54 protein-coding genes, 1 tRNA gene and 2 pseudogenes (1 of these 57 running past the window's edge) are annotated in these 55,205 nt (G+C 72.0%); 27 read left to right on the top strand and 30 right to left on the bottom strand.

The window, feature by feature from the left end:
- Window positions 1–149: 149 nt before the first annotated feature.
- Window positions 150–2,897, bottom strand: coding sequence for a pyruvate dehydrogenase (acetyl-transferring), homodimeric type (gene aceE, locus IF55_RS06015; RefSeq protein ID WP_030876395.1), 2,748 nt, complete (start codon window positions 2,895–2,897; stop codon window positions 150–152).
- Between the two features lie 478 nt (window positions 2,898–3,375).
- Here aceE and IF55_RS06010 point away from each other — a divergent pair, with 478 nt between their 5' ends.
- The 6 genes from IF55_RS06010 (at window position 3,376) to IF55_RS05985 (ending at window position 8,071) form a co-directional block, all read left to right on the top strand.
- Window positions 3,376–3,816: a DUF3052 domain-containing protein gene (locus IF55_RS06010; RefSeq protein ID WP_030876392.1), complete on the top strand. Its 441-nt coding sequence runs from the start codon at window positions 3,376–3,378 to the stop codon at window positions 3,814–3,816.
- Between the two features lie 302 nt (window positions 3,817–4,118).
- Entirely contained in the window at window positions 4,119–4,577 is a 459-nt protein-coding gene (locus IF55_RS06005; protein WP_030876389.1) for a peroxiredoxin, read from the top strand.
- A gap of 158 nt (window positions 4,578–4,735) precedes the next feature.
- Entirely contained in the window at window positions 4,736–5,311 is a 576-nt protein-coding gene (locus IF55_RS06000) for a TerD family protein (RefSeq protein WP_030876386.1), read from the top strand.
- Between the two features lie 135 nt (window positions 5,312–5,446).
- Window positions 5,447–6,022, top strand: coding sequence for a TerD family protein (locus IF55_RS05995; RefSeq protein WP_030876384.1), 576 nt, complete (start codon window positions 5,447–5,449; stop codon window positions 6,020–6,022).
- A gap of 49 nt (window positions 6,023–6,071) precedes the next feature.
- Window positions 6,072–7,214, top strand: coding sequence for a DUF475 domain-containing protein (locus tag IF55_RS05990; protein ID WP_030876381.1), 1,143 nt, complete (start codon window positions 6,072–6,074; stop codon window positions 7,212–7,214).
- Window positions 7,215–7,321: 107 nt separating this feature from the next.
- A complete protein-coding gene (locus IF55_RS05985; RefSeq protein ID WP_030876379.1) occupies window positions 7,322–8,071 on the top strand; it encodes a TerD family protein in 750 nt (249 codons plus the stop codon).
- Window positions 8,072–8,120: 49 nt separating this feature from the next.
- Here IF55_RS05985 and IF55_RS05980 read toward each other — a convergent pair whose 3' ends face one another.
- A complete protein-coding gene (locus IF55_RS05980; protein ID WP_030876376.1) occupies window positions 8,121–9,056 on the bottom strand; it encodes a TerD family protein in 936 nt (311 codons plus the stop codon).
- 241 nt (window positions 9,057–9,297) lie between these two features.
- Here IF55_RS05980 and IF55_RS05975 point away from each other — a divergent pair, with 241 nt between their 5' ends.
- The 4 genes from IF55_RS05975 (at window position 9,298) to IF55_RS05960 (ending at window position 14,409) form a co-directional block, all read left to right on the top strand.
- Complete coding sequence (locus IF55_RS05975) at window positions 9,298–10,467, top strand: HpcH/HpaI aldolase/citrate lyase family protein (protein ID WP_030876373.1); 1,170 nt, start codon at window positions 9,298–9,300, stop codon at window positions 10,465–10,467.
- Between the two features lie 89 nt (window positions 10,468–10,556).
- Window positions 10,557–13,028 (top strand): phosphoribosyltransferase, encoded by a 2,472-nt coding sequence (locus tag IF55_RS05970; RefSeq protein WP_030876370.1) that lies wholly within the window; start codon window positions 10,557–10,559, stop codon window positions 13,026–13,028.
- Window positions 13,029–13,042: 14 nt separating this feature from the next.
- The gene (locus IF55_RS05965; protein ID WP_030876367.1) at window positions 13,043–13,864 is read left to right on the top strand and encodes an HAD family hydrolase; all 822 of its coding nucleotides are present in this window, start codon (window positions 13,043–13,045) and stop codon (window positions 13,862–13,864) included.
- Window positions 13,865–13,959: 95 nt separating this feature from the next.
- Window positions 13,960–14,409, top strand: a complete 450-nt coding sequence (locus tag IF55_RS05960) for a PAS domain-containing protein (RefSeq protein ID WP_030876364.1) — start codon at window positions 13,960–13,962, stop codon at window positions 14,407–14,409.
- Window positions 14,410–14,461: 52 nt separating this feature from the next.
- Here IF55_RS05960 and IF55_RS05955 read toward each other — a convergent pair whose 3' ends face one another.
- The 4 genes from IF55_RS05955 to IF55_RS05940 form a co-directional block, all read right to left on the bottom strand.
- The gene (locus IF55_RS05955; RefSeq protein WP_063763891.1) at window positions 14,462–15,070 is read right to left on the bottom strand and encodes a DUF4383 domain-containing protein; all 609 of its coding nucleotides are present in this window, start codon (window positions 15,068–15,070) and stop codon (window positions 14,462–14,464) included.
- A gap of 142 nt (window positions 15,071–15,212) precedes the next feature.
- On the bottom strand, window positions 15,213–15,431 hold the full coding sequence (locus IF55_RS05950) for an FmdB family zinc ribbon protein (RefSeq protein WP_030876359.1): 219 nt from the start codon (window positions 15,429–15,431) through the stop codon (window positions 15,213–15,215).
- A 75-nt stretch (window positions 15,432–15,506) separates the two neighbouring features.
- Complete coding sequence (locus IF55_RS05945) at window positions 15,507–16,805, bottom strand: hypothetical protein (protein ID WP_030876357.1); 1,299 nt, start codon at window positions 16,803–16,805, stop codon at window positions 15,507–15,509.
- A 158-nt stretch (window positions 16,806–16,963) separates the two neighbouring features.
- Complete coding sequence (locus IF55_RS05940) at window positions 16,964–17,785, bottom strand: DUF4097 family beta strand repeat-containing protein (protein WP_063763911.1); 822 nt, start codon at window positions 17,783–17,785, stop codon at window positions 16,964–16,966.
- A gap of 208 nt (window positions 17,786–17,993) precedes the next feature.
- Between IF55_RS05940 and IF55_RS05935 the strand changes: the two genes are divergently transcribed.
- Window positions 17,994–18,065 (top strand) — tRNA-Val (locus IF55_RS05935).
- Window positions 18,066–18,282: 217 nt separating this feature from the next.
- Here the strand turns inward: IF55_RS05935 and IF55_RS41145 are convergent.
- The 4 genes from IF55_RS41145 to IF55_RS05925 form a co-directional block, all read right to left on the bottom strand.
- Window positions 18,283–18,411, bottom strand: a complete 129-nt coding sequence (locus tag IF55_RS41145; RefSeq protein WP_281180925.1) for a hypothetical protein — start codon at window positions 18,409–18,411, stop codon at window positions 18,283–18,285.
- Window positions 18,408–18,542, bottom strand: coding sequence for a hypothetical protein (locus IF55_RS41140; protein WP_281180924.1), 135 nt, complete (start codon window positions 18,540–18,542; stop codon window positions 18,408–18,410). Before IF55_RS41140 ends, IF55_RS41145 begins: the two co-directional genes overlap by 4 nt.
- Window positions 18,539–18,835 carry a hypothetical protein gene (locus IF55_RS05930; protein WP_157854267.1) on the bottom strand — a complete coding sequence of 99 codons (297 nt, stop codon included), beginning with the start codon at window positions 18,833–18,835 and terminating at the stop codon, window positions 18,539–18,541. Before IF55_RS05930 ends, IF55_RS41140 begins: the two co-directional genes overlap by 4 nt.
- Window positions 18,836–19,253: 418 nt before the next feature.
- A complete protein-coding gene (locus IF55_RS05925; RefSeq protein WP_030876347.1) occupies window positions 19,254–20,438 on the bottom strand; it encodes a helix-turn-helix domain-containing protein in 1,185 nt (394 codons plus the stop codon).
- A 114-nt stretch (window positions 20,439–20,552) separates the two neighbouring features.
- Here IF55_RS05925 and IF55_RS05920 point away from each other — a divergent pair, with 114 nt between their 5' ends.
- The 5 genes and pseudogenes from IF55_RS05920 (at window position 20,553) to IF55_RS05900 (ending at window position 23,634) form a co-directional block, all read left to right on the top strand.
- The gene (locus IF55_RS05920; RefSeq protein ID WP_030876346.1) at window positions 20,553–21,113 is read left to right on the top strand and encodes a flavoprotein; all 561 of its coding nucleotides are present in this window, start codon (window positions 20,553–20,555) and stop codon (window positions 21,111–21,113) included.
- A gap of 108 nt (window positions 21,114–21,221) precedes the next feature.
- Window positions 21,222–21,734, top strand: a complete 513-nt coding sequence (locus tag IF55_RS05915) for a hypothetical protein (RefSeq protein WP_030876343.1) — start codon at window positions 21,222–21,224, stop codon at window positions 21,732–21,734.
- Between the two features lie 168 nt (window positions 21,735–21,902).
- Window positions 21,903–22,217: a 4a-hydroxytetrahydrobiopterin dehydratase gene (locus IF55_RS05910; protein WP_030876340.1), complete on the top strand. Its 315-nt coding sequence runs from the start codon at window positions 21,903–21,905 to the stop codon at window positions 22,215–22,217.
- 87 nt (window positions 22,218–22,304) lie between these two features.
- Window positions 22,305–22,718 (top strand): annotated as a pseudogene (locus IF55_RS05905) (nucleotidyltransferase family protein); the annotation flags it as partial.
- 142 nt (window positions 22,719–22,860) lie between these two features.
- Window positions 22,861–23,634 (top strand): VOC family protein, encoded by a 774-nt coding sequence (locus IF55_RS05900; protein WP_048831589.1) that lies wholly within the window; start codon window positions 22,861–22,863, stop codon window positions 23,632–23,634.
- A gap of 14 nt (window positions 23,635–23,648) precedes the next feature.
- Here the strand turns inward: IF55_RS05900 and IF55_RS05895 are convergent, their stop codons facing one another.
- Together IF55_RS05895 and IF55_RS40395 are read right to left on the bottom strand one after the other, a co-directional pair.
- Window positions 23,649–24,590 carry an NmrA family NAD(P)-binding protein gene (locus tag IF55_RS05895; protein ID WP_030876332.1) on the bottom strand — a complete coding sequence of 314 codons (942 nt, stop codon included), beginning with the start codon at window positions 24,588–24,590 and terminating at the stop codon, window positions 23,649–23,651.
- A 433-nt stretch (window positions 24,591–25,023) separates the two neighbouring features.
- Window positions 25,024–25,236 (bottom strand): annotated as a pseudogene (locus IF55_RS40395) (polysaccharide deacetylase family protein); the annotation flags it as partial.
- Window positions 25,237–25,539: 303 nt separating this feature from the next.
- Here IF55_RS40395 and IF55_RS05885 point away from each other — a divergent pair.
- Entirely contained in the window at window positions 25,540–25,896 is a 357-nt protein-coding gene (locus tag IF55_RS05885) for a winged helix-turn-helix transcriptional regulator (protein WP_030876327.1), read from the top strand.
- 251 nt (window positions 25,897–26,147) lie between these two features.
- On the top strand, window positions 26,148–26,534 hold the full coding sequence (locus IF55_RS05880) for a hypothetical protein (protein ID WP_030876322.1): 387 nt from the start codon (window positions 26,148–26,150) through the stop codon (window positions 26,532–26,534).
- Here IF55_RS05880 and IF55_RS05875 read toward each other — a convergent pair.
- On the bottom strand, window positions 26,531–27,610 hold the full coding sequence (locus IF55_RS05875) for a GlxA family transcriptional regulator (RefSeq protein WP_078643718.1): 1,080 nt from the start codon (window positions 27,608–27,610) through the stop codon (window positions 26,531–26,533). The two genes, IF55_RS05880 and IF55_RS05875, sit on opposite strands and share 4 nt — an antisense overlap.
- Window positions 27,611–27,710: 100 nt before the next feature.
- Between IF55_RS05875 and IF55_RS05870 the strand changes: the two genes are divergently transcribed.
- Entirely contained in the window at window positions 27,711–28,523 is an 813-nt protein-coding gene (locus IF55_RS05870) for an NAD(P)H-dependent oxidoreductase (RefSeq protein WP_030876316.1), read from the top strand.
- 18 nt (window positions 28,524–28,541) lie between these two features.
- Here the strand turns inward: IF55_RS05870 and IF55_RS05865 are convergent, their stop codons facing one another.
- Window positions 28,542–29,606 carry a LysR family transcriptional regulator gene (locus IF55_RS05865; protein WP_245661072.1) on the bottom strand — a complete coding sequence of 355 codons (1,065 nt, stop codon included), beginning with the start codon at window positions 29,604–29,606 and terminating at the stop codon, window positions 28,542–28,544.
- Window positions 29,607–29,851: 245 nt separating this feature from the next.
- Here IF55_RS05865 and snpA point away from each other — a divergent pair, with 245 nt between their 5' ends.
- Window positions 29,852–30,514: a snapalysin gene (snpA, locus tag IF55_RS05860; protein ID WP_048831587.1), complete on the top strand. Its 663-nt coding sequence runs from the start codon at window positions 29,852–29,854 to the stop codon at window positions 30,512–30,514.
- Window positions 30,515–30,744: 230 nt separating this feature from the next.
- On the opposite strand, the gene IF55_RS05855 is transcribed toward snpA, so the two are convergent.
- The 5 genes from IF55_RS05855 to IF55_RS05835 all read right to left on the bottom strand — a co-directional run bounded on the left by IF55_RS05855 (window position 30,745) and on the right by IF55_RS05835 (window position 35,534).
- Window positions 30,745–31,257 (bottom strand): GNAT family N-acetyltransferase, encoded by a 513-nt coding sequence (locus IF55_RS05855; protein WP_030876307.1) that lies wholly within the window; start codon window positions 31,255–31,257, stop codon window positions 30,745–30,747.
- A 152-nt stretch (window positions 31,258–31,409) separates the two neighbouring features.
- Window positions 31,410–32,060: a DedA family protein gene (locus IF55_RS05850; RefSeq protein WP_037962809.1), complete on the bottom strand. Its 651-nt coding sequence runs from the start codon at window positions 32,058–32,060 to the stop codon at window positions 31,410–31,412.
- 263 nt (window positions 32,061–32,323) lie between these two features.
- Entirely contained in the window at window positions 32,324–32,800 is a 477-nt protein-coding gene (locus IF55_RS05845; RefSeq protein WP_030876299.1) for a DoxX family protein, read from the bottom strand.
- A 133-nt stretch (window positions 32,801–32,933) separates the two neighbouring features.
- Window positions 32,934–34,733 (bottom strand): alkaline phosphatase D family protein, encoded by a 1,800-nt coding sequence (locus tag IF55_RS05840; protein ID WP_078643712.1) that lies wholly within the window; start codon window positions 34,731–34,733, stop codon window positions 32,934–32,936.
- Window positions 34,734–34,865: 132 nt separating this feature from the next.
- Window positions 34,866–35,534, bottom strand: a complete 669-nt coding sequence (locus IF55_RS05835; protein ID WP_037962806.1) for an HNH endonuclease family protein — start codon at window positions 35,532–35,534, stop codon at window positions 34,866–34,868.
- 288 nt (window positions 35,535–35,822) lie between these two features.
- On the opposite strand from IF55_RS05835, the gene IF55_RS05830 reads away from it, so the two are divergent.
- Both IF55_RS05830 and IF55_RS05825 read left to right on the top strand, forming a co-directional pair.
- A complete protein-coding gene (locus IF55_RS05830) occupies window positions 35,823–36,650 on the top strand; it encodes an ABC transporter permease (RefSeq protein WP_048831737.1) in 828 nt (275 codons plus the stop codon).
- Window positions 36,651–36,959: 309 nt separating this feature from the next.
- Entirely contained in the window at window positions 36,960–37,541 is a 582-nt protein-coding gene (locus tag IF55_RS05825; protein ID WP_030876287.1) for a TMEM165/GDT1 family protein, read from the top strand.
- Window positions 37,542–37,635: 94 nt separating this feature from the next.
- Here IF55_RS05825 and IF55_RS05820 read toward each other — a convergent pair whose 3' ends face one another.
- The 3 genes from IF55_RS05820 to IF55_RS39215 all read right to left on the bottom strand — a co-directional run bounded on the left by IF55_RS05820 (window position 37,636) and on the right by IF55_RS39215 (window position 39,126).
- Complete coding sequence (locus tag IF55_RS05820; RefSeq protein WP_030876284.1) at window positions 37,636–38,301, bottom strand: HAD-IA family hydrolase; 666 nt, start codon at window positions 38,299–38,301, stop codon at window positions 37,636–37,638.
- 277 nt (window positions 38,302–38,578) lie between these two features.
- Entirely contained in the window at window positions 38,579–38,779 is a 201-nt protein-coding gene (locus IF55_RS05815; RefSeq protein ID WP_030876280.1) for a hypothetical protein, read from the bottom strand.
- A gap of 140 nt (window positions 38,780–38,919) precedes the next feature.
- A complete protein-coding gene (locus tag IF55_RS39215; protein WP_281180933.1) occupies window positions 38,920–39,126 on the bottom strand; it encodes a peptidoglycan-binding domain-containing protein in 207 nt (68 codons plus the stop codon).
- A 43-nt stretch (window positions 39,127–39,169) separates the two neighbouring features.
- Between IF55_RS39215 and IF55_RS39210 the strand changes: the two genes are divergently transcribed.
- Window positions 39,170–39,559, top strand: coding sequence for a hypothetical protein (locus tag IF55_RS39210; protein WP_157857225.1), 390 nt, complete (start codon window positions 39,170–39,172; stop codon window positions 39,557–39,559).
- Between the two features lie 771 nt (window positions 39,560–40,330).
- Entirely contained in the window at window positions 40,331–42,511 is a 2,181-nt protein-coding gene (locus IF55_RS05805) for a DHA2 family efflux MFS transporter permease subunit (protein WP_078643704.1), read from the top strand.
- Window positions 42,512–42,983: 472 nt separating this feature from the next.
- Here the strand turns inward: IF55_RS05805 and IF55_RS05800 are convergent, their stop codons facing one another.
- Window positions 42,984–43,502 (bottom strand): GNAT family N-acetyltransferase, encoded by a 519-nt coding sequence (locus IF55_RS05800; protein WP_030876270.1) that lies wholly within the window; start codon window positions 43,500–43,502, stop codon window positions 42,984–42,986.
- A gap of 114 nt (window positions 43,503–43,616) precedes the next feature.
- On the opposite strand from IF55_RS05800, the gene IF55_RS05795 reads away from it, so the two are divergent.
- Together IF55_RS05795 and IF55_RS35910 are read left to right on the top strand one after the other, a co-directional pair.
- On the top strand, window positions 43,617–44,261 hold the full coding sequence (locus IF55_RS05795; RefSeq protein WP_245661071.1) for a hypothetical protein: 645 nt from the start codon (window positions 43,617–43,619) through the stop codon (window positions 44,259–44,261).
- Window positions 44,258–45,034 carry a hypothetical protein gene (locus IF55_RS35910; RefSeq protein WP_051776059.1) on the top strand — a complete coding sequence of 259 codons (777 nt, stop codon included), beginning with the start codon at window positions 44,258–44,260 and terminating at the stop codon, window positions 45,032–45,034. Before IF55_RS05795 ends, IF55_RS35910 begins: the two co-directional genes overlap by 4 nt.
- A 97-nt stretch (window positions 45,035–45,131) precedes the next feature.
- On the opposite strand, the gene IF55_RS05785 is transcribed toward IF55_RS35910, so the two are convergent.
- Window positions 45,132–45,941 carry an O-methyltransferase gene (locus IF55_RS05785; RefSeq protein WP_078643701.1) on the bottom strand — a complete coding sequence of 270 codons (810 nt, stop codon included), beginning with the start codon at window positions 45,939–45,941 and terminating at the stop codon, window positions 45,132–45,134.
- A gap of 249 nt (window positions 45,942–46,190) precedes the next feature.
- Between IF55_RS05785 and IF55_RS05780 the strand changes: the two genes are divergently transcribed.
- Window positions 46,191–48,335 carry a bifunctional glycosyltransferase 87/phosphatase PAP2 family protein gene (locus IF55_RS05780; protein ID WP_051776057.1) on the top strand — a complete coding sequence of 715 codons (2,145 nt, stop codon included), beginning with the start codon at window positions 46,191–46,193 and terminating at the stop codon, window positions 48,333–48,335.
- 100 nt (window positions 48,336–48,435) lie between these two features.
- On the opposite strand, the gene IF55_RS05775 is transcribed toward IF55_RS05780, so the two are convergent.
- The 6 genes from IF55_RS05775 to IF55_RS05750 form a co-directional block, all read right to left on the bottom strand.
- Complete coding sequence (locus tag IF55_RS05775; RefSeq protein WP_030876255.1) at window positions 48,436–49,173, bottom strand: dienelactone hydrolase family protein; 738 nt, start codon at window positions 49,171–49,173, stop codon at window positions 48,436–48,438.
- A gap of 160 nt (window positions 49,174–49,333) precedes the next feature.
- Window positions 49,334–51,487 carry an MMPL family transporter gene (locus IF55_RS05770; protein ID WP_030876252.1) on the bottom strand — a complete coding sequence of 718 codons (2,154 nt, stop codon included), beginning with the start codon at window positions 51,485–51,487 and terminating at the stop codon, window positions 49,334–49,336.
- Between the two features lie 208 nt (window positions 51,488–51,695).
- Window positions 51,696–52,394, bottom strand: a complete 699-nt coding sequence (locus IF55_RS05765; protein ID WP_030876250.1) for a hypothetical protein — start codon at window positions 52,392–52,394, stop codon at window positions 51,696–51,698.
- Entirely contained in the window at window positions 52,394–53,158 is a 765-nt protein-coding gene (locus IF55_RS40390; RefSeq protein WP_245661070.1) for a DUF6114 domain-containing protein, read from the bottom strand. The genes IF55_RS05765 and IF55_RS40390 overlap by 1 nt, the downstream gene beginning before the upstream one ends.
- Window positions 53,149–53,769 (bottom strand): DUF6230 family protein, encoded by a 621-nt coding sequence (locus tag IF55_RS05755; RefSeq protein ID WP_030876246.1) that lies wholly within the window; start codon window positions 53,767–53,769, stop codon window positions 53,149–53,151. The genes IF55_RS40390 and IF55_RS05755 overlap by 10 nt, the downstream gene beginning before the upstream one ends.
- A gap of 1,117 nt (window positions 53,770–54,886) precedes the next feature.
- Window positions 54,887–55,205, bottom strand: the end of a protein-coding gene (locus IF55_RS05750) for a cytochrome P450 (protein ID WP_030876243.1). Its footprint extends 974 nt past the window's final position; only the last 319 of its 1,293 coding nucleotides appear in the window; its start codon lies off the right edge, out of view; its stop codon occupies window positions 54,887–54,889.

Here is a 55,205-nt window from a genome sequence, read left to right as displayed (position 1 = left end):
CAGGGCGCGGGGAACTGCGCGACAAGCCACAGCGGACCCGCGGCCGGCCGACGGCACGCGCCCCCGCCCCTTGAGCCGCGAAAACGCCGGGCCCCGGCCGACAAGAAGTCGGCCGGGGCCCGGCGTCCGTCGAACGGGCCGTACGGCCGCTACGCGTCGCCGCCCGCGGCCCCCGGCTCCGCCGCCCCCGCATCGAGAAGCTGGTAGCGGTCGATGGCCTGCTTGAGGGCCGAGCGGTCGACCTTCCCGTCCTTGGCCAGCTCCGTGAGCACACCGAGCACGATCGACTGCGCGTCGATGTGGAAGAAGCGGCGCGCGGCGCCCCTGGTGTCGGCGAAGCCGAAGCCGTCCGCGCCCAGCGACTGGTACGTGCCCGGCACCCACCGCGCGATCTGGTCCGGCACGGCGCGCATCCAGTCGGACACGGCCACCTTCGGCCCCTCGGCGCCCTGGAGCTTGGTGGTCACGTACGGGACGCGCTGCTCCTCCTCGGGGTGGAGGAGGTTGTGCTCCTCCACCTCCACGGCGTCGCGGCGCAGCTCGTTCCAGGAGGTCGCGGACCAGACGTCGGCCTTGACGTTCCACTCCTCGGCGAGGATGCGCTGGGCCTCGACGGCCCACGGCACGGCGACGCCGGAGGCGAGGATCTGGGCGGGGATGGTGCCCCGCTCGCCGGCCTTGAAGCGGTAGAGGCCCTTGAGGATGCCCTCGCGGTCCACGTCGGCGGGCTCGGCCGGGTGCTGGATCGGCTCGTTGTAGACGGTGAGGTAGTAGAAGACGTCCTCGCCGGCCTTGCCGTCCGCCGTCTCGCCGTACATGCGGCGGAGGCCGTCCTGCATGATGTGGGCGATCTCGTAGCCGAACGCCGGGTCGTACGCGACGACGGCCGGGTTGGTGGAGGCGAGGAGCTGCGAGTGGCCGTCGGCGTGCTGGAGGCCCTCACCGGTCAGGGTCGTACGGCCAGCGGTCGCGCCCAGGACGAATCCGCGCGAGAGCTGGTCGGCCATCTGCCAGAACTGGTCGCCGGTCCGCTGGAAACCGAACATCGAGTAGAAGACGTAGACCGGGATCAGCGGCTCGCCGTGCGTGGCGTAGGCCGAGCCCGCCGCGATCAGCGAGGCCGTGCAGCCCGCCTCGGAGATGCCGTCGTGCAGCATCTGCCCGGTGGGCGACTCCTTGTAGGCGAGCAGCAGCTCACGGTCGACGGACTCGTACTGCTGGCCCATCGGGTTGTAGATCTTCGCCGTCGGGAAGAACGCGTCCATGCCGAAGGTGCGGTACTCGTCGGGCGCGATCAGCACGAACCGCTTGCCGATCTCCTTGTCCCGCATGAGGTCCTTGAGCACCCGGACGAACGCCATGGTGCTGGCGATCGCCTGCTGCCCGGAGCCCTTCTTCGCGGCCGCGTACGCCTTGTCGTCGGGGAGGTTCAGCGGCTTGGCCCGGACGACCCGGGTCGGCACATAGCCGCCGCAGGACTTGCGGCGGTCGTGCATGTACTGGATCTCTTCGGAGTCGCGGCCCGGGTGGTAGTACGGCGGGTTGCCGTCCTCCAGCTCCTTGTCGGCGATCGGCAGGTGCAGCCGGTCGCGGAACCGCTTGAGGTCGTCGGCCGTCAGCTTCTTCATCTGGTGGGTCGCGTTGCGGCCCTCGAAGTTCGGGCCGAGCGTCCAGCCCTTGACGGTCTGCGCGAGGATCACGGTCGGCTGGCCCTTGTGCGCCTTGGCCGCCGCGTACGCCGCGTAGATCTTCTTGTGGTCGTGACCGCCGCGGCCCAGGTGCAGGATCTGGTCGTCGGTCATGTTCTCGACCATGGCGCGCAGCCGCTGGTCGTCGCCGAAGAAGTGCTCGCGGATGTACGCGCCGGTCTCGGTCGCGTACGTCTGGAACTGGCCGTCGGGCGTGCTGTTGAGCTTGTTGACCAGGATGCCGTCGCGGTCCTGGGCGAGCAGCGGGTCCCAGGAGCGGTCCCAGACCAGCTTGATCACGTTCCAGCCGGCGCCGCGGAACTGCGACTCCAGCTCCTGCATGATCTTGCCGTTGCCGCGCACCGGGCCGTCGAGGCGCTGGAGGTTGCAGTTGACGACGAAGGTCAGGTTGTCCAGGCCCTCGCGGGCGGCGATGGAGAGCTGGCCGAGCGACTCGGGCTCGTCCATCTCGCCGTCGCCGAGGTACGCCCAGACATGCGAGTCGGAGGTGTCGGCGATGCCGCGCGCCTCCATGTAGCGGTTCATCCGGGCCTGGTAGATCGCGCCGAGCGGGCCGAGGCCCATGGAGACGGTCGGGAACTCCCAGAAGTCCGGCATCAGCCGCGGGTGCGGGTAGCTGGACAGGCCGTACGGGGCCTTCGACTTCTCCTGCCGGAACGCGTCGAGCTGCTGCTCGGAGAGGCGGTCGAGGAGGAAGGCGCGGGCGTAGATGCCGGGGGAGGCGTGGCCCTGGAAGAAGATCTGGTCGCCGCCCCGGCCGTCGTCCTTGCCGCGGAAGAAGTGGTTGAAGCCCACGTCGTACAGCGAGGCCGAGGAGGCGAAGGTGGCGATGTGGCCGCCGACCCCGATGCCCGGGCGCTGGGCGCGGGAGACCATGACGGCCGCGTTCCACCGGGTCGCGTTCAGGATCTTGCGCTCGATCTCCTCGTTGCCGGGGAAGAACGGCTCGTCCTTGGTCGCGATGGTGTTGACGTAGTCCGTGCTGCGCATCTCGGGCACGGCGACGCGCTTCTCACGGGCGCGTTCGATCAGGCGAAGCATGAGGTAGCGGGCACGTTCCCGGCCTCGCTCATCGACGGCTGCGTCGAGCGAGTCGAGCCATTCCTGGGTCTCTTCGGGATCGAAGTCCGGGACCTGGCTGGGAAGGCCGCCAATGATGATCGGGTTGCGATCGGATCCGGAAGCCACGCTGTTCCTTCGCTGTTCGGGTCGTACGTGCCCTGCACGCGGTGATGCTGCGCACGCGATTGAATACTGTCCCTGCTGGCCGCGCCGCCTTCCATCGTGGACCGCGGCGGCGCAATCGTCACCTCTACCGAGTGGTAACCACCACTTCACGAGGGTGCGGCCCCAGGCCGCCCGGCCGCGGACGGCCAAATCGCAACCATACGCCCCCTATGGAGGTCATCGGCGTACGGCCGTTCGGTCCTAGCTGCCACACTGGAGGGGTGCAACTTCACAAACCGGGCAGATCGCTGTGGCATGCATCACTTGGACCCGTTCCGTCATGGTTCGAGATGCGGCGAGACGGCCCCAAAGGTCACCGTTTCGGCGGTCTCCACGGCCGGGTACTTGCGCGATCCGCCCGGCACGTGTGGACTACGCCCAATGCTTCGCGTACACGCGAGGTCCCAACGACTTATCGAAAGATGACAGGAGGCAATCCGTGAGCGCGACCGCGGACCACGCGGAGGAGCGGATCAACCCTGCCGCCAGGCTGGGTTTCGAGCCCGGACAGGTGGTCCAGGAGATCGGCTACGACGATGATGTCGAGCAGGAGCTCCGCGAGGGGATCGAGGCCGTCACGGGCCAGGAGCTCGTCGACGAGGACTACGACGACGTCGCCGACGTCGTCGTGCTGTGGTTCCGGGACGACGACGGTGACCTGACCGACGCCCTGGTCGACGCCATTGGACTGGTCGACGAAGGCGCCCCCGTCTGGCTGATGACGCCGAAGACCGGCCGCGAGGGCTACGTCGAGGCCAGCGACATCAACGAGGCGGCGCAGACCGCGGGTCTCGCCCAGACCAAGAGCGTCAACGCGGGCAAGGACTGGAGCGGCAGCCGCCTGGTCACCCCGAAGGCCGCCCGCACGGGCAAGCGGTAGCCCCTCGGTCTCCGAGGCAATCGCCCCACTTCGACGATCCGGTGCGCCCCGGCAGCCTCGCTGCCGGGGCGCACCGGCGTATCCGGAGGGCGCCCCAGGGCCGTTCCGGCGCCCCGGGAACGCCCCGGCGAGGCCGCCCGGCAGCTCCGGGCCCCCGCGCTATCCGAAGGCCGCTCCGGGCCGCCCGGGCGGCAGTGACAGACTGGCCCCGCACGCGCCGCCCCGGACGGCGGAGACCGCCCGGGGCCGGACAGCCGAGATAGCTGAGACTGTCGAAACCGTCGAGAGAGAGATGGCCACCCATGGCGATTGAGGTCGGTACCAAGGCTCCGGAGTTCGAGCTGAAGGACCAGCACGGGCAGAGCGTGAAGCTCTCCGACTTCCGGGGCGAGAAGAACGTCGTCCTGCTCTTCTACCCCTTCGCCTTCACGGGCGTCTGCACGGGCGAGCTGTGCGCGCTCCGCGACGAACTGCCGAAGTTCGTCAACGACGACGTGCAGTTGCTCGCCGTCTCCAACGACTCGCCCTTCTCCCTGCGGGTCTTCGCCGAGCAGGAGGGGCTGGAGTACCCCCTGCTCTCGGATTTCTGGCCGCACGGCGAGGCGAGCCGCGCGTACGGGGTATTCGACGAGGACAAGGGCTGCGCGGTGCGCGGCACCTTCATCATCGACAAGGAGGGCGTCGTGCGCTGGACGATCGTCAACGGTCTGCCGGACGCGCGCGACCTCAACGAGTACGTCAAGGCGCTCGAAGCCATCTGAGCCCGGCCCGGCGCCCGCCGCGAGCGCCTCGCGGCGGGCACCGGCGCAAGAGCCTGCAATCGGTGGGAACCGGTCACTAGGATCAAAACGTTGATCGGGTGCCATCGCACAACGGGGGCGCGGATCCCGCCGTCCCCTTCGAAACCTCTGGAGGACTCGTGGGAGTCAGTCTCAGCAAGGGCGGCAACGTCTCGCTGACCAAGGCAGCCCCCAACCTGACCGCGGTCGTCGTCGGTCTGGGCTGGGACGCGCGTACCACCACTGGCAACGACTTCGACCTGGACGCCAGCGCCCTGCTGACGAACGACCAGGGCAAGGTCGCCAACGACCAGAACTTCGTCTTCTTCAACAACCTCAAGAGCCCCGACGGCTCCGTCGAGCACACCGGTGACAACCTCACCGGTGAGGGCGAGGGCGACGACGAGGTCATCAACGTGAACCTGGCGGGCGTCCCGGCGGACGTCGCCAAGATCGTGTTCCCGGTCTCCATCTACGAGGCCGAGTCCCGCCAGCAGTCCTTCGGCCAGGTCCGCAACGCCTACATCCGCGTGGTGAACCAGGCCGACGGCAGCGAGCTGGCCCGCTACGACCTCAGCGAGGACGCCTCGACGGAGACCGCCATGGTCTTTGGCGAGCTGTACCGCAACGGCGCGGAGTGGAAGTTCCGCGCCATCGGGCAGGGGTACGCGTCGGGCCTGCGCGGCATCGCGCAGGACTTCGGGGTCAACGTCTGACCAGCCATCCGCACGTCCGGCGCCGTACACCCGCCGCTGCCCCCGGCAGCGGACCCAGGGCCTTCGAGGAGGCATCCTGAAAGGGTGTGCGGCGCCGGACGCGCTACGAGACCCACCGCGGGAGGAATCAAGACCATGGGCGTAACGCTCGCCAAGGGGGGCAACGTCTCCCTGTCCAAGGCCGCGCCGAACCTCACCAATGTGACCGTCGGCCTCGGCTGGGACGCCCGCTCCACCACCGGGGCGCCGTTCGACCTCGACGCCAGCGCCCTGCTGTGCCAGTCGGGGCGGGTGCTCGGGGACGAGTACTTCGTCTTCTACAACAACCTCACCAGCCCCGAGGGCTCCGTCGAGCACACGGGCGACAACCTCACCGGTGAGGGCGAGGGCGACGACGAATCGATTCTGGTCGACCTGTCCAAGGTGCCCGCCAGTTGCGACAAGATCGTCTTCCCGGTCTCCATCCACGAGGCCGACCTGCGCGGCCAGAGCTTCGGCCAGGTCAGCAACGCGTTCATCCGGGTGGTGAACCAGGCCGACGGCAGCGAGCTGGCCCGTTACGACCTCAGCGAGGACGCCTCCAGCGAGACGGCGATGATCTTCGGCGAGGTCTACCGGTATGGCGGGGAGTGGAAGTTCCGCGCGGTTGGACAGGGGTACGCGTCGGGTCTGCGCGGCATCGCTCTAGACTTCGGGGTCAACGTTTCGTAAAGCCGCGCTCGACGCGGGGGAATCCTCATAGAGAAGGATTGAGTAGCCAGTGCTCCTCAGAACATTCGGCTGGTCGTTCGGCATCACAGCCGCCGGCCTCGCCTTGGCCGGCTTGCTCTGGGGGTGGCAGGGGCTGGCGGTAGTCGCGATCCTCTCCGTCCTGGAGATCTCGCTCTCGTTCGACAACGCGGTCATCAACGCGGGCATCCTGCGGAAGATGAGCCCGTTCTGGCAGAAGATGTTCCTCACCCTCGGCATCCTGATCGCCGTCTTCGGGATGAGGCTCGTCTTCCCGGTGGTCATCGTGGCCATCACCGCCAAGCTGAACCCCATCGAAGCGGTCAACGTCGCGATCAACGACCACGAGCGCTACGAGTCCCTGGTCACCAGCGCCCACCCGGCGATCGCCGCGTTCGGCGGAATGTTCCTGCTGATGATCTTCCTGGACTTCGTCCTGGAGGACCGGGACATCCAGTGGCTGCGCTGGCTGGAGCGGCCCCTCGCCAAGCTGGGCAAGCTGGAATCGCTCTCCGTCGTCGTCGCCATGGTCGTGCTGATGATCGTGGCGACCACCTTCGCCACCGGCGTGCCCGTGCACGACGGCCACGGCACGGTCGACAAGGCCGCGACCGTGCTGCTCGCCGGCGTCGGCGGCCTGGTCACCTATCTGATCGTCGGCGGCATCTCCAGCTTCTTCGAGAACCGCCTGGAGGACATGGAGGAGGAAGAGGAGGAGAGGGAGGCCGAGGCCGCGGCCAAGAAGAGCGGGTCCTCGGCCGTCGGGCTCGTCGGCAAGGCCGCCTTCTTCATGTTCCTCTACCTCGAAGTCATCGACGCCTCCTTCTCCTTCGACGGCGTCATCGGCGCGTTCGCCATCACCAACGACATCTTCGAGATGGCGCTGGGTCTGGGCATCGGCGCGATGTACATCCGGTCGCTCACCGTCTACCTCGTCCGCAAGGGCACGCTCGACGACTACGTGTACCTGGAGCACGGCGCGCACTACGCGATCGGCGCGCTCGCCGTCATCCTGCTCATCACGATCAAGTACGAGATCAGCGAGGTCATCACCGGACTCGTCGGCATCGTCCTGATCGCCGCCTCCTTCTGGTCGTCGCTGGTCAGAAACCGGCGGGAAGAGGCATTGGGAGAAAACTCCGAGAACAAGGCCGAAGTCACCTCCGGAGTGTGACGGCGGTACGTTTGAGGAACGCTCTGAGCGGGGCGGTCGTGAGGTCCAACCTCCCGGCCGCCCCGCGGCAGTTGGCCCGAGCGGGGTGAGAGGTGGGTGTGCGTTAAGTGGCATTCTGGAGCGGTTTCTTCAGCAACTGGAGCGGGGCGGCGCAGCAGTTCGACAGCGGCGGCTCGTCCGGTGCCGTCGAACTGACCAAGCGCCATCCGTCGGTCTCGCTGACCAAGCAGAACGCCCTCACGGGCAACCTGCGGGTCAACCTGTCCTGGCGGATGCGGACCTCCGACTTCGACGACAGGAGCGGCAGGGGCGGCGGTGGCGGCGGGATACGCCACCCCTTCGGCAAGTTCCGGCCGGAGATCGTCCAGCCGCAGGGCCCCGCGGTCGTCAACGTCGACCTCGACCTGGCCTGCATGTACGAGCTGACGGACGGCAGCAAGGGCGTCGTCCAGCCGCTCGGCAACTTCCTCGGCAGCCTGAACAGCGCGCCGTACGTGCAGCTCAGCGGCGACGACCGGTTCGGCTCCCCGTCCGGCGAGACGATCTACGTCAACATGGACCACCACGAGGACATCAAGCGGCTGCTGATCTTCGTCTACATCTACGACGGCACGCCCGCCTTCGACCGTACGCACGCCATGGTCACCCTCTACCCCGGCAACGGCCCCCGCGTGGAGATCTCGCTCGCCGAGCGCGCGCCGCAGGCCCGCTCCTGCGCCGTGGCGCTGCTGGAGAACAACAAGGGCGAGATCACCCTGCGCCGCGAGGTGAAGTACGTGTACGGCTTCCAGGCGGAGCTGGACCGGCTCTACGGCTGGGGGCTCCAGTGGGGCCGGGGGTTCAAGACCAAGGTCTGAGCCCCGAGGCCGAGGCGCGGCGCCCAGGGCGCGCCCCGGGCCCGTGCCGTCAGCGGTTCTGGAACTGCGGGCCCTGCGGCGGCAGCCGGAACGCCGGGTCGGGCAGCGGCTGGTACTGCGGGTAGCCGTACGCGGGCCGCGCCGGAGGCTGCTGCGGATAGCCGTACGCGGGCGCCGGCGGGGCGACCGGCTGCGGCGGGACCGCGGGCGGCGGCGGATAGCCGTAGCCCCCGCCCTGCCGCGCCGGACCCTCCGCCGAGCCGTCCGCCGCCGGGGCCGCGGCAGCCGCCGGAGCCGCGGCCGGAGCCGGCATCGGGCCGGGCGCGGCGGCCGGCGGCCGGGCCGGGACCGGCGGCAGCTCCGAGACCGGTTCGTGCGCGGGCCGGTCCGGGGCCTCGGGGAGCGGCGCGGCGGCCGGGCCCTCGTCGGCGGAGCCGCCGTCCGCCTCGTCCACGGAGATGCCGAACTCCGTGGCCAGTTGGATCAGCCCCGACTCGTACCCCTGCCCCAGGGCCCGGAACTTCCAGCCGTCCCCGCGCCGGTACAGCTCACCGCAGATCATCGCGGTCTCGTCGCCCGTCTCGGGCACCACCTCGAACCGCGCGACCGGCTCGCCGCCGTCCTCGGCGGCGTCGTACAGCAGGACGCACAGGTCCCGTACGAGCCCGAAGGCGCCGCCGTCCGAGGACGCGGCCAGCACCACCCGGTCCACCGAGGCGTCCAGCGCCGCGAGGTCCGTCTCGACGGTGTCCGTCAGCCCCTCCGGCAGCCGCTTCTTCGGCAGGTGCCGCACCAGGCCGGACGGGTGCCGGGGCTGGTTGTAGAAGACGAAGTCCTCGTCCGAGCGCACGCGCCCCTCGTCGCCGATCAGCAGGGCGGAGGCGTCCACGTCGGGGACGCCCGGCCCCGGGGTCCAGCGCAGCACGGTCCGTACGGCCCGGGCCTCCAGCGGGATGTTCGACCCCTTCAGCATCGCGTGCGTCATATCCGTCATCCTGCCTGCTGGGCCCGCGCGGGGACAACGCAGGGGGACCGTACGGCCGGTGGGATCTGCCCTCGGGGCCCGGCCGCACGCGCCCGTACGGCTCCGGAAGGGCGCCTCACCGGTGCGGCGGGCCGCCGCTTCGGTCGCCGGGAACTCTCGCCCCACCGCCGGACGTACGATAATCGGCCATGCTTCCGGACCGGACGGGTCGAGGGAGGGCCGCCGCGTGACGGAGAGAGCGATGAAACATTTCGGATATCTGGCACCCGAGGAACGCGAGGCCCTGTTCCACCGGGCGCCCCGCGAGTTCACCGCCGCCTCCCCGGCCCGTACGCTCGCGACCGCCCTCGGCGCCACGCTCTACAGCCCCGCCACCCGCCCCCGCCTCGCCGACGACATCGTGCGCCAGGCCGGCCGGGGCGTCGTCTCCATGGTGCTGTGCCTGGAGGACTCCATCGACGACGCGGACGTGCCGGGCGCCGAGGAGAACCTGGTGCGGCAGTTCGCCGACCTCGCCGGGCGCGACGCCGACGCGAGCCTGCCGCTGCTGTTCATCCGCGTCCGTACGCCCCGCCAGATACCCGACCTCACGCGGCGGCTCGGCCGCGCCGGCCGGCTGCTCACCGGGTTCGTGCTGCCCAAGTTCACCGAGGAGCGCGGCGTCCCCTTCCTGGAGGCGCTGCTGGCCGCCGAGCACGGCTGCGGGCGGCGGCTCTTCGCCATGCCCGTACTCGAATCGCCGGAGCTGCTCCACCTGGAGACCCGCACCGAGACGCTCGCCGGCATCGCCCGCACGGTCGACAAGTACCGCGACCGGGTGCTGGCCCTGCGGCTCGGCGTCACCGACTTCTGCTCCGCGTACGGACTGCGCCGCGCGCCCGACATGACCGCGTACGACGTGCAGCTCGTCGCCTCCGTCATCGCGGACGTCGTGAACGTCCTCGGCCGGGCCGACGGCACGGGCTTCACGGTCACCGGGCCCGTATGGGAGTACTTCCGGCAGCACGAGCGGATGTTCAAGCCGCAACTGCGCCGCAGCCCCTTCGCCGGCTCCGCGGAGGCGCTGCGCACCGCCCTCATCGAGCACGACATCGACGGGCTGCTGCGGGAGATCGAACTCGACCGGGCCAACGGCCTCCAGGGCAAGACGTGCATCCACCCCTCGCACGTCGCGCCCGTGCACGCGCTGTCCGTCGTCAGCCACGAGGAGTTCGGCGACGCCGAGGACATCCTGCGGCCCGGCCGCGACGGCGGCGGAGTGCTGCGGTCCGCCTACACCAACAAGATGAACGAGGTGAAGCCGCACCGGGCCTGGGCGGAGCGGATCATGCTGCGCGCCGAGGTCTTCGGCGTCGCGCGGGAGGACGTCGGCTTCGTGGACCTGCTGGCGGCGGGGGTGCGGAGCGCGTGAACGAGATCATCGAAGAGAGCGGCGAAGCGATCATCGAAGAGAGCGGCGCACAGGGCGGCGCGCAGAGCGGCGAACGGGGCGGCGAGAGAGTGGGCGACGGCGTGGTGTGGTCAGGGCAGTGGGTCGCGGACCGGCTGGGCGTGGGGCTGGCCGGCGACCCGGCCCTCCCGGAGCTGCTGGGCCTGGCGCTGCGGCGCAACCCCAAGCGCGCCCACCTGCTCGTCTCCAACGTGCTCGGCAAGCACGTGCCGCAGCGGCCCTCCGCCGTGTACGGGGCCGGGGCCGGCCTCGGGCGCCGGGTACGGGAACTCCTCGGCGACGCGGACGCCGCGCGCGCCGTGGTCCTCGGCTACGCGGAGACCGCCACCGGACTCGGCCACAGCGCGGCCGACGGGCTGGCCCTCGCCCCCTATCTGCACTCGACGCGCCGCCCGGTCGCCGGCACGGTCCCCGTCGGCGGCTTCGAGGAGGAGCACAGCCACGCCACCTCGCACCTCCTCCTCCCCGAGGACCCCGAACTCCTCGGCGGCGACGGCCCGCTGGTCATCGTCGACGACGAGTTCTCCACCGGCCGTACGGTCCTCAACACCATCGCCGCCCTGCACGCCCGCTACCCGCGCGACCGGTACGTCATCGTGGCCCTCGTCGACATGCGCTCCCCGGCGGACCGCGCCCGGCTCGCCGACTTCGCGGCCGACCTGGGCGCCCGCATCGACCTGGTGGCGCTGGCCACGGGGACGGTGCGGCTGCCGGAGGGGGTGCTGGAGCGGGGGCGCGAACTCGTCGCGGAGTACGAAGGGATGGCGGATACGGCCGGTGCTCCGCCGGGCCTCGGTGAGGTGCGCCGGGTGGAACTGGGCTGGCCCGAGGGGCTGCCCGACGGCGGCCGGCACGGCTTCACCCCGCGCCACCGGGAGACCCTGGACGCCGCGCTGCCGGGCATGGCGGCCCGTATCGCCGGGGCGCTGGACGAGACCGGGACCGGCGTCCGGCGCGTACTCGTCCTCGGCTTCGAAGAGCTGATGTACGCGCCGCTGCGCATCGCCGACGCGCTCGACGCCGCCCTGGGGGAGCGCGCCGAGGTCTACTCCTCGACCACCACCCGCTCCCCGGTCCTCGCCGTCGACGACCCCGGCTACGCGATCCGTACCCGCCTCGCCTTCCCCGCCCACGACGCGCCCGCCGACGGGCCGGGCGAGCGGTACGCCTACAACGTGGCGGGCGGCGGCTTCGACGCCGTGGTGGCGGTGGTCGACTCCGCCGCCGACACGCCCGAACTCCACGCTCCGGACGGGCTGTTGGCGCGGCTCTCCGCCCACACGGGGCAGGTGCTGCTGGCCGTGATCCCCTCCTACCGGCCCGCCGCCGGCTCCCCCTCGCAATCCGGAAGCCAGGCGCCGCCCGCGCCGGAACCGCTGCGCGGCCCCCAGTTCTCCTCCTACGCCCCCGACGAGGTCGGCTGGCTGCTCCAGGACCTCTCGGCCGTGGCGCTGGAGGCGCCCACGGAGGAGCGTGAGGAGGCGGTCCAGAACGGCGGCGCGCACTACGCGGAGTCGCTGCCGGTGGAGTACCAGCCGAGCGCGGCGTACCAGGAGCTGTTCCGCTCCGCGCTCGCCGCGTCCGCCGCCCGTATCGCGCGCGCCGTCGGCGCCGTCACCGAGACGCTGCTCGCCGAGCGCTCGCCCCGGCCCGTCCTGGTCTCGCTCGCGCGGGCCGGTACGCCCGTAGGCGTGCTGATGCGGCGCTGGGCGCGCCACGCGCACGGCCTGGAGCTGCCGCACTACGCCATCTCGATCGTGCGCGGCCGGGGCATCGACGCGACCGCGCTGCGCTGGCTGGCGGCCCATCACGACCCCTCCGACGTGGTCTTCGTCGACGGCTGGACGGGAAAGGGCGCGATCACCCGCGAACTCGCGGATGCCCTGCGGGAGTTCGAGGATCAGACGGGCTGCGTCGGCTTCAATCCCCGTATCGCCGTGCTCGCCGACCCCGGCGGCTGCGTCGACACCTACGGCACGCGCGACGACTTCCTCATACCCTCCGCCTGCCTCAACTCGACCGTATCCGGGCTCATTTCGCGCACCGTGCTGCGCGCGGACCTCGTCGGCCCGGACGACTTCCACGGCGCGAAGTTCTACCGCGAACTGGCCGGCTCCGACGTGTCCCGGCACTTCCTCGACGCCGTCGAGGCGCGGTTCGAGGAGGTGGCCGAGCAGGTGGCCGCCGACGCCAAGGAGCTGGCGGCGGCGGACCGTACGCCCACCTGGGCGGGGTGGGCGGCCGTCGAGCGGATCAGCGAGGAGTACGGCATCCACGACGTGAACCTCGTCAAGCCGGGCGTCGGCGAGACGACCCGCGTGCTGCTGCGCCGCGTCCCGTGGAAGATCCTCGCCCGCCGGGGCGCCGGCGCGGACCTCGCGCACGTACGGCTGCTGGCCGAGCAGCGCGGCGTGCCGTTGGAGGAGGTCGACGATCTCCCCTATAGCTGCGTCGGCCTGATCCACCCGCGCTACACGCGCGGCGCGACGGGCGCGGACGGCAGGGCGGTGACGGCCCTGTGAGCACGGACTCCGCCATGACCACCCTGATCGCGAGCGACCTCGACCGCACCCTCATCTACTCCGCCGCCGCCCTCGACCTGCGGATGCCCGACGCCGAGGCGCCCCGGCTGCTGTGCGTCGAGGTGTACGAGCACCGGCCGCTCTCCTATCTGACGGAGACCGCCGCCGCGCTGCTCGCCGAGGTGCGCTCGGCCGCGCACTTCGTGCCGGCCACCACCCGTACGCGCGAGCAGTACGAGCGCGTCCGGCTCCCGGGCCCGCCCGCGGAGTTCGCGATCTGCGCCAACGGCGGGCAACTGCTCGTACGCGGCGAGCCGGACGCCGACTGGCAGGCGCGGGTGCGGCGGACGCTGGCCGCCGAGTGCGCCGGACTGGACGAGGTCCGCGCCCACCTCCTGCGCTCCGCCGACCCGGCGTGGCTCCTCAAGGAGCGCACCGCCGCCGACCTCTTCGCCTACCTCGTCGTCGAGCGTGACCTGCTGCCCGACGGCTGGGTCAAGGAGCTGGCCGTCTGGGCGGACGGCCGGGGCTGGACGGTCTCCGTGCAGGGCCGCAAGGTCTACGCGGTCCCGAAGCCGCTCACGAAGAGCGCGGCCGTCGCCGAGGTGGCCCGCCGTACGGGCGCCGGGACGGTGCTCGCCGCCGGGGACTCGCTTCTCGACGCCGATCTGCTGCTCGCCGCCGACCGTGGCTGGCGGCCCGGCCATGGCGAGCTGGCGGCCGAGGGCTGGTCCGCGCCGCATGTCAGGGTGGTGGAGGCGACCGGTGTGGCGGCGGGGGAGGAGATCGTGCGGGCCTTCGCGGGGGACGTCGGCGTGGCTGGTGCGGCGGGCTGAGCCGGGGGTGGCCTCCCGCCCGGTCGACTGTATACAATCGCACTGAGATCCGCGCGCTCACCGCGGGCGACGGATCGCCCAGGCTTGGAGGCGTCATGGACAACTTGGACCCCGAGGTGGTGCTGGGCATGGTGGCCCAGGCCCCCGACGGCATAGTGATCACCGACCGCGAGGGTCTGATCCGCTACTGGAACCAGGGTGCGGAGCGGATCTTCGGCTACTCCGCCGCCGAGGTCGTGGGCGGCAGCCTGGACGTGATCATCCCCGAGAAGCACCGGCAGCGGCACTGGGACGGCTACCGCACGGCCATGGAGAAGGGCACCAGCCGGTACGGCGCCGACGACCTGCTCGCCGTGCCCGCGCTGGCCGCGGACGGCCGGAAGCTGTCCATCGAGTTCAGCGTGGTGCTGCTGCCCGCCGCCGACGGAGACGCCGACGGGGCCCATGTCGGGGCCGTCATCCGGGACGTCACGGCCCGGCGGGCCCAGGAGAAGGAGATCCGCCGACGGCTGCTGGAGGCCGCACCGGAGCACGCGGGGACCTGAACCGGGGGCACTGCCCGCACCTTCCGCAGGCGCTGCACCGCCCGGCCGCGGATCACCTCGGAGGGCCCACCAACCTCCCGAGCTCCCGGCGGCGGCGGGCCCGCTCCTCGCGGGCGACCTGTTCCGGATGGCGGGCGCGCCAGTACGGGTTGTCGTGCGGGAGCCCGCCGCTGACCCGCCCGTACATCCCGAAGATCAGCAGCAGTACGCCGACGACAAAGCTGAACAGCACGTTCTGGATGCGGAACGCCAGGAAGTTGTAGCGGCTGTCCAGCAGGGCCAGATTGACGAAGCCGCTGAGCACGAAGAGCGCGCCGAGGACGATGTTGAGCGTCGAGGCGAAGTTGCCGCCGATGACCATGCCGACGAAGAGCAGGACGCCGACGGCGATGGACAGCACGCTCAGCGCGCCGTTGGTGTTGAGTTCGGCGACGGTGTCGCCCCGGGTGGAGAAGAACCCCACCTTGTCGATCAGCCCGAGGATGCCGAAGGCGAGCAGCACCAGGCCGGTGAGCCCGGCCCCGGCGCGGTAGACCTGGCTGAGACGGTGGTCCGTCGGCAGGTGCTCGTCGAGCGTGGTGCGCCGCCGGCGGACCCACCCGTAGGGCGGCCGCCGGGGCCCCGCGTGCTCGGGCCCGTGCGTGGCGTGGCCTGTGGCCATGGTTCCGGCCCTCCTTTGCGGTGGCGCTGAGGGAGGTGCGTACGTGCGTACTGGGCCGTACGTACGCGTCCGGCGCGCGCGTGTCGCGTACGCGCGGCACGTACGTACTCCCAGGGTCCGCCTACGGGCCGGTCAGCTCAACTCAGCCGCAGCAACCGCCGCCGCAGCAGCCACCGCCACCGCCCCCGGCCGGCTGGCCCTGCGGGGCCTGCGCCGCGCCGCCCACGGCGACGGTGGACAGCAGCTTCACGGCGTCGCCGTGCCCGTGCGGGCAGCTCGCGGGGTCGGCGGAGCGGGCCATGGGCCGCTTGAGTTCGAAGGTGACACCACAGGTCTTGCAGCGGTACTCGTAACGGGGCATGCCAGGCAGCATAACCACCGCCCGTTGGAGGGTGGAGGGGGAGCGGTCCGGACCGACCGCCCCCTGTGCGCGGGCTCAGTGTCCGGCGCCGCGGGCTTCGCGGATCTCCTGCACCACCCGGGCGGCCGTCTGCCGTACCGCTTCCGTCTCCGTCAGGAAGTGCCACCAGTCGGGGTGCCGGCCGCTCAGCGCGTCGACGGCGCGGTCGAGACGGGCCACGGCGTCGTCCAGCGGGCGGGCGGTGCGCGGGTCGGGGGTGGCGCGCCCCGCCATGGCCAGGCGCTGCGCGTCGCGGATGGCGAAGCGGGTCCGTTCGACCTCCTTCTGGTGGTCGAAGGAGACCTCGTCGAGCCTGCGCAGCCGGTCGGAGGCGGCGGAGACGCCCTCGTCGGTGGTGTTCAGCAGCGCCCGTACGGTCGACAGCAGGGCGGTGGCGTCGGGCCAGCGCTGCTCCTCCCGCGCCGTACGGGCTTCCCGCAGCTTCTCCTCGGCCTGCCGTACGGCCTGCTCGGCCTGGTCCGGAACCTGTTGCAGATCCTGCCAGCAGGCGGCGCTGTAGCGGCGGCGCAGCTCGCTCAGGACCGGGGCGACGCCGGCGGCGCGGGTGGTGATGGCCTGGGCGCGGGTGCGCAGCGAGACGAGCCGCTTGTCTATCTCGGCGGCCTTCTCCGGCAGCCGGTCCGCCTCGCCGCGGATCGCCTCCGCCTCGCGCAGCACGCGGTCGGCGCGGGTGATGGTCTCCTGCACGCCGTGCCGGCCCGCGCCCTGGTTGAGCTTGGTCAGCTCGGGGCCGAGGGCGGCGAGCCGGGCGGCGAGGTCGTCGGCGCCGAGCCCGGCGGCCCGTACCGCGTCGAGGGCGTTGCTCGCGGCGAGCAGCCCCTGCCGGGCCCGCTCCACGGCGGGCGCGAGCCGGGCCAGCCGGGTCTCCGCCGTGTCCAGCAGCGGCGCGAGCCCCTGCCCGAACCGCTCCAGGTCGCCCTTGACCCGCTCCAGCTCGTCCTTGGCCTTCGTCAGGTCGGCGCGGGCGCGGGCGGCGGCTCCGGCGTCGAGGTCGTCGCGGTCGAGGTCGTGGGAGTCGACGGCCGTGATGTACGCGGTGGAGACCTGGTCGACGCGGTCCCCGAACGCGGCGAAGTCGGCGGCGGCCTTGCGCGCCGCGGGGGAGTCGTCGACCGCGGTGATCGTCTCGATCGAGATCTGGAGGTCGCGCTGGGCGGTGTCCAGCTCGTAGAAGGCCGCGGCGGCGGCGTCCTTCGCGGCCTGCGCGTCGGCCCGCTGGCTCTCGCCGCGGCCCCAGCCCCAGCGCCGCGTGCCGCCCCCGGCGAAGGCGGCGGGCACGGCGGCGAGCAGCAGCGGCAGGGGCAGCAGCGCCAGCGCGACACTCTCGCCGAGGACTGTCGCGGCCCCGGCGAATCGGCGGCGTACCGGTCGTACAGACTGCGCGAGTATCGCCGTCACTTGCCCTCTCCCGATGGATCGCCCCTGGCCCGGATGCCATTCTCCCACCCGTAAAGGACGAACACAGCGGGCGATTAGTTCGCGGTGCGCACCTTCACCGGGCCATTGCTGGTGTGGACGGAGACGACGTGCTTGCTGGCGTCGTCGCGGGGGACGTCCAGAGACTGCGAGCCGTTCTTGGTCTTGACGTCCAGCTTGTACGGGGAGCGGGGCAGCTCGATGTCGACGGGCCCATTGCTGGTGGTGGCGTCCACGCGGTCGGGGACGCGGGTGAGGGCGAGGTGCACGGGGCCGTTGGAGGTCTCCGTCTTGACCTGGGAGGAGGCGACGCCGGTGGCCTTCACGGCGCCGTTGGTGGTGCTGATGTCGAGCGGCCCGCCGGGGTCCCGGACGGTGATGGCGCCGCTGTGCGCGGTCAGGTGCAGCGCGGCCGCGATCCCGTCGGCCCGCACCGGCCCGTTGTCGCTCTTGACGGTCACGGCGACCCCGGCCGGCACCTCGACCTTGTGCTTCGCGGCGCACGTGGCGCTGATCCCGCTGCAGTGGACGCGCAGCTTGAGGGTGTCGCCGTTCACCTGCCAGTCGGCCTTGGCCGACCCGCCGATGCTCTTTCCCTTGAACCACCGGGTGACTTTGACTTCCTTGCCGTCCTTGGCGCCCTTCTTGTCGGCGGTCACCACCTCGACCTCGGAGTTGTCGCTGTCGACGGTCAGCTCCTTCCCCTTGACCGCGAACGACTTGTACTCCGGCTCCGCGTCCGAAGCGTCCCCGCCACCGCACCCCGCCACGGCGACCCCGGCCACCAGCACCGCCGCCGCGACGAAAGACGTACGGACAGCGGCCGTACGAGCGGCGGGCCGGCTGCGGCGGGGATGCGGACGGGTACGGGCTGCCACGGTGGTCTCCAGGTTGTTTACAACGGAAAGCAGGATCATCCGATGCCGGCCCCAGGCCCACACCGTCCCCGCAACCCTACGAACCACCCACCGCCCCCCACGATCCCGCTCCCTACCGGAAACGGGGTGGGGTTAACCCCCGCCCCACGGCCCCCGCCGGGCGGTACGACGCACCCGCCGCGGCCATGTAGTCTGTCACTTCGTCCACGGGCGCATAGCTCAGCGGTAGAGCGCTGCCCTTACAAGGCAGATGTCGCTGGTTCGAACCCAGCTGTGCCCACGTAATGCGTAGCCGCAGACGAGCGGCCAATGAGGGACCCCTGATCACGTGATCACGATCGTTCGGGGGCCCCTCTTGCTTTGAGGGTCCACTGAGAGTCCACATCCCCACGTTGCCGAGAGGCACGCTCGTGGTCAGCCCACGTGGGCGAGGGCGGGCTCGTCGACATCCGCCCGGCCGAGCGGCCCGCTCGCACGGTGACGTGCGAGACGGCACTTCATGGCGCGCTGTCGGCGCGGTAGCCGCGGGGGAGGGCCCGTACGGCGCGGGGCTCGGACGAGGCCGCGGACAGCCAGTGCGTCATTGAGGGGTAGTGCTTGCCGGTGGTGTGACGGGTGGTGTTCATGGGCGGTCCTGGGGGTGGTGGTAGGGGCGGCTCTTGGCGATCGGCGCGAGCCGATCGGCATTCCAGGCGCGCCATACCGCGTCGGGGCCGGCCGCGCAGGACGCCAGCCGGGTGTTGGCCTGCGGGCTCATGGCTGGGGCCCGTCGTCGTCGCGGTCGGCGTCGGCTGCTGCTGTGATCAGGGCGCGTACGGCGGAGGCGGGGCTCAGGACGCCGTCCGGCGGGATGATCCAGTGGGCGCGCGACCCTTCGCAGGTGCGCGGTGAGGGCAGGCCGATGTAGTGGGCTTCGCGTTCGGTGGTCGTCACGCACTCCACCGCCGCATCCCACCCGGCGGCGGTGCCGGGCGGCACGAGGACGACGTAGTTTCCGCCGACGCGGGCCACGGGCCCGGTGACGCCGAAGCAGTACAGCATCGCCCGCACCCACCCTCGGTGCCGCCCAGCCGCCACGTCATGCACCAAGCGGGCGGGCAACTTCACCGCCTCCCACGCCGGCCCGACGAGGAACAGGGCAACGCCCCGGCGATACCACTCGTCCTCGGCCGCTTGAGCCGCTGCCCGGCTGTGGGTCAAAAGTCTCGCCGCCGCGTGATCTTGTTTCAAGGGAAACATCAGAAGCCTTCCCGTAGCAGGCCGGCATGGCGTTGTTGGTGAGCGCGATGCGTGGTGCTGCGTTCGGTATTGGTGGGTCAGCGATGGTGCGCATGAACCAAGGCCGGGCCCGGTCGCGCATGACGGGACTCGACGTCCGAACAAGCCCTGTTCACGCCATTCAGCGTGGGGCAAGGGAAGGCCAGGAAGTGTCACTGCCCAGTGACAGTCCGTTGGTCGGCGGTGACAGCTACTGCCCGATCCAGGCAGCCATGTGGGTGAGGGTGTCAGGGCTGCGGCGCTGAAGGTGCACGAGGCCCCTGATCGTCTCTCGGGCTCCGGAGTGGTAGCGCGTCTGTTGGGGCGCCAGCCTTCGGGCCTCGATGAGGGACCCGAGGGCGGCATCGGTGTGCCCTGTCTCCATTTCGGAACGGGCTCGGTCGATATAGAAGTGCGCTCTACGTGACAGGGCCCAGCTCTTGGGGATGCTGACTTCCTTGGCTTTGGCCATGGCTGCACCGAAGTGGCCCAGCTCCATCTTGGCGGACACTTCATGGGCTGAGACGTTCGTGGGCCCGAAGGACAGCCAATGGATCTGTCCGGCCTCCCCCGTCCGTTCAGCGAATCCTCGGGCTTCGGACAGGTGGGCTTCGACGGCGTCTTCGTCGTGGGCACGGGCGGCGATGATCGTCGCGCCGAGGTGCAACTGACCGCCAACAGCCAGCGATTCGATGCTCTCCTCCGCCTGGTTCAGGACAGCGCGCCCCGCACCGATGAGGCGCAGTCCGATGGTGTGCTCTCCTTCCCGGAAGTACACGAGGGCCCGCATGTACTGGCGGACTGCGGCCAGTAGGGGGTCGGAGGCGCGGTGAGCGGCCCAGTCCATGCGGTCGAGAGCGATTGTCGACAGGTCATAGAAGCCGAGCTTCACGGTGATGTCGTGCGCAGTGCGGTAAGTGGAGGCCAGTGCCTTCCAGAGAGTGGCGGAAGGCGTCCGGTGGGCGGCCGTAGTGACCTCGGCGATGAGCTGAGGCAGAGCCCTGGCGGCCTGGTTGAGGCGGGTGGCGCGGACGAGTTGGCAGAGGTCGTCAGCGTCGTCGACCAGTTGACCGGTGGTACGAGTGGTCAGGTCGGGGTCGGCTCCGAGGTCGTACAGGTCGAGTGCCTCGCGAATAGGCCGGATCAGGCCGTCGGGTCGGTCTTGCTGGAGTTCGGTCACGTATGGCTGTCCCGTCAGGGCGGTGACGTCGATGCGGAGGACCCTGGCGACGGCGGACACGAGATCAAGACTCGCCGCCTTGTGTCCGCTTTCCACCTGATGCAGCAGGCTGTAGGAGTAGGACACCCGTAGGGCGAGTTCCCGCTGCGTGAGGCCGGCCAATTTTCGGTAGTGAGCGATGCGCGCGCCGGTGTGATCGTGGTCCAGCCTAGGCATGATGGCCCCCTGTTCCGTGCGTCCACTCGGAACCTACCCGCGCGGGCGTGCGCGGGAATGCTGCCGCCCCGAACCGGCCGGTTCGGGGGCGGTTGCTCATGGTGAGATCGGCCTATGACGACTCGCGTGCTGTATCTGCTGGGGTCCGCGGCCCCACCCGTGCTGAATGTCGCCAACGTGATCCGGCAGGCCCAGGGGCAAGGGTGGGAGGTCTGTCTGGGCCTGACGCCAACGGCTGCGCGTTGGTTGGAGGGTCAGTTGCCGGAACTGGCCGAGTTGACCGGGTACCCGGTGCGTTCCCAGTACAAGATCCCAGGTGAGCCGGATGTGTGGCCCTCGGCGGACGTGGCGGCGGTCGCGCCGGCGACGTTCAACACCATCAACCAGTGGGCGTTGGGGCTCACGAACCACTTCGTGGTCGGGTTCGTGGTGGAGGCGATCGGTAAGGGCATCCCGCTGGTGACGATGCCGTGTGTGAACAAGGCGTTCGCCCAGCATCCGCAGTTCCAGCGGTCCGTGGACGTATTGAGGGGCGCCGGGGTGAGCGTGCTCTATGGCGAAGACGGCTTCGTTCCGAACGAGCCGGGCAAGGGGCAACCGGAAAACTTTCCGTGGGGTTTGGCGCTGAGCGAGGCGGCGCGGCTCGCCGTGCGCGGCTCCGTAGATGGAGGGTGACGGGGGTCCTGTACCCCTACACGGTTGGGCACAGCGCTTCTGCGCCACTGCGCGAGGCGCGCCACCAGATTCGTGTTTTGCCGGCCAGTTGACGAGAGGTGGAGCGGCGTGACCGTCATTGCTGTGACCGGGCACATGGACTTGACGGCTGATACCGCAGAGGCGGTCCGGACCGCATTGCGGCAGCTCCTTGAGGCATACCCTGCCGGCTCCCTGGTGGGTATCTCCTGCATCGCACGGGGCTCCGACAGTCTGTTCGCTGAAGCGGTGCTGCAAGCCGGAGGCCGCTTGGTCGTGGTTCTTCCTTCCCGGGACTACCGGGAGTCGAAGGTGAAGCGGGACCACGCGGATCTCTTCGACCGACTGGTCAAGTCCGCGAACGAGGTCTTGACCATGCCGTACGACTCGGCGAACCGCGAAGCCTACGAGGCGGCCAATCGGCAGATGCTCTCCCGCGCTGACCGCCTTGTCGCTGTGTGGGACGGTACGCCGCCCGGTGGGAAGGGCGGGGGCACCGCCGATGTCGTCGTGGAGGCTCGGGAGATGGGGCTCCCTGTAGATGTGGTCTGGCCGACGGGCGCCTCCCGCGAGAGCAGGCGAGACCACGGAACACGGCCCTGATTGCGATCTGCCCTTACGGGGTTCCATGCCGCGGGGCGGTCACTATCGTCGAGTAGCGGCCGAGGTTCACGCATATCCCTTTAAAAAGGGCCATGAGCCCATGGCACGATGCACCGATCGGTCAGGAACTCGACGGTGTCCTGACACCTGTTGTCGAGAGGAGATGACGTGGCCGATCAGCCCGTGCTTCTGACGGAACCGGAGATCGCGGAACATCTGAGCCAGGTGCCGGGGTGGGTTAGGGAGAACGACCGCATCACCCGGTCGTACGGCATTCGGTATCACGGTGGCGTGGCGATGATCGTGCACGTCGCGGATGTGGAGCGGCTGGTCAGCCACCATGCCGATATCGACCTCCGGTGGGATCACCTTCGGTTCTCGATCACCACGCATGATGCTGGGCACCGGCTCACGGCGGCGGACTTCGAGCTTGCCGCACGTATCGACGGCATCGCCCGGGCACATGGAGCGTCCCCGCTGTAGGCCACAGCCGGGCAGTGGTCTGAGCTGGCCAGACGCATGTCGGGGGAGCCGTGGTAGGCAGGGGTGGTGATCAGCCGGCTTCCTCTCGATGAAGGCGATCTGTCCTGGGAGGTGGAGGACGACGTGATCAGGGCCGGTCGGGAGCTCTTCGCCGGGCTGCCCGCGGAGGTCGAGATTCGGAACGAGGCGCGGGTTCACCTCTGGTACGGGGACAAGTTCGGGGTGGCGTGTCCGCCGTATGACTGCACTGAGGCGGCGATCGACAGCTTCGCCGTGACGACGTGCTGTCTGGGCGTACGCGTGGAGGCCGACGGCCGGTGGCGTGTGTACGCGCCGCATGGGCTTTCCGATGTGTTCGGCCTCGTCGTTCGTCCGAACCCGGTGCTCGCGCCGCGATCGGTCTATGAGAGCAAGACGGCGCGGTGGCGTGAGCTGTGGCCCGAGCTGACGGTCCTGGAGTGGCCGTACGGGAGCGGCCCGGCGGTCTCGTCCGCCGGCTGATCTTGGCGGGGAGCACGGTGTCACCCCCTGGCGGGCGGGGCCGGGCCCCGTTGCCTTGCTGACATGGCGGGGGTCCGGTGGGCGTGGCAGCCTCGTGGTGTCGGGCGGTGTGAGTCTGGCTCGGTGATGCGGAGGACCGGTCATGCCTGAGACGACGCTGCCGCACCCGCAGGGCGCGGTGTGCTGGCTGGACACGCTGCTGAACAGCCAGGACGAATTGCTGGAGTTCTACCAGCCGCTGCTCGGCTGGTCGGGCGGCGCGAATCCGGAGGACCCGAACAAGTACGCCGTGCAGATGGTCGGCGGGAAGGCCGTGGCCGGGGTGGGGTTCATGCCGCCGGAGGAACCGGTGATGCCCTGGACCGGGTACTTCGCCGTCGACGACGTGGATGCCGCGTCCTCCCGGATCGAAGAACTGGGCGGCCACGTGGTGGTCGCGGGCATGGACGCTCCCGGCGTCGGCCGGTTCGCCCACGCCACGGACCCCACCGGCGCGGCGTTCGGCATGTGGCAGGCCGGTCCGTTCCCCGGCTTCGAGCTGCATGGGGAGCCGGGCTGCCTCTACTGGTTCGAGCTGGTGACCAGCGACGGGAAGTCGGCGGCCGACTTCTACGGAGCCCTGCTGGGGACCGAGGTCCAGCACATGGCCATGCCGGACCCGCCGGGCGGCACGTACTGGACCCTGCACGTGGCCGGCGAGCCCCGAGCCGGGATCTTCCAGGTGGACGAGGCCGCCGCCGCCCACTGGCGCCCGTACTTCCACGTACGCGACGTCGACACCGCGCTCGCCGCCGCGCTCGGCTCCGGCGCCCGGCTTCTCGAACCCGCCGCCGACACTCCGTACGGCCGCATGGCCGGCCTCCTCGACCCTCTGAACAACGAGTTCAAACTCGCCTCTCCACCGGCCGGCCGGTGACGTAGCCCGGGCGCTCAGTGGGCCGGGCCCCGCCAACCCGTGTGGCGCAGCCAGGATTCGAAGGTCATGAGGGCGGGGTGAAGGCGGCGCAGGAGGGGGAGGTCGCGGTCCTGGGCGTAGAGGTCCCGGTCGGCGAAGAACTGGAACATGGCGGCGTAGTCGTGGCCGAAGCCGGGCCTGGCGGAGTGGAGTTCGGCGGGCGGCATCGGGGCGTAGGCGGTGGGGACTCCGGTGACGCGGGTGAAGGTCGCGGCGAGCTGTTCGCCGGTTAGGCTGTCGCCGATCACGGAGAGGTCGCGGGCGCCCCAGGACTGCCAGTTGGCGAACATGTGGCCGGTAAACCAGGCGATGTCGTCGAGGGCGACGAGCGGGTAGCGGGCGGCGCCGGTGCCCAGGGGGAGCCGGAAGCGCAGGCCGCCGTGGCCGTCCGGCCGCGGCGTGAGGCGGTCTCGCAGGTTCTCGAAGTACGGGGCGGTGGTCAGCACCGACACGTGGTTCGTGTACCAGCCGTCGCTCTCCTGGCGGAGCATTTCCTCGGACCGCATCAGGTCGATGTGGGCGGCGACGGCGGCCTTGCTGTCGAAGTGCGGCACCGGGCGGCCGGTCAGGGACACCGCGCTGTCCAGCGACGACCAGATGAGCCGCGCCACGCCGGCCGCCCTGGCGGCTTCCAGCAGCTCCACGCCTTGCCGGTACTCGCCCACGGCGCTGCCGGTCGCGAAGAAGTCGGTGTTGATGAAGGCTCGGTCGATTCCCCTGGTCAGGGCGTCGGCGGCCGACGGGGCGGAGCGGACGAGCCGTACGCGCTCCGGGGCGGTGGCGGCCAGTGCCGTGGCGTGGGCGGACTCCGGGTCGCGGGTGGGGACGGTGAACGAGGCGTCGGTGGTGGCGAGCAGATGGCGGATCACGTGGCGGCCCATTGCTCCGGTGCCGCCGACGACGAGGGTGCGGGTCATGACTTCCTTGCCTGGCGATGCGCTGAGTGGTGAGGCTGGTGCTGTGCCGGGTGGGTGAGGACGTGTTCGGCCGCCTGCGCGTGCGTGGCGACCCAGATGTCGTCCGATGCCCTGAGTCGGCCGAGGAGCTGGCGACCATGCCGGACAGGAGCGGACGGCCGCTGACGTGGGCGTGCAGGGTGAGGTGGAAGACGCCGGGGCCGGGGGCCGCGAGCAGTTGGTCCAGCAGCTCCCGGTGCAGGTCGCGGTAGGCGTACGGGCCCGCGACGGCGCTGCGGACGTCGGAGTGGTCCCCGTGCATGAGGGAGACCAGGGGGCCGTGCGCGGTGGGCAGTACCTGCGGGAGGTCGTGGTCGCTGTGGTCGGCGGTCCACCGGTAGCCGGCCTCGGTGAGCAGGCCGGAGGTGTGCCGCGTGCCGGTGGCGCGCGGGCTCATCCACCCCGTCGGGCGGACGCCGGTGACGCGGCGGAGTACGTCGGTGCAGCGGCGGATGTTGTCGCGCTCGGCCGCCATGTCGAGCAGCGCGGGTACGACGTCCTGGGCCCAGGAGTGCGCGGCGATCTCGTGCCCCGCGTCGTGCACGGCGGCCACGGTCTCCGGGTGTCGTTCGGCTACGAGGCCGTTGACGCCGACGGTGGCGGGCAGGTCACCGAGGAGGTCGAGGAGCCGCCATATGCCGGTGGTGACGCCGTACTCCGCCCACGAGGCGCTGTGGGCGTCGTCGGCGCCGGGCGGCAACGGCCATGCCGTGGCCATGGGCGCGTAGGCGGGCCAGTGCCCGGGGGACCACGACTCCAGCGCGACCGTGATCAGCGCGACGACCTTCCGCCCGCCCGGCCAGTCGAACTCTGCCACCATCGGTTCTCCCTCCCTCGGCAGCTTCCGCCGACGACGCTAGGGAGGCGCCGGTTACCTCCCGGTTCCCGGCGGCGGGCTATCGTCGGGGGCGTGCCCGCCTACCCCGGAAGCGACTTCCTCGCCGACTGCCCCGCCCGGCTGGCCGTCGAGATCATCGCCGACAAATGGGCCGTGGTCGTGCTCTACGCGTTGCGCCGCGAACCCCGCAGACACGGCGAGCTGATCGACCTGATCGGCGGCGTCTCGCGGAAGGTCCTGACCCACACACTGCGGCGACTGCAAGGCTTCGGCCTGGTCGAACGGCACGCCGGAGGCGGGAAGGTCGACTACGTACTGACCGACCTGGGCCGCACGCTGCTGCCGCCGATCGCCGTGCTGACCGAGTGGTCCCACACCCACGGCGAGGCCGTGACGGATTTCCAGGAATCCCGGGGGCGGCAGCGGTAGCCACGCCTATGCCGCTGAAACCGCTGAGGATTGCGCGGTCAGTGAACGCCCTTATCAGGTAGAGCGGTTCGGAGCGTGGAGGAGGGTGGATGGTGCAACTCACTCCATCGTGGCAGTAGTTCACTCGTGCTGTACAACCATCCTTCGGCCCTGCATGTCTCTTGATGCGCAACGGCAATCGAAATGGGGAGTGTTTCGTGAAGCGTGTGCGTATCGCGGTCGGGGGTGCCGTCTTCGCGGCGGCGGGGCTGATGGTTGTGGGGGCGGGTACGGCCGCCTCGGCGGCGCCCGTCGCGGCGGGGGCCGCTTATAACGGGGTGTGCGGGGCGGGTTACGGCGTGGTGAATTCGGCGCCGATCGGGGACAAGGGGAAGGTGTATCTGACGTACAGCTCCGCCACCGGCAAGAATTGCGCGGTCACCATTCGCAATACGCCCGGCGCGCCCGTCTTCGTACGGGCCTGGGTCGGCCAGAGCGGCGGGCACGGTTCGCCCGCGTCGGACGGGGGGCAGTACGGCACGTATGCCGGGCCGGTCTATCTCGCCGCTCGCGGCTCGTGCGTCGACTGGGGCGGCGAGATCGACGGGGTGTCCGTCGCCACGACCGGCACCAACTGCGGTTCGTTCGCCCGTAGTTAGGACCGGTACGGTCGTGATGTCCGGGGGCGTCCTGTGCTCTGCGCGCGGGGCGCCCCCTCCCGTTCCCGCGGGCAGCGGAAGGTGGAGCGGTACGCGCTCGGGGAGACCCCCAGGGCCGACTGGAAGTGCTGGCGCAGCGAGGACGCCGTGCCGAAGCCCGCGTCCGCCGCCACCCGGTCGACGGGGAGTTCGGACTCCTCCAGCAGCCGGCGGGCGTGTTCCACGCGCTGCTGGGTCAGCCACTGGCCCGGCGACAGCCCGGCCTCCTCGCGGAACCTGCGGGTGAACGTGCGTACGCTCATCGACTCCCGCGCCGCCATCTCGCGCAGGGACAAGGGGCGGTGCAGATGGCGGAGGGCCCAGGCGCGGGCCGCGCCGGTGGAGGAGATCTGGGGCTCGGGGACCGGGCGGCGGATGAACTGGGCCTGGCCGCCGTCGCGGTGCGGTGAGACGACCGTGCCGCGGGCGACCTCGTTGGCGACGGCCGCCCCGTGGTCGCAGCGGATCATGTGCAGGCACAGGTCGATGCCGGAGGCGACGCCCGCCGAGGTGAGGACGTTGTCGTCGTCCGTATAGAGGACGTCCGGGTCCAGTTCGATGTCCGGATGCAGCTTCCGGAAGAGATCGCTCGACTTCCAGTGCGTCGTGGCGCGGCGCCCGTCGAGGAACCCCGCCGCCGCCAGCACGAAGGAGCCCGTACAGATCGACGCGATCCGGGTGCCGGGCCGGATCAGGGCCAGGGCCTCGGCGAGTGGCGCGTCGAGGTCTCCGGCGCACAGGCCGTCGTAGTCCTCGTCCGAGCCCGGCAGGATCACCGTGTCGGCCTCGGCGAGGGCCTGCGGGCCGTGCTCGACGTTCACGGTGACATCGGTGTCCGTACGGACCGCGCCGGGCGTGAGCGTGCAGGTCGTGACCGTATACAGCGGTTCCCCCTCGGCCGAGACGGCCTGGCCGAACAGCCGGTGCACGATGCCCATCTCCATCGGCAGCAGGCCATGGCGTACGAACACGGCGACCCGGTGCCGGCCGGGGTGTGGGAAGAAAGCCATGGCCCGATCCTCACACAACCTGGCCATCAGGCCACTCGATCCGTCCGGGCCCGCCCCGCACCATCGGAAGCCGCACCACCGAAGGCGCGATCAGGCCAGGTCGCGCCGCATCGTGAGAGGACGGCAGATGAAGGTCCTGTGGCTCTTCGCCCACCCCGAACAGCGCTCGCTCAACGCCTCCCTGCGCGACGACGGCATCCGCGCCCTCGAAGAGCTCGGCCACGAGACCCGGCTCTCCGACCTCTACGCCATGGGCTGGAACCCCGTCGTCGACCGCTCCGACTACCGGCGGGGTTCCCACACCGGTGCCGGTGCCGATACCGACGCCGACGAGCGGTTCCTCGTCGCCCGGCACAGCAAGCGCGCGTACGAGGCCGGCGAGCTGAGCGACGACATCCGCGCCGAGCAGGAGAAGCTCCTCTGGGCCGACACCGTCGTCCTGCAGTTCCCCCTGTGGTGGCACGGCATGCCCGCCATCCTCAAGGGCTGGTTCGACCGCGTCCTCGTCAAGGGGTTCGCCTACGGGATTCCCGACCCGCAGGCCCCCGGCCGGTCGCTGCGCTACGGGGACGGTGGGCTGGCCGGGCGGCGCGCCATGGTCCTCGTGACGGCCGGGGCCACCGCGGCCGGATTCGGGCCGCGCGGGGTGAACGGCGACATCAACGAGCTGCTGTTCCCCGTGCAGCACGGCGCGTTCTGGTACATGGGCATGTCCGTCGTACCACCGTTCATCGTCACCAGCGCCGACCGCGTCTCGGAGGTCGGCTACGTCGAATACCGAGAGCTCGCCGGGCGGCTGCGGGAGCGGCTCCTCGCCATCCCGACCGCCGAGCCGATCCCCTTCCGGCGGCAGAACAGCGGCGACTACGACGACGACCTCGTGCTGCGCGACACCATCGCCCCCGGCCAGAGCGGACTTCACGTGCACACGGTGAGGTGAGCCAACGGGTCCCGCCCCTCAGCGGTCCGCCGGCTGGAAGCTTCCCCGCGTGTCGTCGTCGCCCCGGAACGCCACCCGGCGCACCCGCGCCGCATAGCCGCCCGCCGCGGGCAGCGGGTCCTCCGGGGCGTCGAGGAGCGGGCTGCCGTGGCGCAGCAGCCACTCCAGGTAGACCGGGTTCGCGCGCGCCAGCTCCAGGTACGACGCCTTGAGGTCCGCGTACAGGGCGTCGAACTCGGCGGCGGCGAAGGACCTCGCCCGGGACACGAGCAGCAGCCGGACCGCCAGCGGATCGCCGCGCAGCGGGCGGATCACCGTGCCGCGGTACGGCGGCGAGGTGGGCTGGCAGGGGCGTACGGCCTCGCCGGCGGCGGCCAGTTCGGCGGCGGTGGTGTTGTCGCGTACGTGCACCACACGCGGGTCCAGCCCGGCGAGGGTGAAGACGCGGCGCATCGCCGCCCCCTCGTGGTCCGCCGTCGGGTCCACCATCCACGCGTCGTCGGCCAGCAGCGACAGCGGCACGACCGCCCGCGCCGCCGCCTCGTGCGCCGCGGACAGCGTGACGAACTGCGGCTCGCGGGCGACCAGTACGCGCTGCTCCACGCCGGGCGGCAGGCGCAGCGGGAACCCCTCCGGCTCGTGTACGAAGGCGATGTCGAGCTGGTTCGTCGCCACCATCTGGAGCAGGGTGTGCGCGGACACGTCGATGTGGATCGTGGTGTCCGTGTCCGGGAACCGGGCGTGCACGCGGCGCAGCCAGCCCGCCACCGCCCGGCTGCCGACGCTCCCGATCCGCAGCCGCGCCGCGCCGGCGTCCACGACCGCGTCCCGCGCGGCGGTCACCAGGGCGGTCATCTCGGCCACGATGGGCCGGGCCCGGGACAGCACCGAGTGCCCCAGCGGGGTGGGCCTGCTGCCCGTCTGCTCGCGGGTGAACAGCAGGCCGCCGATGGCCTTCTCGATGCGCCGGAGCTGTGTGGTGAGCGAGGGCTGGGTCATGCCCAGTTGCAGCGCGGCCTTGCGCACGCTGCCTGTGTCGGCGATCGCGCACAGCGCGCGGAGGTGCCTCACATCGAGCTCCACGGGCCGGAGCATAACGGCGCTCCCGCGAGACACACCAGACGCTTAAACCGCGCGAACAGGACGTTTGTGCGAGGAGATCTGCTCAGCGAACGGCCCGGAGATTGGACCGGGCTATGCCTCACTGGCATCATCCGCGCCGCCGAGAACTCGGCGGACACTCTGCGGGACCAAAAAATTCCCCGGTGCGCCCCCGGCCGTTGCCCACCAGCGGCCCGCGGGGCCCCGGCTCGAATGGAGTCCCCCACATGATCCGTTCCAAGACCGTGTTCTCGGTGGTGCTCGGACTGGGCCTGGCCGCCTCGATGACGGCCCTGCCCACCGCCGCCTCGGCAGCGGACCACTCCACCCAGCAGTACACCACCTCCTCGTACGCCGGGTCGGCCGCCGACCAGGCCAACAGCAAGGCGTTCTTCGACGCGGTGATGAAGGTCGCCAGAGCGAAGAAGGCGGCCAACCCGAACCTGGCGGTCGTGACGGTCACCTACGACGCCAGCCGCGCGCCGTCCTTCGCCTCCCAGATAGCCAGCAGCACCCAGATCTGGAACAGCGCGGTCCGTAACGTCCAGTTGCGCGCCGGCAGCGGTCGCGGCGACTTCTCGTACCGCGAGGGCAACGACCCGCGCGGCTCCTACGCCAGCACGGACGGCCACGGCCGGGGCTACATATTCCTCGACTACCGGCAGAACCAGCAGTACAACTCGGTGCGCGTGGTCGCCCACGAGACCGGGCACGTGCTCGGCCTCCCGGACCACTACTCCGGCCCGTGCAGCGAGCTGATGTCGGGCGGCGGCCCCGGCCCGTCCTGCCAGAACACCCAGCCCAACGCCCAGGAGCGGGCCCGCGTCAACCAGCTCTGGGCCAACGGAATCAGCCCCTTCGACAAGGACGCCTTCCGCAAGGTGCGCTGAGACCACGGTGCGCTGCGGCGCATGGACCGCTGAGGCCACGGTGTGCTGCGGCGCACGGACCGGCGGAGTGCGTCGGTCACCCGCGGCAGCGGGTCGGTCGCCCGGCAGCGGGTCGGTCGCTCGGCAGCGGTTCGGTCGCTCCTCGCGGCCGGGCCGCTGCCCGTACGCCCGTACTCGCGCCCGTACTCGCGCCCGTACGTCCGTAGGCACGGCCCCAGCGCGGCAGGCGGTCAGTCGATTCCGAACGCCGCCGCATAGCGCACCATCCCGCTCGGCAGCTCCGCCGACCGGTCCAGGGACAGTGCCATGAACGCCTCGTCCGGCCACTCCTGCGGTGCCAGGATGCCGAAGCGGGAGGCGGGCTCGAATCCGAACCGGGGGTAGTACGCGGGGTGGCCGAGCACGATCGCCGTCCGCTCGCCGGAGGCGCGGGCCGCCTCCAGGAGCGAGCGGATGACGGCGTCGCCGGCGCCGCGCCGCTGCCACGCGGGCAGCACCGAGCACGGGGCGAGGGCCACGGCCGGCGCGTCGCCGACCCGGCAGCGGGTCAGCAGGGCGTGCGCGACGACCTCGCCCTCCGGCGTCTCGGCGACATGGCTCAGCCCCGGCAGCCAGCCGGGGTCGGTGCGCAACGCGTCGACCAGCTCGGCCTCGCCGGGGTTGCCGAAGGCGTCGAGGGTGATGCGGCGCACGGTCTCGATGTCCGCGGGGGTTTCGGGGCGGACGGTCCACGGAGAACTCATCGGCCCATGCTCCCACCGGAGTGATCGAACACGCCCGCGGGTGCGCCCCCATGGCGCTGAGGTCCCCCGGCGGTGCCTATGGTCGCTGCGGCCCCGCGGTGCCTATGGTCTCCGCGGTCCTGCGGTCCCGCAGCCTTACGGCCCTGCGGTCCTTACGGCGCGGGGTTCTCGCGGGGGCCGCGCGGGCGGCGCATCAGGAAGCCCGCGCCCGCGCCCGCCGCGAAGAGGGCGAAGACGGAGACCGCCGTGCCCAGCCAGGTCGCCCCGAGCCACTGGCCGCCGAAGTAGCCGAGGCTCACGCTGTAAGCGGCCCAGACCACTCCGGCAAGTGCGGACCAGGGCAGGAACTCGGCGACATCGCGGTGCATGACGCCCGCGCCGATGCTCACCAGCGAGCGGCCGGCCGGGGCGAAGCGGGCCAGGACGACGAGCGGGCCGCCGCCGCGCGACAGCGCCGTGCCGATCTTGGCCTGGGCGGCGGCGAGCCGGCGGGAGCGGGCCATGGCGCGGTCGAAGCGGGGGCCGCCGCGCCAGGCGAGCCGGTAGGCGACGAGGTCGCCGAGTACGGAGGCGGTGGCGGCGCACAGCATCAGGGAGAACATGGTGGAGATGTCGTGCGCGGGGTGGACCGGGCCGACGCCGGCGACGCGGTCGGCGGCGGTCGAGCCGGCGGCCGCCGTGGCGGCGGTGATCACCAGGACGCCGCTGGGGAGGACGGGCAGGAAGACATCGAGCAGGACGGAGACGCCGACGATCACATAGATCCATGGTGGGTCGGCCAATGACCCCAACTGCTCCAACACGTCCTGATCTCCTGGTACGGTCCCCCGCCGCGGTGTCGCAGGGGAGCGGCAGGAGCGGCCTTCACAGCCGTACAGCGTACGCCCGCGACGCGCGGGTCCCGGGTGTGGGGGTGGCTGACGCCGGCCCGAAGCCCCAGGTGGGGCCCCGGCCGATGGACGGGGCCCCGGTGGCGCGCTGAGCGGAACGCGCGGATTGAGCGGCTTGAGCGGAGCGTGGTGCGTCGGCCGCGGTCCGTCAGTCGCGGTGCGTCAGTCGCGGTGCGTCAGCCGATGGCGCTCGGCTCGCGCTGCTGGGCCGCCGCGGGCGTCTCCTGGCGGGAGCGGGCGAGTACTCGGTCGAGGGTCAGGGCGCCGGGGCCGGTGAAGACCAGCAGCAGGAAGGCCCAGCAGAACATGGCGGACGCCTCGCCGCCGTTGAGCAGCGGCCACAGGCCCTCGGGGGCGTGGGTGCTGAAGTACGCGTACGCCATGGAGCCGGAGCTGATCAGGGCGGCGGTGCGGGAGCCGAGGCCGAGCAGCACCAGGATGCCGCCGACGAACTGGATCACTGCCGCGTACCAGCCGGGCCAGGTGCCCGCCGCGACCGTGTCGCCGCCGCCGCCCGCGCCGCCGAGTATGCCGAAGAGGGCCGCCGCGCCGTGGCAGGCGAAGAGGAGCCCGACGACGATCCGGAAGAGGGAGAGGACGTAGGGCTTGGCCGTGGTGAGCCGGTCGCTCAGGGGGGCATTGGTGGGGGGCATGGCGGGGACTCCTCGTGTCGGGGACGGAAACGAGGGACCCAGGTTAGGTTGACCTAATCGTTACTTGCAAGTTCAAGTTCTTGTTTTGGTACAGACAAATTCGATGTATCGACCACCCGCAGTCTCAGCCGCCTCACCCCGTCGGCGGCGACAGCTCCGCCTCCATGGCCGTCCGCAACTTCCGCGCCTTCCGCAGCTCCCGCCCCCGGTCTACCGGTCGGCTGAACGGACCGCTCTGTCGACTGAACGGACCGCTCTGCCGATTGGACGGACCGCTCCGTCGACTGAGCGGACCGACGGCACCGTCCCGGTCCCGCTCCCGCCCCGACACCGCCTGGTCCAGCCGCAGCCACGCGCCGCGCCCGCGCAGCGTCAGCGTCATGAGCTGATTGCCGAACCAGGGCCCGCCCGTCCTGCTCCACTCCACCGCCGGCGGCGCCACCCGCCCGTGCCGGGCGAAGCCGCGCCCCAGCCACCGCCCGGCCCGGCTCCAGCCGAACCGGAACCCCTGCCGCATCGCGGCGGGAATGCTGTTGTGCACGGGGGAGCAGGTCAACTGGGACACCCGGCTCGTCAGCCCGCCCGGAAAGCGGCCGAAGTCCGGCTCGGCCACGTACGCGTGGTGCACATCGCCCGACAGCACGCTGATCGTGGCGGGCGCGCCGGGGCCGCGGCCCACCGTCGCGATGAGGTCGGCGAGCGCGTCGAAGGACGCGGGGAACGCCGCCCAGTGCTCCAAGTCCGCCCGCCGCCGCAGCCGCTCCCCGAGCCGGGCCCAGCGCGGGCCGCGCTCGCCGCGGCAGACGGCGGCGTTCCACGCCTCCACGTCGTGCACGAAGTGCGGCAGCAGCCACGGCAGCGACGTGCCGATCAGGAGGTGGTCGTACGCGCCGGGGCCGCCGTCCAGCGCCGCCGCGCGCAGCCAGTCGGCCTCCACCGGATCGAGCATCGAGCGGCGGCCCTCGTCCAGTACCCGGGCGGCGCGGGTGTCGACCATCAGCAGCCGTACGCGCCCGAAGTCGCGGCGGTAGCTCCAGCGGACCCCGGTCGGCTCGGCGTCGGCGCGGGCCGCGAACTCCCGTACCAGCTCCGTGCCGTCCCGCGCCTCGCACACCGCCCCGTACAGCTTGTCGGCGGCCAGCTCGGCGGGCGAGAGATTGCCCAGGTGCTGATGGACCCAGTACGACATCAGCCCGCTGACCACCCGCTCCTGCCACCACGGCGTCGCCCGCATCCCCTCCAGCCACGCCTCGCTGGTGTTCCAGTCGTCGACTATGTCGTGATCGTCGAAGATCATGAGGGACGGGACGGCCGAGAGCAGCCAGCGGACCTCGGGGTCCAGCCAGGACTCGTAATACAGCCGGGTGTACTCCTCGTAGTCCGCCGCCTGGTGCCACGGCGGCTCGGCGAGATCGCGGCGCGCGGAGAGCCAGCGGCGCGTCTCGGCGGAGGTCTCGTCGGCGTAGACCTGGTCGCCCAGCAGCAGGAGGACGTCCGGGCGCTCGGCCCCGGGGCGCCGGGCGAGCTCGCCGGCCAGCGTGTCGAGGGCGTCGGGCCCGACCGGATCGTGCCCGCTGCCGGACGGCGGGGCCGCCCAGCGGCAGGAGCCGAAGGTCACACGCAGGGCGGCGTCCGGGCCCTTCGGCGTCCGTATCGTGCTCTCCGGAAAGGGTGAGCCGGCCAGCGGCCACACCTGCTCGCCGTTGAGCAGCACGCGGTACGCCGTCTCGGTCCCCGGCCGCAGCCCGGTGACCGGTATCAGCGCGTAATGGTGGCCCGCTATCTGCCAGCTACGGGCCGAACCGCCCGCGCCGTCCGCGCAGCGCACCTCCGCCGTGCAGGGCCGGTCGGCCTCGATCCAGACCGTGGCGCTCCCGCCCGCCTCCCGGTCCACGTAGCGCAGCAGCGGTCCCAATCGCAGGCCGGCGGTCATGCGGCCCTCCCTCCGTCGTCCCGTTCGGGTACGGGTACGGAACGACGGAGCGCGGACGGGAGTTTCCCGACGGGGGCCGGCGGCCCGGGGCCTGATAGCCCGTCAGGCGGTCAGCGGCCGGTCAGTAGCCGGTCAGCAGCCGTTCAGGACCGACGTGAGCTTGGTCTTCTCGGCGGAGTCGACGGTCAGCTTGTAGTGGTGCTTCACCGCGACCCACATACGGGCGTACGTGCAGGCGTAGGAGGTGAGCGGCGGCATCCACTGCGCCGGGTCCTTGTCGCCCTTCTGCTGGTTGACGTTGTCGGTCACCGCGATGAGCTGCGACCGGGTCAGGTCGTTGGCGAACGCCTGGCGCTGCGCCTGGGTCCACGAGTTCGCGCCGGAGCGCCACGCCTGGGCGAGCGGCACGATGTGGTCGATGTCCAGGTCGGACGCCTGCGTCCAGGTGGCCCCGTCGTACGCCGACTTCCACGTGCCCTTGACCGCCGCGCACTTGGCGTCCTGTTCGACGCCCTCCCCGTCCCGCTTGAGTACGACCTCGCGGGTGTTGCAGGCGCCGCTCTGGGTGATCCAGTGCGGGAACTTCGACCGGCTGTAGCCGTCCATCGAGCCCTCGGCCTTGACCGTCAGCTCGCCCAGGTACGTACGGGCCGTGGCGGCGTCCGGCGGGGCGGGCGGGTCCGCCTGGGCGGCCGGGCCCCCCAGGATCATCGCGCCGAGCAGTGCGGTGAGGCCGCTCGCGACGGCTATACGACGCGCGTAGCGGCTGCGCCGGGCGGGGGTGGTGCGCGGTCCGGACATGCGGACTCCCTCTGTGTGGGGGGCGTTGGCCGTTGCGGCACGGCCACGATGGCGGCGCCGGGTTGCCGTGGGGTGGGCGCCGGGTAACAGCGTGCCGACGCGATCATGTCAAGGCAAGGGGGCTGGGCCCACCTGACGCGGTGCCACCCACACGCATCTGCCGTCGCATTGGCCGCGCCCGCCCGGCCGTACGCTGCTCAGGTGTTCGTCGCCCCGCCCGCCTCCTCCGCCCTGCCGGCCCTGCCGGCCCCGTCCGCCCCGCTCGGCCCGTCCCTCTCCTCCGCCGCGCTGCTCCCCGTCAACGCCACCCTCGGGGTGGTGCTGGCCGTGCTGCTCGTCGCGGCCGTGGGCGTCGCCGCGCTCGCCCGCCTCGCCGACGGCCGGGGCCGCGGGTACGCGCGCGCCATCGCCGCCTCCGGGGTGCGCGCCGCCGTCCAACTCGCCGCCGTCTCCTACGTCATCGGCTTCGTGGTCCGCTCGGTCCCGCTGCTGCTGGCCTTCATCGCCCTGATGTTCCTCGTCGCGGTACGGACCTCCGGGCGCCGCGTCACGGACAACGGGACCTGGTGGTGGACGGCCGTACCGATCGGCGCGGGGGTGGCGCCGGTCGTCGTCGCGCTGCTGCTCACCGGGCTCGTACCGGTCAAAGGCATCGCGCTCATCCCGATCACCGGCATCCTCATCGGCGGCGGCCTCACCGCGACGGTGCTCGGCGGGCGGCGCGCGCTGGACGAGCTGCACGCCCGGCGCGGCGAGGTGGAGGCGGGCATGGCGCTCGGCCTCCTCGACCGCGAGGCGCGGCTGGAGATCGCCCGCCCCGCCGCCTCCGACGCGCTGCTGCCGGGCCTGGACCAGACCCGGACCGTGGGGCTGGTCACGCTGCCCGGCGCGTTCGTGGGGATGCTGCTGGGCGGGGCGTCGCCGGTGCTGGCCGGGGCCGTGCAGCTCTTCGTGCTGGTCGCGCTGATGGTGGTGCAGGCGGTGGCCGTGGCGGTCGTACTGGAGCTGGTCGCGCGGGGCCGGATCCACCGGGAGGAGGCCGGAGGGGCCGCTGGTGCGGCGGTCGGCGGGGCCGGCCGGGAGGACCGCCGGTGGGCGAGATGGCTGCGGGGGTGACCGGGCGGCAGCGCGGGGGAGGGCGCGGGTCCGGCATGCGGGGCGTGACCGCCGGCGGGCGGTCACGTAGGCTGTCCGGAGCAGAAGGGGAGTAGCTCTTCGCCGGACCGTCGACATACTGCTCGGGCTCCTTGGACATTCTCCGGAATCCCAAGGGACTGAGCCGGCGCCCGGAGGCGACCGCGCGAGCGGCCGCCAGCGAGACCTTCGGCCGCAGTGTCCAAGACGCTGCCGTGCCGAAGCGACCCCTGATCGCGATCACGCAGGTCTCTCGGTGCGGCACACCCGACCGATCGAGGAAACCATCCCGTGCTCAGCATCAGCGTCACCGCGCTCGTCTTCGGCGTCGTCTTCCTGGCCGAACTGCCGGACAAAACCGCCCTCGCCGGGCTCATGCTCGGCACCCGCTACCGCGCGTCATATGTGTTCGTGGGCGTCGCCGCCGCCTTCGCCGTACACGTCGCGCTCGCCATCGCGGCGGGCAGCGTGCTCACCCTGCTCCCGCACCGGGTCGTCCAGGGCGTCGTCGGCGCCCTGTTCCTGGCGGGGGCGGCGGTGCTGCTGCTGAAGAAGGACGAGGGCGAGGAAGAGATCAAGAAGCCCGCCGACCAGAGCTTCTGGAAGGTGGCCGGGGCGGGCTTCATGCTGATCCTGGTCGCGGAGTTCGGCGACCTGACCCAGATCATGACCGCCAACCTGGCCGCCCGCTACGACGACCCGTTCTCCGTGGGCGTGGGCGCTGTACTGGCCCTGTGGGCGGTCGCGGGCCTCGGCATCCTCGGCGGCCGCACGCTCATGAAGCACGTACCGCTGAAGCTGATCACGAAGATCGCGGCCGTGGTGATGCTCGCGCTCGCGGGCTTCAGCCTGTACGAGGCGGTGGCGGGCTAGCCCGTAGCCCGTAGCCCGTAGCCCGTAGCCCGTAGCGGGCCGGGGCGCGGGGCGTAGCGGCGCGTGCCGGGAGCGCGGGCCAGGCGGTGCCGCGTCAGGCGGTGACGGTCAGGCGGATGCCGCCGTCCGGGTGGGCCGTGGCGCGTACCTGGTCCAAGTGGGTCACGTGCGCGTCCGGGGCGAACGCCGCCGCGCGGGGGCCGACGCCGACGACACGCATCCCGGCGGCGCGGGCCGCCGCTATGCCGGCCTCGGAGTCCTCGAACACGACGCACTCGGCGGGCGGGAACCCCAGCTCGGCGGCGCCCTTGAGGAACCCCTCCGGGTCCGGCTTGCTCGCCCCGACGCACTCCGCCGTGATCCGGACCTCGGGGAGCGGCAGCCCCGCGGCCCCCATCCGCGCCGTGGCGAGCGCCGAATCGGCCGAGGTCACCAGGGCGTGAGCCAGCCCGGCGAGCGAGGCCATGAAGGCGGGCGCGCCGGGCACCGGCACGACGCCGTCGAGGCTGGCGGTCTCCTCCGCGAGCATCCGGCGGTTGTCGGCGTAGTTCAGCTCCATGGGCCGGTCGGGGAGGAGGGCGGCCATGGTCGCGTAGCCCTGGCGGCCGTGTACGACCTTCATCACCTCGACCGGGTCGAGCCCCTGCTCCCCGGCCCACCGGTGCCAGCAGCGCTCGACGACGGCGTCGGAGTCGACGATGGTGCCGTCCATGTCCAGGAGCAGGGCCTTGACCCCGTCGAACTCCGCTGACGTGCGCATTCTGTACTCCCGGCTTGGTTGACGCGGTGCGGCGGCCACTCGGCGCGAGCCGCTTTGTTTCTCAACGATACAAATTGCGGGCGTGCACGCAAAACGACTTCGTGAGGCGGGGAGGGGGTGAGGAGGGGCCCCGGAGGAGGGTGAGTGGGGGGCCAAGACAAGCGGTCCCGCCCGCCGGTCAGGGAAAACAGGCGGGACCACTTTGTTCTTCAACGATACAAAACGAGTGCGCGGACGTGACGGCGGGGGCCCGATGGGGGCGCCGACCGGTCCCCGGTTAGCGCTCGTACGGCTCCGACAGCCCGACGGCGGCGGCCGGCGGTGACGGGAGCGGGCGGCGCGGCTCCCGGACCCCGGCGCCGGGCGGACCGCCCGGCCCGCGCCCGCCGGGCAGGGCGCTCCGCCGCCGGCGCAGCAGCCGGAAGAGGAACAGGAAGGGGAGAAGGGGCAGGGCCAGCAGTAACCACGGATTCTTCATCGCTCCACGCTCCGCCATGGGCGGTGCGGAGGACAGGGCTCCGGGGAGCCTCGGGGAGCTCCGGGTTGCCCGGGCAGCGAAAACGGGCCCTGGCCTTGCTCTCTCCCCGCGCCCTCGGCGGCTGCGCGTCTACGGGCCGTCTACCGGCCGTCCGTCTCGGCCTCCAAGGTGGAGCGGGTCCGTGGGCCGTAGACGCCGGCGGGGTCGGTGGTGATGCTTCTGACCCGCTGGTAGTCGGCGACGGCCCGCCGTTCGGCCGCGCCGAAGTAGCCGTCGGCCCCGGCCTCGTACCAGATCCCGGTCTGCTCCAAGCGCCGCTGCATGTCGGCCACATCGGCCCCGCGCATGCCTATGCGCAGCACGCGTACCGCCGGCGGCCGGGGAGGGGGCGTGGAGCGGAGCGGGGAGGGTTCGGCCGGCCCCGCGGTGGCCGGTCCGGGGCGGCGCGGAACGGCGGTACGTGCCGGGGGCGCGGCCCGCGACGCCCGCGCGGCCGGTACCCGGGGCGCGGCCGCCGGGAGGGACGGGGGCGGGGCGGCCGAGGCCGATGGCGGCTCGTGCGCCGGCTCGTCGGGCATCTCCTCCGGCGGCGGTGCGCTCGTACGGTCGCGCGTCAGCGCCCGTTCCCCGCCGTCGTCGCGGTCCCCGCCCAGCAGCCCGGTGCTGATCGCGACGGCGCAGGCGACGGCCGCGGCGGCTCCTGTGGTCAGTGTGGCGAGCGCGGCGGCCGGACGTTTCCGCCGCCGGTGGCGCTGGCGCGAGCGCGGCGGGGGCCCGTGAGGCGGACGGCCTTCGGAGGGGGCCGTGTGGTGCGCGTCGGGAGGGGCCGGCGGTCCGTTCCGGCCGAATTCCGGGGGCGGGGACGCGGGCGGGGCTCCGGGCCCCGGGCGGTGGCCCGCGGGCCCGTCGTGGGCTCCGTAGGGCGGCGTGTCGTCCGCGTGCTGCGGGGGTTCTGCGCGTTCCGCGTAGTCGTCCCCCGCGGCGGCGGGCCCGCCGCCCCCGCCTAACAGGGGACTCCGGCCGTATAAGGGCTCCCCGCTCAATATGGGGCTTCCGACGGGGATGAGATCCCCCGGCAGGCGTACGAGCGGTGGCGGCACCGGGCCGTGGCCGCTGCCCGCCGGGTCGTCGCCGAGCGCGACGTACGGGCGTAATCGCAGCGGGTCGAAGTCCTCGGAAGCCGCGATCTCCGCTTCCCGCTCCGCCGCGAGGGCGTCGCAGCGGCAGCTCGGGGCGCCGTCCGTGCGGGGTGGTGCGGAGCAGCGTGGGCAGAGCTCTCCTGTCACTAAGGTCCCCTCCCTGACATCGCAGCGATTATGCAGAGCGGAATGGGTTCTGCACAGGCGGCCTCCGGCTGCCGATGGCGTATATCAGCGGGCCATACCGGGGCATTCGGACCAAGATGGAGGGCAGCCCCAGAACCTAGGACTCATAACTCAGGACCAGAAACCAGGCCCACGGCTCAGGACCAGAACCCAGGGCCACGACTCAGAATCCAGAACCAGAACCCCCAGAGCCAGGACTCAGAACCCAGGACCGCAGGAGGCGTCCATGGCGCAGGACGGGAACGGGAACCCAGCGGGCACACCCGCGCCCTTCGAGGGCCCGTCCTCCGAGAGGCCGCCCTCCGAAGGACCGTCCTCCGAGGGGCCGCCCGTCGGCGCGTCCGGCCCGCCCGTCGGCGCGTCCGGCCCGCCAGCCGAAGGGCCTGGCGCGGGGCAGCCCAAGCGCACCGTTCTCATCGCGATCGGCGCGCTGCTGCTCGGCATGCTGCTCGCCGCACTGGACCAGACGATCGTCTCCACCGCCCTGCCGACGATCGTCAGCGACCTCGGCGGCCTGGACCACATCTCGTGGGTGGTCACCGCCTATCTGCTGGCCGCGACGGCGGCGACGCCGCTGTGGGGCAAGCTCGGCGACCAGTACGGGCGCAAGAGGCTCTTCCAGACGGCCATCGTCATCTTCCTGCTCGGCTCCGCGCTCTGCGGACTGGCCCGGAACATGCCGGAACTGATCGGTTTCCGCGCCCTCCAGGGGCTGGGCGGCGGCGGGCTGATGTCGCTGTCGATGGCCATCGTCGGCGACCTCGTACCGCCGCGCGACCGGGGGCGCTACCAGGGGATGTTCGGCGCGGTCTTCGGCGGTACGAGCGTCCTCGGGCCGCTGCTCGGCGGGCTCTTCGTGGACCATCTGAGCTGGCGCTGGGTCTTCTACATCAACCTGCCCATCGGGGTGGTCGCGCTGCTCGTGATCGCCGCCGTGCTGCACATCCCGAGCCGCCGCACCCCGCACCGCATCGACTACCTCGGCACGTTCCTGATCGCCGCCGTCGCCGCCTGCCTGGTCCTGATGACCTCGCTCGGCGGCGTCAGCTACCCGTGGTCGTCGTGGCAGATCATCGGGCTCGGGGCGCTGGGCGTGGCGCTGCTGGTCCCGTTCGTGCTCGTGGAGCGGCGCGCCGCCGAGCCGGTGCTGCCGCTGCGGCTCTTCAAGATCCGTACGTTCGCGCTCTGTTCGGTGATCGGGTTCGTCGTCGGCTTCGCCATGTTCGGCTCGATGACGTACCTGCCGACCTTCCTCCAGGTCGTGCACGGCGTCTCGCCCACCATGTCCGGCGTGCACATGCTGCCGATGGTGATCGGCATGCTGCTCTCCTCGACGGCCTCCGGACAGATCGTCAGCCGCACCGGCCGCTACAAGGTCTTCCCCATCGCGGGCACCGCCGTGATCATCGTCGGGCTGCTGCTTCTGCACCAGCTCGACCCGGCCAGCGGCGTCGTCGAGATGAGCGGCTTCTTCTTCGTCTTCGGCTTCGGGCTCGGCCTGGTCATGCAGGTCCTCGTGCTCATCGTGCAGAACGCCGTCGGCTACGCGGACCTGGGCGTCGCCACGTCGGGCGCGACGTTCTTCCGCTCGATCGGGGCGTCGTTCGGCGTCTCCATCTTCGGCACGATCTTCGCCAACAAGCTGGCCCCGCGCATCGCCGACGCGCTCGCCGGGCGGCCGCTGCCGCCCGGCGTCGACCCCGGGAAGCTCGCCTCCGACCCGCGCGCCGTCGGGGGGCTGCCGGCGGGGGAGCGGGCCGGGGTGCTCCAGGCGTACTCCGTCTCGATCACCGACGTGTTCCTGTACGCGGTGCCGGCTGTCGCCGTGGCGTTCGTCCTCGCCTGGCTGCTCCGCGAGGAGCCGCTGCGCGGCAGCGCCAGCGTCCCCGACGCCAGTGAGGTGTTCTCCTCCAACCCCGTCGAACGCTCCTCCCGCGACGAGGCGGCCCGCGCGCTCTCCGTCCTCGGCAGCCGCGAGGGCCGCCGCCACGTCTACGAGAAGATCACCGAACGGGCCGGGCTGGACCTGAAACCCGCCGCCAGTTGGATGCTCCTGCGCATCAACCGCTACGGCTCCGTCGAGCCGGGCCTCCTCGCCGAGCGGGTGCCGGTGCCGCTGCGCGCCATCACCGAGGCCGCGCGCCAACTGGAAGAACGGCGCCTGGCCGTACGCGAGGGCCTGCCCCTCGTCCTCACCGACGAGGGCCGCCGCCTGGCCGCCCTCCTGTACCGGGCCCGCGCCGAGTCCCTCGCCGAACTCCTCGGCGACTGGTGGACCCCGGACCGCCCCACCGACCTCATCGAACTGGTCGAAGAACTGAACAACGAACTATGCGGCTCGGACGGCGAACGCCCCCACAACGGCAACGCCGAGCGGCGGCCTGCGCCGCCGCCGGAACCGGCCTGAGGGCGCGGCCTCGGCGGCCGCGACGCCTGGCGGCGCGGCGCTTTCCGGCTTCGCCGGGTCTTGTTTGGTCGCGTCGCGCCGGTGGCGTTCGGAGTGCGCCGTTCAGGCTGCGCGTGGCGCCGCTCGGCTGCTTGGGGGGCTCCGGTTCTCGTCCGAGTGCGTCGGTCACCGTGTCGGTCGCGACGTGGCTCGGATGGCGAACGTCCCCCCCGGCGGCGACGCCGAGCGGCGGGCTGTGCCGCCGCCGGAACCGGCCTGAGGGCGCGGCCTCGGCGGCCGGGGCGCCTGGCGGCGCGGCGCTTGCCCGGCTTCGCCGGGTCTTGTTTGGTCGCGTCGCGCCGGGGGCGTTCGGGGCGCGCCGTTCAGGCCGCGCCGGCCGGAGTGTCGCGCTCAGCGGCGCGGCGGGACGAGTGCGCGGGCTGCCGACAGGCGGCCCGCTCGGGTCCGGTTCTCGCGGCTTGTGGCCGGGGCGTCAGGCTGCCAGGGGCTTTCCGTACCAGATTTCGGAGTGGGGGGCGTGGGAGTAGGGCGGGATTTCGGTGAAGCCGTGGTGTTCGTAGAGGGTGCGGGCTTCGACGAGGTCGAGTCTGGTGTCGAGGACGATGCGGTGGACGCCCCAGGCGCGGGCCTGGTGCTCCGCCGCGGCGAGCAGGAGGGACGCGCCGCCGCGACGGCGCTTGGCGGGGTGGAGGAACATCCGGCGCAGCTCGGCGGTACGGGCGTCCAGGCGGCGCAGGCCCACGCAGCCGGCCGGTTCGCCGTCGTGGCGGGCCACGAGGAAGGCGCCGTCCGGCGGGGCGAGGTCGTCGCTGGGCATCTCGCGGAGGTGCCGTTCGATCTCCTCGGCGGTCGAGCGGCGGCCGTGGTGGAGTTCGTACCAGCGGTCCGCGACGTCGGTCAGGTACGCGCGCAGCAGGGCCGCCGACTCGGGGGCCGCGACCGGCAGCGGGGCGACTGCCCAGCGGGCGAGGGCGGTGTCCGTGTGCGTCATGGGGCGCATCCTGGCAGGCCGGGGCGGGCGGCGCAGCCGAGTTTGGGCGGGGGAGGCGGGGCTACCCGAACGCGAACGGGCCCCGGAAGCAGGGGCTCCTGCGGAAGGGACGACATGTCGACTGGCGTGACCATCATCGTGATCGTCGCCGCCGTCATCCTCCTCGCGGCGCTCGCCGCCGGCCTGCTGCGCGGCGGCCGGGGCCGGGGCCGCGGGCGCGGCCTGCGACGGCGCTTCGGACCCGAGTACGACCTGGCGCTCGCCCGGCACGAAGGCGACGCCAAGGCGGCGGAGAAGGAACTGACCGAGCGGCTGCGGCGGCACGGCGACGTCAAGATCCAGCCCCTGACGGGAGAGTCGCGCGAGCGGTACGTGGCCTCCTGGAACGGCGTGCAGGAAGAGTTCGTCGACGCCCCGGCGCGGGCCGTGGCCGACGCCGAATCCCTGCTCGCCCAACTCGTCCGCGACCGCGGCTACCCGGCGGACCCCTATGACGAGCAGGTCGCCGCGCTCTCCGTGCACCACGCTTACAGCGTGCGCGGCTACCGCCAGGTGCACGCCGCCGCCGGCCGGGCCCGCGAGGGGCGCGCGGCGACGGAGGAGCTGCGGGAGGCCGTCGTCGGGGCCCGCGGGCTCTTCGACGAGCTGATCGACGAACGGCCGCGGGGGCGTTCGCACGCCTCCGACCGGCACCGTACGGGCGTTCCGTGGGCGGGTGCCCGCGGGCGGCACGAAGCGACGAAGGGCGGCACACCGTGACCATCGGACCCACTGGCTCCACTGGCCCCACCGGCCCCGGCGACTTCCCGGAGCGCGACAGCCTCGACGGGCGGGAGCGGCGGCGTCCCGCCGGACCCGACACGGGCCCCGCCGACCGCACGGGCCGTACGGGTCGTACGAGCGGGGCGGACGGTACGGGGCCCGGCGGGCACCCAGGCCACTACGAGCCGGGGAGCCGCGAGCCCGGACGCCATGAGTCCAGGAGCTACGGCCCCGGGGACTCCGGGCCCGGCCGCGGCGGCCGTCAGCAACGCGGCGGACGCGGCGCGGCACCCCCGCCGGGCGAGGGCGCGGTCCCGGCGGACCCGATGGACCCGGTGGTTCCGGGCGCGGTGCCAGGCGAGGGCGCTCCGCCGGACGGAGGCCCCGGCGCACCGGACAAGGACACGGGCCTCGGCCCCGGCGCCCAAGAGCGGCCCCCGCACGTACCGCGGCAGAACGGGCCGGACGAGCGGATTCCGCTCCAGGGTGAGCCGCCCCCCGCCACGCTGCTGCCGCAGGACGACCGCGACCGGCTCCTGCCGCACCTGCGCCACGCGATCAACGGGTTCGTCGACGAGCCGCGCTCGTCCGTCCAGGAGATCGACGCGCTCTACGAGGAACTCACCGGACGCCTCACCGACCTCTTCGGCGAACGCCGCCGCGCGCTGCGCGCCGCCTGGCACGACGACGCGGCCCAGCCGCAGACGGAAGAGCTGCGGCTGGTGCTGCGCGACTACCGCGACGCGATCGAACGGCTGCTGGCGGTCTGACGGCCGTCCCCCACTCTCGCCCCCGCCCCCGCCCCGCCACCTGGTTCCGCCCCGGTGGCGGGGCGGCGTGGCTCGCGTCACCGCACGGCCGACGCCGTCACCCCGTGACAAGCGCCATCGCGAAGCCGTCGTACCCCTTGCTGCCGACCGTCTGGAGCGCGGTGGCGGTCACCCGCGGGTCCTCGGCGAGCATGTCGAGGAAGGCGCGGGTGCCGCGCACCCCGGCGTCCGTGGTGTCGGGGTCGGCCACCGCGCCCGACCGTACGACGTTGTCGCCGACGATGAGCGTGCCCGGCCGGGAGAGTTTCAGCGCCCACTCCAGGTAGTGCGGGTTGTTCGGCTTGTCGGCGTCGATGAAGACGAGGTCGTACGGGGCCGGGTCCTCGGCCGCCAGCCGGGGCAGCGTCTCCAGGGCCGGGCCGACGTGCACCTTGACCCGGCCGGCGAGGCCGGCGCGCGCGATGTTGGCGCGGGCGACCTCGGCGTGCGCGGGGCTGAACTCCAGGGTGTCGAGGCGGCCGTCGGCGGGCAGGGCGCGCCCCAGCCAGATGCTGCTGTAGCCGCCGAGCGTGCCGAACTCCAGGATGCGGCGGGCGCCCCGGAGCTGGGCGAGGAGCTGGAGCAGCTTGCCCTGGTTGGGGGCGACGGCGATCCGCGGCAGCCCGGCCGCGTCGCTGTCGCGCAGCGCCGCCGTGAGCGCGTCGTCCTCCGGGGCGAGGAGTTCGCTGAAGTAACGGTCGACCTCGGTCCACCGCGCGGCGTCCGACCGACCGCCCGTACCGCCGTTCCCTTCGCCCGTACCGCTCGTACCGCCCGTACCACGGAGGCCGCCCGTGCCACTGAGGCCGCTGACGCCGCCCGTACCGCCCGTACCGCTGTGGCCCTGCCCTGCTGTGCTCTGCGACATGAGTTCCTCGGGTCCCTTCCCTTAGTTCCGCGAACAAAGTACGTAACCGACGGGGGCGCGGCAATCACATTCGGACAACTGTGGGAGGTTGTCAGGTGGCCTATGGGTGTCCTGCGTCTGTTTCTGGGGACTCAGTAAGGTTTCAACCTCCCCTAAGAGGGTGACTGGGCAACGGAGGAGCGGCGGGGCGTGGCGAATGCGGAACGGGGCGGGCTGAGCGGTCCGTCGGGGCGAGGGCCCAGGATCTTCTTGACACTGGGTGCCCTCTGGCTCGTCGCGGGCCTGCTGGCCGCGCGGCAGGCCGCGGCCGTGCTGCGGCTGCCGCCCGAGCGGCGGTTCACCGACCTGGAGACCTGGATCGGCGAGCACGGCGTGCTGCACGTCAACGGCTCGCTGTACGACGGCCACAAGTTCACCGGCTCACCCTTCGCCGGCCTCGCGCTCAAGCCGCTGACCCGCGCCGCCGAGCAGGGGCTCGGCCTCGTCTGGACCTTCGCCACCCTGCTCCTCGCCGTCGCCGTCGCCCTCGTCGCCGCGCGCTCCCTGCCCGGCCCGGTCTCCCGGCGTACGGCCCACCTGGCCGCGCCCGTGGCGATCAGCCTGATGGTGCTGTCCCTGCCGGTGCGGAACACCTTCACCCTCGGGCAGACCAGCATCATTCCCGTGCTGCTCGTCCTCCTCGGCTGCTGCCTGCCGCGGCTGTCGGACCGTACGACCGGGGTCCTCGTCGGCGTCGCGGCGGCGCTCCAGCCCGCCGTACTGCTCTTCGCGCCCCTGCTGTGGCTCGTCGGGCGCCGCCGCGCGGCCGTGACCACCGGCGCCGCCTTCGCCGTCTGCACCCTCCTGGCCTGGGCGGCGATGCCGGACGACTCCTGGTCGTACTGGGTGCACCACATCGCGGGCGCCGGGCTCGGCGAGGCCGCCGACGGCCTCGCCAACCAGTCGCTGCACGGCCTGCTGCTCCGCTTCGGGCTGCGCGGCCCCGGCGAACTGGCCCTGTACGGGGTGCTCGCCGTCGCGGTCGTCGCGCTCGGGCTGCGCCGCGCCGCGCACTACGCCAAGGACGGCCAGACCCTGCTGGCCACGGCGGTCACCGGCTGCGTCGCGGTCGCCGTCTCGCCCACCGCCTGGCAGCACCAGCAACTGTGGATTCTGCTCGCCCTCATCGGCCGGGTCGGCAAGCGCCGCGCGGACCGGCTCGTCTGGCCCGTGCTCGTCGTGCTGTCCATGACGCTCAGCAGCACCGTCCTCGTACCCGACAACCCGTTCCTCGGCCCCATCGGCGACAACGCGCCGCTCCTCGCGGCCCTCGCCGCGGCCTGCGCGGTGCCGTTCCTGACGCGGTCCTCGCCGCTGTGGGAGCGCCCGATGCCGACGCCGGTCGCCGAACGGCTCCCCGGCCGGTTCGCCTGGATCCCGCTGCTCCGCTTCTGGCGCCGGCCGCTGACCCGGCCCAACCTGCTGCTGGAGCTGATGCTGATCCGCGTCGGCTACTTCGTCTACTCCTACATCCGCGGCAGCGCGCCCGACGAGCGGACCACCGCCGAGCACCACGGCCGGCAGATAGTCTCCGCCGAACGGTTCCTGCACATCGATTTCGAGCACTGGTTCAACCACCTGGTGGCGAAGACCCACTGGCTCGAAAGCAGCATGAACTACTACTACGGGACCTTCCACTTCCTGCTCCCGCTCTCCGTGCTCGGCTACCTCTACCTGCGCCGCCCCGCCACCTACCGCTGGGCCCGCACCGCCCTGTCCATCACCACCCTGCTCGCCCTCGTCGGCTTCTGGCTCTACCCGCTGGCGCCGCCGAGGCTGATGCCCGGCCTCGGCTTCATCGACACCGCCAATGGCCCGCAGGACCTCTCCCACCCGGACTACGGCGCGCTCACCAAGCTGTCCAACCAGTACGCGGCCATGCCCTCGCTGCACATCGGCTGGTCGCTGTGGTGCGGCGTGGTGATAGCGATCGTCGCGCCGAAGCTGTGGATGAAGCTGCTGGGCCTCGTCTACCCGCTGCTGACCTTCTCCGTGATCGTCGGCACCGCCAACCACTACGTGCTGGACGCGGTCGGCGGCGCCACCGTCGTCGGCCTGGGCTTCGGCCTCCAGTACGTCCTCGCGGGGCCGGGACGGCGAGCACTCGGCCGGGCGGGCGAGAGCGGGGGGAAGAACGGGAGCGGCGGGGCCCTTACGGCCGGGGAGTCTCGTTCGGTCGGGACGGTGACCGGGGGGTCTCGTACGCCCGACACGGCGGCCGGTGGGCCTCGTACGGCTGAGGCGGAGCCCGTACGGGCGCGTGAGCCGGAGCCCGTACGGGCGCGTGAGCCGGGTCCCGGGAGCGATCCGGACCCGCTGGACGCGGGCGGGGAGGACCGTAAAGCACCGGCTTGACGGTTTGGCGGCCTGACGGCTTGGCGGCCTGACGGTTTGACGGGCCGGACCGGGCCGGGCCGGTGGGGGCGCGGCGCCTCGGCGGCGCGGCCGTGCCCCCTCACTCCGCCGCGAGGTGCTCCCCGAAGAACGCCTCGATCCGCCGCCAGGCGTGGGCCGCGGACTCCGGTTCCGGGCCGAAGCCGGTGATGCGCCGCATGATCGGCGCCAGCGCGCGCGGTACGTTCTCGGCGTCGCTCAGGAAGCTGTGCCCCGCGTTGGGGTACAGCTTCACGTCGTGCGCGACGCCGGCCCGCCGGAGCGCCGCCTCCAGCTTGGCCGCGTTGGCCCGGTACGGCTTGTCGCGCCCGCCGTAGCTGGCGACGACCGGGCACGCGCCCTCCATCGCCTGGTCCAACTCGGCCGGCAGTTGGCCGTAGTTGGCCGCCGCCGCGTCGAACCGGCCCTGCCCGGCCAGGACCAGCGCGAAGCCGCCGCCCATGCAGAACCCGATGACCCCGACCTTGCCCGTGCACGAGGGCTCGCCGAGCAGCCACTGCCGGGCCGCCTCGATGTCCGCGAACGCCGGGCCGTGCCCGCGCGCGAGCTGACGCATCGTCGGAACCATGCAGCGGATCGCCTTGCGGCCCGTGTAGAGGTCGGGCATCAGCGCCAGGTAACCCGCCGCCGCCATCCGTTCGTTGAGCCGCAGATTCACCGCGTCCGCGCCCATCGCCTCGAAGACGACCACGACACCGGGCCGGGGGCCGGCCCCCTCGGGGCGGGCGAGGTGGCCCACCAGGCCCGGGGTGCCGGAGTGCTGGGCGCTGAGCGCGGAGAGGTCCACCGTCTCGGTCATGCCCGAGACCGTACGCGAGGCGCGGTGCGATGGGTACGGCCCGTACGAGCCGTGCTGCCGCCCGTACGAGCCGTGCTGCCGCCCGTACGAGCCGTGCTGCCGCCCGTACGAGCCGTGCTGCCGCCCGTACGAGCTGTGCTGCCGCAGTACTGCCCTTGGCTCAGCCGCCTGATGGCGGAGACGACGGAGGCGGCGCGGCCGCCTGGGCGGCGGGTTCCCGCTTCTCGTCCCCGTGCCCCGGCCACCACGCCGCGTGCCCGATCAGCGCCGTCAGGCTCGGCGTGAAGACCATCGCCATGACGAACGCGGACACCACGATGCCGAAGGACAGCGCGAACCCCATCTGCGACAGGGTGGAGTTGCCCGCGAGCATCAGCGTCGCGAAGGTGCCCGCGAGGATCACGCCCGCCGCGGCGATCGTCGGCCCGGAGTGGCGGATGGCGGTGCCCGCCGCGTCGTGCGGGCCGCGGCCCTCGCGGGCCTCCTCGCGCAGCCGGGAGACCATCAGGATGTTGTAGTCGGTGCCGAGCGCGACGACGAAGAGATACATGATCACCGGCAGCATGAACATCAGCCCCGGCTGGCTGCCGATCCGCTGGAAGATGATCGAGGTCGCGCCGAGCGTCGCGCCGAAGCCGAGGGCGACGGACAGCATCAGATACCAGGGCGCGACGAGGCTGCGCAGCAGCAGCCCCAGGATCACCATGATGCACACCGCGGCCACGGGGAAGACCACCGAATAGTCGCGGTCCACGGCCTTGTTGATGTCGACGTAGACCGCGGTGGTGCCGCCGACGAGCGCCTTCGTGCCGCGCGGCGCGCCGTCGTGCGCGGTCGGCCGCAGCCGGTCCTTCACGGTCGTCAGCGCCTTGTCGGAGGCGGGCGGATCGGACAGGACGACGGAGTACGCGGCCGTGGAGCGGTCCGGGCTGAGCTTCGGCGCGGAGACCGAGCCGACGCCCTCGACCTTGCCCAGGCCCGTACGGAACGAGTCGGCCTGCGCCGCGCTCAGCGGGCGGTCGTCGGCCGAGGAGAGATAGACGGAGGTGGGGTCGACCGTGCCGGCCGGGAACCCCTTCTGCATGTCCCGCATCGCCACCATCGACTCCTTGGTCTTCGGCAGCGAGGACCCGGCGAGGTCGAAGTTGGCCCGGTAGCCGAGCGCGCCGACCGCGAGCGCGCCCATGACCAGGGCGGATATCAGTGCCCAGACGGCGGGGCGGCGGGCGACGGACTTTCCGAACCGGGCGAAGGCGGCCCCCTTCGGCTCCCGCTGCCACGCCTTCGACGGCCAGAACACCCGGGTGCCCAGCAGGGACACCACGGCCGGTACGAGCGTGAGCCCGGCCAGCAGCGTCACGAACACCGCGATGGCGAGCGCGGGGCCCATCGACTTGAGCATGCCGAGGGTGGACAGCGCGAGCGCGGCGAAGGCGACGATCACCGCGCCGGCCGCCGAGGCGATGGCCTCGCCGACCCGCTCCACGGCGTGCACCATGCCGCTCTTGGAGTCCTCGCCGGCGCGCAGCGCCTCCCGGTAGCGGAACAGCAGGAAGAGGATGTAGTCCGTGCCGACGCCGAAGAGCACGACCGTCAGCAGCTCCTGGACGGAGCTGTCGGCCTTCAGGTCGAACGCCTCGTTGGCGGAGGCGATCAGCCCGGTCGCCATGGGCGAGATGAGACCGATCAGCACGACGGGCAGCAGCGCGATGATCGGGCTGCGGAAGATGACCAGCAGCAGCACGATGATGATCACCACCGTGCCGGCCGCCACCAGCATCCCGGCGCGCGCGGAGGAGTCGCTCTCGTCCAGCGCCTGCGCGGCGGAGCCGGTGACGCCCGCCTTGAGCCCCGTGCCGCGGAGGTCCGGCTTCAGGTCCTCGCGCAGCTCCTTGACGGCGTCCTGCGGGCTCTTGTCGTTGGGGTCGGTGACCTTGGGCATCGCGACCGGGGAGGACAGCACCCGTTTGTTGGGGGAGAGCGAGCCGGGCGCGACGGTGTCGATGCCCTTGATCTTCTCCTTGTTCAAGGAGGCCGCGATCTTCGCGACGGCCGCACTGTCCCGCGCGGTCAGCCGGGCCCCGTCGGAGCGCTGGAAGACGATGATCGCGCCGATGTTCTGCTGCCGCGGGAAGTCCTTCTCCTGGACGTCCGAGGCTCTGATCGACTCGTAGTCGCTGGGCAGGAAGCTCGCCTCGTCGCTGCTGGACGTGAGCTTGGGGGCGAGCGAGATGACCGCCGCGGCGGCGATGACCCAGGCGAGGATCACCCACCACGGCCGTCGGACCACGAAGCGGCCCAGACTTGCGAACATGGCACAGCCTCCCGCTCGCCCCGACTCGGATCGTCGCGTCACACCATGATGGGGTGGTGGGGGTGGGTTCGCGACTTGAATCCTGCAAGCCGGGCCGGGGCGGCGGGTTCGCCGCGCCGTGGGTGATGCGCGGGCGATATGCGGGTGCCGTGCGGGTGCTGTACGGGTGATGCGTGGGTGACGACCGGGTGCGGTACGGGCCGGGTCGTCAGCCGGTGACGGTGATCTGCGACGCGGGGTCGGTCACGTCCGTGACGTCGTACGTGGCGGTGAACGTCGACGACGTGGAGCTGGTCGGGCAGCCGAAGCCGCCGACGACGTGGACCGGCACGGACGCGTTCGCGAACCCGAGCTTCGACGGCGCGCCGTTGGTCCAGGTGCCGGCGATGTTCGCGGGGGCGGTCGGCGCGGCGGTCACGGTGCACGAGGCCAGGCCGTTGGTCTGGAGGACGAAGCCGCCGGTGGGGATCGTCAGGGTCGCGGAGATCGGGGACCCGTTCTGCATGGCGACGCCCCAGGTGCCGCTGGTGGTGATGGCGGCCGTGACGCCGGGGATGCTGGCGGTGCAGGAGCTGAAGGTCGGCGCGTTGATGGTGTTCGAGACCGGGCCCGAGGGGTTGGTGTTGTTCGGCGCCGCCGGCACCGAGTTGTTGGTGCCGCTCGCACCGGGCGCGGAGCTGGAGACCGTACACGTCACCGTCACCGCGCCGGCCTTGAAGGTGGCCTTGCCGGTCAGCTTGGCGGCGAAGTGGTGCCCGGCCGGGGTGACGGTCGTCGACGCCGGGGCGATGCCGGCGGCGGGCGCCGACGCGCCGGCGGTGCCGCCGCCGAGCGTGAACGCGGCGGCGAAGGCGAGCCCGGCCGCGGGGGCCAGCAGCGCGCGGGCGCGTAAGGGCTGATGTCTCATCAGTTCTCCTTGAGGCGTGAGGGTTTGCGGAGCAGCGTGGGCTCGGCCGGGGCGGTGGCGGCCGTGGCGGTTGTGGCGGTGGTGGTTGCTGTGGGCGGACCGGCGGTGGGTGGGCCGGCCGTGGGCGGACCAGTTGCGGGCGGCGGGTCTGTGGGCCGCTGATCCGTGGGCCGTGGGTCCGTAGGTCGTGGGTCCGTAGGCCGTGGGCCTGTAGCCGGTACGTCCTTGGGCGGCGGGCCTGCCGCCGGTACGTCCGTAGCCGGTACGTCCATGGGCTGGGTGTCCCCGGGCGGTACGTCCATGGGCTGGGTGTCCTCGGGCGGTACGTCCGTGGGCCCGGCGCCACCGGGGGGTGCGGCGCCACGGGGTTCGGCTCCGTGGGCGGGGTCCGGCGGGGCGTCGCCCGCGTCAGCGCTCGGCAGCGGCTGCCAGGCGAAGATCAGGCCGCCGCCGATGATCCCGAGCACGGTGCCGATGAGGAAGCCGCCGAGGTTGGACATGACCAGCGCGGCGGCGGCGACCATGACCGTGACGATCCCGGCCAGCGACCGGTACTGCGGGGCGAACCAGGCGGCGAGCCCCATCAGGATCATGACCGCGCCCATGAGCACGGACGGGATACCGGCGATCCCCTGCTGGAGCATGATCTTCAGCGGCGCGAGCGGAATGGCGCAGATCTCGGCGCCCGCGATGATGGCGGCCAGCCCGCCCCAGAAGGGGCGGCCCCGGCGCCACTGCCGCCACCGGCGCCGGATCAGAAGCATTCCTTCTTGCCCTTGGACACGTTCATGCTCAGCCCGGTGAGCTTGAACGTCGCGGCGTTGGTGGCCCACGCCGTCTGGTGGAGGTTCGTGATGTCGATGTCGTCGGCCTGCTGGGCGAACAGGTCCTGGAGGCCCTGCGCGTTCTCCGGGCCCTTGTCGAGCGTCGAGGCGTCGCGGCCGATCTCGATGTTGTTGAACGAGGCGTTGCCCGAGAGCTGGGTCGCGTCGACGAACAGGTTCTCGGCCTGGACGGGCTTGCCGCCGCCACCGGCGGAGAGCTTCAGGGAGATGTCCCCGATGACGGGCAGGTGGGTGACGACCGACTGGCAGAGATTGTGCAGCTCGGCCTTCTTGATGGCGGTCACGGCCACGGGCAGCAGATCGCCGCGGGCGTTGGTGTCGATGCCGCCGTACTGGGCGAAGCCGTCGCCCTTGAGGCTGGAGGCCGAGACCTTGAACTGCTGGCCGGACACGGCGAACGATGCCGCCAGCGCCCCGTTGGCGAGGGCGATGGCGAGCGCCGCCGTCGCCGCGAACCCGGGCACGGACAGCACGGCGAACCTGCGCCACCTGACCCGGCCCGTGACCTGTCTGCCGTGTGCGTCTTTCATGTCGTATTGCCCCTTCGATGAGCGTCGCGTAGCGCTGTCGAATCACGTGGGGGGAGCGGTGGCGTGACCGTGCGGTGACCATGCGGTTGAGCTGCCGAACAAGGTGTAGGGGTCATGCCAACCGTGCGGTATACCCGAGAGTAAGTCCGCCAATGAGCACTGGCAAGGTACGGGAACTCAGCTAATTGGGTTGGGGGGTAAGGCAGTTGTCGGTTGGGCGGGGAGGTCTGTGGGGCGGTATTGCGCCCGGCCGGGTGCGGCTTTCGTCTCGGACCCTCCGGGTCCAAGGCGCTGGCAGCGGGAGGGGAGGGGGTGGTGCTGCTGTCGTCGTGCTGCCTGCGGGCCGGAGGGTGCCTGAGGTCAAAGCTGGCTCCGCTGCGCTCCGCCGCTGGCTGCTGCCGCGATGTGGCGGGGGCGGGTTCTTCGGGTGCGGGCGCGTTTCGGGCCTGCGGCCCACGGCGGCCGGAGCGCAGGGGAGCGGAGGGCGCGCTGCGCTGCGCCTGGGGGTGCAGACGGTTCGGGGGAGGGTTTCCGCCCGTAGGGGAGGGGGGTGAGGCTGGGGAAACCCCACTTTGAGGGCTGGCGTGCCCGTTATGCCCGCTATGACAGGTTCACCGTTCAACAGGGTGGGGTTGCCGCCCAGTTTCGCGTCCGTAATGGGGCTTTTGCCGGGCGGCAACCCAACTCTACCTGCGGGTAATAGGCCCAACTCGCCAGCCACCAGCGGCGCAGCGCAGCGGAGCCGTCCACTGCGTGCCTTCTGGGGCCAGCGGGCCCGAGGTGAAACCCGCGTCCGACTGGCCGGGCCCGGCCACATCGCGGCAGCAGCTAGCGGCGGAGCGCAGCGGAGCCAGTTCTGACCCCGGCCACGTACCGAGCGGCGGGCAGCGCGACAACACCAGCCCGCACCCCCTCCCTCCCGCTGCCGGCGCCTTGGACCCGGAGGGTCCGAGACGAAAGCCGCACCCACCCACACCGAATACCGCCCCACCGAGCAATACCGCCCCACCGAGCAATACCGCCCCCACCGAGCAATACCGCCCCCACCGAGCAATGCCGCCCCCACCGAGCAATACCGCCCCACCGAGAAACACCACCACCCACTCCCCTCGCCCCCCTACCCGTAAGCCACCCCCATCTCCTTGATGCCGTTCAGCCACGCCGATCGCAGCCGCCTCGGGGCCGCCGTCAGGCGGATGTCGGGGAGGGCGTCGGCGATGGCGTTGAAGATGAGGTCGATCTCCAGGACCGCGAGGGACTTGCCGAGGCAGAAGTGCGGGCCGCCGCCTCCGAAGCCCAGGTGGGGGTTGGGGTCGCGGGTGATGTCGAAGAGTTCCGGGTGGTCGAAGACCTCGGGGTCGTTGTTGGCGGAGGCGTAGAAGATGCCCACGCGCTGGCCCTTCTTGATCTGCGCTCCGCCCAGTTCCGTGTCGTGG

Origin of the sequence: Streptomyces varsoviensis, from assembly GCF_000718635.1 — a bacterium.
GTDB lineage: Bacteria > Actinomycetota > Actinomycetes > Streptomycetales > Streptomycetaceae > Streptomyces > Streptomyces varsoviensis.
This window is presented reverse-complemented; position numbering and strand designations above follow the sequence as displayed.

Excerpts from the sequence above, each read along its gene's own strand:
- IF55_RS06005 (WP_030876389.1), top strand. The coding sequence starts at position 4,119 with ATGGCGATTGAGGTCGGTACCAAGGCTCCGGAGTTCGAGCTGAAGGAC.
- IF55_RS05995 (WP_030876384.1), top strand. The coding sequence starts at position 5,447 with ATGGGCGTAACGCTCGCCAAGGGGGGCAACGTCTCCCTGTCCAAGGCC.
- IF55_RS05980 (WP_030876376.1), bottom strand. The coding sequence starts at position 9,056 with ATGACGCACGCGATGCTGAAGGGGTCGAACATCCCGCTGGAGGCCCGG.
- IF55_RS05975 (WP_030876373.1), top strand. The coding sequence starts at position 9,298 with ATGAAACATTTCGGATATCTGGCACCCGAGGAACGCGAGGCCCTGTTC.
- IF55_RS05965 (WP_030876367.1), top strand. The coding sequence starts at position 13,043 with ATGACCACCCTGATCGCGAGCGACCTCGACCGCACCCTCATCTACTCC.
- IF55_RS05960 (WP_030876364.1), top strand. The coding sequence starts at position 13,960 with ATGGACAACTTGGACCCCGAGGTGGTGCTGGGCATGGTGGCCCAGGCC.
- IF55_RS05955 (WP_063763891.1), bottom strand. The coding sequence starts at position 15,070 with ATGGCCACAGGCCACGCCACGCACGGGCCCGAGCACGCGGGGCCCCGG.
- IF55_RS05950 (WP_030876359.1), bottom strand. The coding sequence starts at position 15,431 with ATGCCCCGTTACGAGTACCGCTGCAAGACCTGTGGTGTCACCTTCGAA.
- IF55_RS41145 (WP_281180925.1), bottom strand. The coding sequence starts at position 18,411 with ATGAACACCACCCGTCACACCACCGGCAAGCACTACCCCTCAATGACG.
- IF55_RS41140 (WP_281180924.1), bottom strand. The coding sequence starts at position 18,542 with ATGAGCCCGCAGGCCAACACCCGGCTGGCGTCCTGCGCGGCCGGCCCC.
- IF55_RS05925 (WP_030876347.1), bottom strand. The coding sequence starts at position 20,438 with ATGCCTAGGCTGGACCACGATCACACCGGCGCGCGCATCGCTCACTAC.
- IF55_RS05920 (WP_030876346.1), top strand. The coding sequence starts at position 20,553 with ATGACGACTCGCGTGCTGTATCTGCTGGGGTCCGCGGCCCCACCCGTG.
- IF55_RS05900 (WP_048831589.1), top strand. The coding sequence starts at position 22,861 with ATGCCTGAGACGACGCTGCCGCACCCGCAGGGCGCGGTGTGCTGGCTG.
- IF55_RS05895 (WP_030876332.1), bottom strand. The coding sequence starts at position 24,590 with ATGACCCGCACCCTCGTCGTCGGCGGCACCGGAGCAATGGGCCGCCAC.
- IF55_RS05880 (WP_030876322.1), top strand. The coding sequence starts at position 26,148 with ATGGTTGTGGGGGCGGGTACGGCCGCCTCGGCGGCGCCCGTCGCGGCG.
- IF55_RS05875 (WP_078643718.1), bottom strand. The coding sequence starts at position 27,610 with ATGGCCAGGTTGTGTGAGGATCGGGCCATGGCTTTCTTCCCACACCCC.
- IF55_RS05870 (WP_030876316.1), top strand. The coding sequence starts at position 27,711 with ATGAAGGTCCTGTGGCTCTTCGCCCACCCCGAACAGCGCTCGCTCAAC.
- snpA (WP_048831587.1), top strand. The coding sequence starts at position 29,852 with ATGATCCGTTCCAAGACCGTGTTCTCGGTGGTGCTCGGACTGGGCCTG.
- IF55_RS05855 (WP_030876307.1), bottom strand. The coding sequence starts at position 31,257 with ATGAGTTCTCCGTGGACCGTCCGCCCCGAAACCCCCGCGGACATCGAG.
- IF55_RS05845 (WP_030876299.1), bottom strand. The coding sequence starts at position 32,800 with ATGCCCCCCACCAATGCCCCCCTGAGCGACCGGCTCACCACGGCCAAG.
- IF55_RS05840 (WP_078643712.1), bottom strand. The coding sequence starts at position 34,733 with ATGACCGCCGGCCTGCGATTGGGACCGCTGCTGCGCTACGTGGACCGG.
- IF55_RS05835 (WP_037962806.1), bottom strand. The coding sequence starts at position 35,534 with ATGTCCGGACCGCGCACCACCCCCGCCCGGCGCAGCCGCTACGCGCGT.
- IF55_RS05820 (WP_030876284.1), bottom strand. The coding sequence starts at position 38,301 with ATGCGCACGTCAGCGGAGTTCGACGGGGTCAAGGCCCTGCTCCTGGAC.
- IF55_RS05815 (WP_030876280.1), bottom strand. The coding sequence starts at position 38,779 with ATGAAGAATCCGTGGTTACTGCTGGCCCTGCCCCTTCTCCCCTTCCTG.
- IF55_RS39215 (WP_281180933.1), bottom strand. The coding sequence starts at position 39,126 with ATGCGCGGGGCCGATGTGGCCGACATGCAGCGGCGCTTGGAGCAGACC.
- IF55_RS05805 (WP_078643704.1), top strand. The coding sequence starts at position 40,331 with ATGGCGCAGGACGGGAACGGGAACCCAGCGGGCACACCCGCGCCCTTC.
- IF55_RS05800 (WP_030876270.1), bottom strand. The coding sequence starts at position 43,502 with ATGACGCACACGGACACCGCCCTCGCCCGCTGGGCAGTCGCCCCGCTG.
- IF55_RS05795 (WP_245661071.1), top strand. The coding sequence starts at position 43,617 with ATGTCGACTGGCGTGACCATCATCGTGATCGTCGCCGCCGTCATCCTC.
- IF55_RS05785 (WP_078643701.1), bottom strand. The coding sequence starts at position 45,941 with ATGTCGCAGAGCACAGCAGGGCAGGGCCACAGCGGTACGGGCGGTACG.
- IF55_RS05775 (WP_030876255.1), bottom strand. The coding sequence starts at position 49,173 with ATGACCGAGACGGTGGACCTCTCCGCGCTCAGCGCCCAGCACTCCGGC.
- IF55_RS05770 (WP_030876252.1), bottom strand. The coding sequence starts at position 51,487 with ATGTTCGCAAGTCTGGGCCGCTTCGTGGTCCGACGGCCGTGGTGGGTG.
- IF55_RS05765 (WP_030876250.1), bottom strand. The coding sequence starts at position 52,394 with ATGAGACATCAGCCCTTACGCGCCCGCGCGCTGCTGGCCCCCGCGGCC.
- IF55_RS40390 (WP_245661070.1), bottom strand. The coding sequence starts at position 53,158 with ATGCTTCTGATCCGGCGCCGGTGGCGGCAGTGGCGCCGGGGCCGCCCC.
- IF55_RS05755 (WP_030876246.1), bottom strand. The coding sequence starts at position 53,769 with ATGAAAGACGCACACGGCAGACAGGTCACGGGCCGGGTCAGGTGGCGC.